Origin of the sequence: Natrinema versiforme JCM 10478, from assembly GCF_000337195.1 — an archaeon.
GTDB classification, from domain to species: domain Archaea; phylum Halobacteriota; class Halobacteria; order Halobacteriales; family Natrialbaceae; genus Natrinema; species Natrinema versiforme.
The window spans coordinates 54,649-110,591 of record NZ_AOID01000005.1; the positions used below are offsets into that span (position 1 = coordinate 54,649).

Annotated in this window: 57 protein-coding genes and 1 pseudogene (2 of these 58 only partly in view); 24 read left to right on the plus strand and 34 right to left on the minus strand. The window is 66.0% G+C overall.

All coding sequences use genetic code 11. The features are described 5' to 3' along the window. Both C489_RS01140 and C489_RS01145 read right to left on the minus strand, forming a co-directional pair. A protein-coding gene (locus tag C489_RS01140) for a hypothetical protein (protein WP_006429254.1) crosses the window boundary here: on the minus strand, positions 1-896 show its 5' portion. The gene continues 235 nt to the left of window position 1, outside the view; only the first 896 of its 1,131 coding nucleotides appear in the window; its start codon is at positions 894-896; the stop codon falls past the left edge of the window. A gap of 477 nt (positions 897-1,373) precedes the next feature. Beyond that, the gene (locus C489_RS01145) at positions 1,374-1,565 is read right to left on the minus strand and encodes an HVO_0649 family zinc finger protein (RefSeq protein ID WP_006429255.1); all 192 of its coding nucleotides are present in this window, start codon (positions 1,563-1,565) and stop codon (positions 1,374-1,376) included. A 106-nt stretch (positions 1,566-1,671) separates the two neighbouring features. Here C489_RS01145 and C489_RS01150 point away from each other — a divergent pair, with 106 nt between their 5' ends. The 3 genes from C489_RS01150 to C489_RS01160 all read left to right on the plus strand — a co-directional run bounded on the left by C489_RS01150 (position 1,672) and on the right by C489_RS01160 (position 6,065). Further along, the gene (locus tag C489_RS01150; protein WP_006429256.1) at positions 1,672-3,567 is read left to right on the plus strand and encodes a bacterio-opsin activator domain-containing protein; all 1,896 of its coding nucleotides are present in this window, start codon (positions 1,672-1,674) and stop codon (positions 3,565-3,567) included. A gap of 101 nt (positions 3,568-3,668) precedes the next feature. Further along, on the plus strand, positions 3,669-3,854 hold the full coding sequence (locus C489_RS01155) for a DUF1328 family protein (protein ID WP_006429257.1): 186 nt from the start codon (positions 3,669-3,671) through the stop codon (positions 3,852-3,854). Between the two features lie 285 nt (positions 3,855-4,139). Then, the gene (locus C489_RS01160; RefSeq protein ID WP_006429258.1) at positions 4,140-6,065 is read left to right on the plus strand and encodes an aldehyde ferredoxin oxidoreductase family protein; all 1,926 of its coding nucleotides are present in this window, start codon (positions 4,140-4,142) and stop codon (positions 6,063-6,065) included. 180 nt (positions 6,066-6,245) lie between these two features. Here C489_RS01160 and C489_RS01165 read toward each other — a convergent pair whose 3' ends face one another. Beyond that, positions 6,246-6,638, minus strand: a complete 393-nt coding sequence (locus tag C489_RS01165; RefSeq protein WP_006429259.1) for a winged helix-turn-helix domain-containing protein — start codon at positions 6,636-6,638, stop codon at positions 6,246-6,248. Positions 6,639-6,890: 252 nt separating this feature from the next. Here C489_RS01165 and C489_RS01170 point away from each other — a divergent pair, with 252 nt between their 5' ends. Beyond that, positions 6,891-7,550, plus strand: a complete 660-nt coding sequence (locus C489_RS01170; RefSeq protein WP_006429260.1) for a helix-turn-helix domain-containing protein — start codon at positions 6,891-6,893, stop codon at positions 7,548-7,550. Positions 7,551-7,694: 144 nt separating this feature from the next. Further along, positions 7,695-7,844: a DUF7560 family zinc ribbon protein gene (locus C489_RS01175; RefSeq protein ID WP_006429261.1), complete on the plus strand. Its 150-nt coding sequence runs from the start codon at positions 7,695-7,697 to the stop codon at positions 7,842-7,844. A 36-nt stretch (positions 7,845-7,880) separates the two neighbouring features. Here C489_RS01175 and C489_RS01180 read toward each other — a convergent pair whose 3' ends face one another. The 11 genes from C489_RS01180 to C489_RS01230 form a co-directional block, all read right to left on the minus strand. Further along, positions 7,881-8,333, minus strand: coding sequence for a pyridoxamine 5'-phosphate oxidase family protein (locus C489_RS01180; RefSeq protein ID WP_006429262.1), 453 nt, complete (start codon positions 8,331-8,333; stop codon positions 7,881-7,883). A 142-nt stretch (positions 8,334-8,475) separates the two neighbouring features. Further along, positions 8,476-8,934 carry a hypothetical protein gene (locus C489_RS01185; RefSeq protein ID WP_006429263.1) on the minus strand — a complete coding sequence of 153 codons (459 nt, stop codon included), beginning with the start codon at positions 8,932-8,934 and terminating at the stop codon, positions 8,476-8,478. After that, positions 8,934-9,194, minus strand: a complete 261-nt coding sequence (locus C489_RS01190) for a hypothetical protein (RefSeq protein ID WP_006429264.1) — start codon at positions 9,192-9,194, stop codon at positions 8,934-8,936. Before C489_RS01190 ends, C489_RS01185 begins: the two co-directional genes overlap by 1 nt. A gap of 64 nt (positions 9,195-9,258) precedes the next feature. Then, positions 9,259-9,579, minus strand: a complete 321-nt coding sequence (locus C489_RS01195; protein WP_006429265.1) for an AzlD family protein — start codon at positions 9,577-9,579, stop codon at positions 9,259-9,261. After that, positions 9,569-10,354: an AzlC family ABC transporter permease gene (locus tag C489_RS01200; protein WP_006429266.1), complete on the minus strand. Its 786-nt coding sequence runs from the start codon at positions 10,352-10,354 to the stop codon at positions 9,569-9,571. Before C489_RS01200 ends, C489_RS01195 begins: the two co-directional genes overlap by 11 nt. A 91-nt stretch (positions 10,355-10,445) precedes the next feature. Next, positions 10,446-10,655 (minus strand): hypothetical protein, encoded by a 210-nt coding sequence (locus C489_RS01205; RefSeq protein WP_006429267.1) that lies wholly within the window; start codon positions 10,653-10,655, stop codon positions 10,446-10,448. A gap of 78 nt (positions 10,656-10,733) precedes the next feature. Then, positions 10,734-11,012 carry a ubiquitin-like small modifier protein 1 gene (locus tag C489_RS01210; RefSeq protein ID WP_006429268.1) on the minus strand — a complete coding sequence of 93 codons (279 nt, stop codon included), beginning with the start codon at positions 11,010-11,012 and terminating at the stop codon, positions 10,734-10,736. 79 nt (positions 11,013-11,091) lie between these two features. Then, on the minus strand, positions 11,092-11,442 hold the full coding sequence (locus C489_RS01215; protein WP_006429269.1) for a hypothetical protein: 351 nt from the start codon (positions 11,440-11,442) through the stop codon (positions 11,092-11,094). 43 nt (positions 11,443-11,485) lie between these two features. Continuing rightward, on the minus strand, positions 11,486-11,986 hold the full coding sequence (locus tag C489_RS01220; protein WP_006429270.1) for a hypothetical protein: 501 nt from the start codon (positions 11,984-11,986) through the stop codon (positions 11,486-11,488). A 175-nt stretch (positions 11,987-12,161) separates the two neighbouring features. Next, positions 12,162-12,548, minus strand: a complete 387-nt coding sequence (locus tag C489_RS01225; RefSeq protein ID WP_006429271.1) for a hypothetical protein — start codon at positions 12,546-12,548, stop codon at positions 12,162-12,164. Positions 12,549-12,824: 276 nt separating this feature from the next. After that, positions 12,825-13,715 carry a GNAT family N-acetyltransferase gene (locus C489_RS01230; RefSeq protein ID WP_049890484.1) on the minus strand — a complete coding sequence of 297 codons (891 nt, stop codon included), beginning with the start codon at positions 13,713-13,715 and terminating at the stop codon, positions 12,825-12,827. A 1,236-nt stretch (positions 13,716-14,951) separates the two neighbouring features. Here C489_RS01230 and C489_RS01235 point away from each other — a divergent pair. From C489_RS01235 to C489_RS01255, 5 genes and pseudogenes are all read left to right on the plus strand, one after another. Further along, positions 14,952-15,331, plus strand: a pseudogene (locus C489_RS01235) (AAA family ATPase); the annotation flags it as partial. Between the two features lie 65 nt (positions 15,332-15,396). Continuing rightward, a complete protein-coding gene (locus tag C489_RS01240; protein WP_006429275.1) occupies positions 15,397-16,278 on the plus strand; it encodes a VOC family protein in 882 nt (293 codons plus the stop codon). A 153-nt stretch (positions 16,279-16,431) separates the two neighbouring features. After that, positions 16,432-19,722 (plus strand): PAS domain-containing protein, encoded by a 3,291-nt coding sequence (locus C489_RS01245; protein ID WP_006429276.1) that lies wholly within the window; start codon positions 16,432-16,434, stop codon positions 19,720-19,722. Then, positions 19,715-20,179, plus strand: coding sequence for a response regulator (locus tag C489_RS01250; protein ID WP_006429277.1), 465 nt, complete (start codon positions 19,715-19,717; stop codon positions 20,177-20,179). The genes C489_RS01245 and C489_RS01250 overlap by 8 nt, the downstream gene beginning before the upstream one ends. After that, on the plus strand, positions 20,176-21,867 hold the full coding sequence (locus C489_RS01255) for a bacterio-opsin activator domain-containing protein (RefSeq protein ID WP_006429278.1): 1,692 nt from the start codon (positions 20,176-20,178) through the stop codon (positions 21,865-21,867). The genes C489_RS01250 and C489_RS01255 overlap by 4 nt, the downstream gene beginning before the upstream one ends. A gap of 19 nt (positions 21,868-21,886) precedes the next feature. Here C489_RS01255 and C489_RS01260 read toward each other — a convergent pair whose 3' ends face one another. The 3 genes from C489_RS01260 to arcS form a co-directional block, all read right to left on the minus strand. Continuing rightward, the gene (locus tag C489_RS01260; RefSeq protein WP_006429279.1) at positions 21,887-22,906 is read right to left on the minus strand and encodes an LLM class flavin-dependent oxidoreductase; all 1,020 of its coding nucleotides are present in this window, start codon (positions 22,904-22,906) and stop codon (positions 21,887-21,889) included. Between the two features lie 162 nt (positions 22,907-23,068). Further along, complete coding sequence (locus C489_RS01265; protein ID WP_006429280.1) at positions 23,069-23,668, minus strand: HdeD family acid-resistance protein; 600 nt, start codon at positions 23,666-23,668, stop codon at positions 23,069-23,071. Between the two features lie 621 nt (positions 23,669-24,289). Then, a complete protein-coding gene (gene arcS, locus C489_RS01270; protein ID WP_006429282.1) occupies positions 24,290-26,041 on the minus strand; it encodes an archaeosine synthase subunit alpha in 1,752 nt (583 codons plus the stop codon). A 204-nt stretch (positions 26,042-26,245) separates the two neighbouring features. Here arcS and C489_RS01275 point away from each other — a divergent pair, with 204 nt between their 5' ends. Further along, entirely contained in the window at positions 26,246-28,252 is a 2,007-nt protein-coding gene (locus C489_RS01275) for a hypothetical protein (RefSeq protein WP_006429283.1), read from the plus strand. A 114-nt stretch (positions 28,253-28,366) separates the two neighbouring features. Here the strand turns inward: C489_RS01275 and C489_RS01280 are convergent, their stop codons facing one another. Further along, entirely contained in the window at positions 28,367-28,723 is a 357-nt protein-coding gene (locus C489_RS01280; protein WP_006429284.1) for a TRAM domain-containing protein, read from the minus strand. Between the two features lie 80 nt (positions 28,724-28,803). On the opposite strand from C489_RS01280, the gene C489_RS21810 reads away from it, so the two are divergent. Further along, on the plus strand, positions 28,804-28,962 hold the full coding sequence (locus C489_RS21810) for a hypothetical protein (protein ID WP_160163626.1): 159 nt from the start codon (positions 28,804-28,806) through the stop codon (positions 28,960-28,962). A gap of 71 nt (positions 28,963-29,033) precedes the next feature. Here C489_RS21810 and tgtA read toward each other — a convergent pair whose 3' ends face one another. Next, the gene (gene tgtA, locus C489_RS01285; protein ID WP_006429285.1) at positions 29,034-30,509 is read right to left on the minus strand and encodes a tRNA guanosine(15) transglycosylase TgtA; all 1,476 of its coding nucleotides are present in this window, start codon (positions 30,507-30,509) and stop codon (positions 29,034-29,036) included. Between the two features lie 348 nt (positions 30,510-30,857). Between tgtA and C489_RS01290 the strand changes: the two genes are divergently transcribed. The 3 genes from C489_RS01290 to C489_RS22010 all read left to right on the plus strand — a co-directional run bounded on the left by C489_RS01290 (position 30,858) and on the right by C489_RS22010 (position 33,579). Further along, on the plus strand, positions 30,858-32,096 hold the full coding sequence (locus C489_RS01290) for a midas domain-containing protein (protein WP_006429286.1): 1,239 nt from the start codon (positions 30,858-30,860) through the stop codon (positions 32,094-32,096). 161 nt (positions 32,097-32,257) lie between these two features. Then, positions 32,258-33,358, plus strand: a complete 1,101-nt coding sequence (locus tag C489_RS01295) for an archaeosine biosynthesis radical SAM protein RaSEA (protein ID WP_006429287.1) — start codon at positions 32,258-32,260, stop codon at positions 33,356-33,358. Between the two features lie 56 nt (positions 33,359-33,414). Next, entirely contained in the window at positions 33,415-33,579 is a 165-nt protein-coding gene (locus tag C489_RS22010; protein WP_006429288.1) for a hypothetical protein, read from the plus strand. A gap of 12 nt (positions 33,580-33,591) precedes the next feature. On the opposite strand, the gene C489_RS01300 is transcribed toward C489_RS22010, so the two are convergent. The 4 genes from C489_RS01300 to C489_RS01315 form a co-directional block, all read right to left on the minus strand. Continuing rightward, a complete protein-coding gene (locus C489_RS01300; protein ID WP_006429289.1) occupies positions 33,592-36,783 on the minus strand; it encodes a PAS domain S-box protein in 3,192 nt (1,063 codons plus the stop codon). 119 nt (positions 36,784-36,902) lie between these two features. Further along, positions 36,903-37,595, minus strand: a complete 693-nt coding sequence (gene purQ, locus C489_RS01305; protein WP_006429290.1) for a phosphoribosylformylglycinamidine synthase I — start codon at positions 37,593-37,595, stop codon at positions 36,903-36,905. After that, positions 37,596-37,847: a phosphoribosylformylglycinamidine synthase subunit PurS gene (purS, locus tag C489_RS01310; protein WP_006429291.1), complete on the minus strand. Its 252-nt coding sequence runs from the start codon at positions 37,845-37,847 to the stop codon at positions 37,596-37,598. It lies immediately after the preceding gene. Between the two features lie 132 nt (positions 37,848-37,979). Continuing rightward, on the minus strand, positions 37,980-38,294 hold the full coding sequence (locus C489_RS01315; protein WP_006429292.1) for a HalOD1 output domain-containing protein: 315 nt from the start codon (positions 38,292-38,294) through the stop codon (positions 37,980-37,982). A gap of 329 nt (positions 38,295-38,623) precedes the next feature. Between C489_RS01315 and C489_RS01320 the strand changes: the two genes are divergently transcribed. Then, positions 38,624-39,583, plus strand: a complete 960-nt coding sequence (locus C489_RS01320) for a formyltetrahydrofolate deformylase (protein WP_006429293.1) — start codon at positions 38,624-38,626, stop codon at positions 39,581-39,583. A gap of 197 nt (positions 39,584-39,780) precedes the next feature. Here C489_RS01320 and C489_RS01325 read toward each other — a convergent pair whose 3' ends face one another. Continuing rightward, the gene (locus tag C489_RS01325; protein ID WP_449289376.1) at positions 39,781-39,948 is read right to left on the minus strand and encodes a DUF7576 family protein; all 168 of its coding nucleotides are present in this window, start codon (positions 39,946-39,948) and stop codon (positions 39,781-39,783) included. A 250-nt stretch (positions 39,949-40,198) separates the two neighbouring features. Here C489_RS01325 and C489_RS01330 point away from each other — a divergent pair, with 250 nt between their 5' ends. After that, entirely contained in the window at positions 40,199-41,506 is a 1,308-nt protein-coding gene (locus tag C489_RS01330; protein WP_006429295.1) for an acetamidase/formamidase family protein, read from the plus strand. A gap of 172 nt (positions 41,507-41,678) precedes the next feature. On the opposite strand, the gene C489_RS01335 is transcribed toward C489_RS01330, so the two are convergent. The 5 genes from C489_RS01335 to C489_RS01355 all read right to left on the minus strand — a co-directional run bounded on the left by C489_RS01335 (position 41,679) and on the right by C489_RS01355 (position 44,708). Next, positions 41,679-42,479: a hypothetical protein gene (locus tag C489_RS01335; RefSeq protein WP_006429296.1), complete on the minus strand. Its 801-nt coding sequence runs from the start codon at positions 42,477-42,479 to the stop codon at positions 41,679-41,681. Between the two features lie 68 nt (positions 42,480-42,547). Then, positions 42,548-42,826, minus strand: coding sequence for a ubiquitin-like small modifier protein 1 (locus C489_RS01340; protein ID WP_006429297.1), 279 nt, complete (start codon positions 42,824-42,826; stop codon positions 42,548-42,550). Positions 42,827-42,902: 76 nt separating this feature from the next. Beyond that, positions 42,903-43,109: a hypothetical protein gene (locus tag C489_RS01345; protein WP_006429298.1), complete on the minus strand. Its 207-nt coding sequence runs from the start codon at positions 43,107-43,109 to the stop codon at positions 42,903-42,905. 139 nt (positions 43,110-43,248) lie between these two features. Next, positions 43,249-44,268, minus strand: a complete 1,020-nt coding sequence (locus C489_RS01350; protein ID WP_006429299.1) for a phosphoribosylaminoimidazolesuccinocarboxamide synthase — start codon at positions 44,266-44,268, stop codon at positions 43,249-43,251. Positions 44,269-44,420: 152 nt separating this feature from the next. Beyond that, complete coding sequence (locus C489_RS01355) at positions 44,421-44,708, minus strand: hypothetical protein (RefSeq protein ID WP_006429300.1); 288 nt, start codon at positions 44,706-44,708, stop codon at positions 44,421-44,423. Positions 44,709-44,898: 190 nt separating this feature from the next. On the opposite strand from C489_RS01355, the gene C489_RS01360 reads away from it, so the two are divergent. After that, positions 44,899-45,696, plus strand: coding sequence for an alpha/beta fold hydrolase (locus C489_RS01360; protein ID WP_006429301.1), 798 nt, complete (start codon positions 44,899-44,901; stop codon positions 45,694-45,696). A 147-nt stretch (positions 45,697-45,843) separates the two neighbouring features. Then, complete coding sequence (gene cofH, locus C489_RS01365; protein WP_006429302.1) at positions 45,844-47,226, plus strand: 7,8-didemethyl-8-hydroxy-5-deazariboflavin synthase subunit CofH; 1,383 nt, start codon at positions 45,844-45,846, stop codon at positions 47,224-47,226. 295 nt (positions 47,227-47,521) lie between these two features. Here cofH and C489_RS01370 read toward each other — a convergent pair whose 3' ends face one another. Further along, positions 47,522-48,160, minus strand: coding sequence for a cyclase family protein (locus C489_RS01370; RefSeq protein WP_006429304.1), 639 nt, complete (start codon positions 48,158-48,160; stop codon positions 47,522-47,524). 102 nt (positions 48,161-48,262) lie between these two features. Here C489_RS01370 and C489_RS01375 point away from each other — a divergent pair, with 102 nt between their 5' ends. After that, a complete protein-coding gene (locus tag C489_RS01375) occupies positions 48,263-49,021 on the plus strand; it encodes an SDR family NAD(P)-dependent oxidoreductase (RefSeq protein WP_006429306.1) in 759 nt (252 codons plus the stop codon). A gap of 60 nt (positions 49,022-49,081) precedes the next feature. Next, positions 49,082-49,534, plus strand: coding sequence for a nucleoside deaminase (locus C489_RS01380; protein WP_006429308.1), 453 nt, complete (start codon positions 49,082-49,084; stop codon positions 49,532-49,534). Between the two features lie 57 nt (positions 49,535-49,591). Here the strand turns inward: C489_RS01380 and cofG are convergent, their stop codons facing one another. The 4 genes from cofG to C489_RS01400 all read right to left on the minus strand — a co-directional run bounded on the left by cofG (position 49,592) and on the right by C489_RS01400 (position 54,021). Beyond that, the gene (gene cofG, locus C489_RS01385; RefSeq protein ID WP_006429310.1) at positions 49,592-50,755 is read right to left on the minus strand and encodes a 7,8-didemethyl-8-hydroxy-5-deazariboflavin synthase subunit CofG; all 1,164 of its coding nucleotides are present in this window, start codon (positions 50,753-50,755) and stop codon (positions 49,592-49,594) included. A gap of 67 nt (positions 50,756-50,822) precedes the next feature. Continuing rightward, positions 50,823-51,542, minus strand: coding sequence for a 2-phospho-L-lactate guanylyltransferase (gene cofC, locus C489_RS01390; RefSeq protein WP_006429313.1), 720 nt, complete (start codon positions 51,540-51,542; stop codon positions 50,823-50,825). 144 nt (positions 51,543-51,686) lie between these two features. Continuing rightward, a complete protein-coding gene (locus tag C489_RS01395) occupies positions 51,687-52,871 on the minus strand; it encodes a tubulin/FtsZ family protein (RefSeq protein WP_006429315.1) in 1,185 nt (394 codons plus the stop codon). 229 nt (positions 52,872-53,100) lie between these two features. Continuing rightward, positions 53,101-54,021: a complex I NDUFA9 subunit family protein gene (locus tag C489_RS01400; protein ID WP_006429316.1), complete on the minus strand. Its 921-nt coding sequence runs from the start codon at positions 54,019-54,021 to the stop codon at positions 53,101-53,103. 112 nt (positions 54,022-54,133) lie between these two features. Here C489_RS01400 and tmk point away from each other — a divergent pair, with 112 nt between their 5' ends. From tmk to C489_RS01415, 3 genes are all read left to right on the plus strand, one after another. Beyond that, complete coding sequence (gene tmk, locus C489_RS01405; RefSeq protein WP_006429318.1) at positions 54,134-54,739, plus strand: dTMP kinase; 606 nt, start codon at positions 54,134-54,136, stop codon at positions 54,737-54,739. Between the two features lie 94 nt (positions 54,740-54,833). Continuing rightward, positions 54,834-55,064 carry an Lrp/AsnC family transcriptional regulator gene (locus tag C489_RS01410; protein ID WP_006429320.1) on the plus strand — a complete coding sequence of 77 codons (231 nt, stop codon included), beginning with the start codon at positions 54,834-54,836 and terminating at the stop codon, positions 55,062-55,064. A 137-nt stretch (positions 55,065-55,201) separates the two neighbouring features. Further along, positions 55,202-55,943, plus strand: the 5' portion of a protein-coding gene (locus tag C489_RS01415; protein WP_006429322.1) for a potassium channel family protein. The gene runs 32 nt beyond the window's last position; the window shows 742 of its 774 coding nt (coding positions 1-742); the start codon lies at positions 55,202-55,204; the stop codon falls past the right edge of the window.

Consider the following 55,943-nt stretch of genomic DNA (forward strand, 5'->3'; position numbering starts at 1 on the left):
GTTGCGTTCTCGTCGGTCGCGTTGCTGTCTTCAGTTTCGTTTGTGGCGGTCTCGTTGCTAGCCGTCGCGTTCGCTTGGCTCTCGAGGGTCCCGACGGTCATCGATTCGAACGTGATCTCGTCGAGGGTGAACTCCTCGACGGTGAGGTTCTCGATCTCTTCGGAGCTGGCGTTGTCGGAGTCGCTCTCGTTCACGTCGCCTCCGTCGCCGCCGTCACTGCCGTCGCCGTCACCACCGAACAGTCCGCCGATGAAATCGGAGATCCCCGAGAGGATACCCCCTTCGTCTTCGTCGACGGTGAGGTCCTCGATCGTCAACTGATCGGTGTTCATGGACTCGATCGTCATGTTCTGAATCGTCGCGTTGTCGGCGTCACCGAGGAGCTGGTCGACGCTGCTCGACGATTCGTTGCCGGTTTCGTTCCCGGTCTCGTTGGCGCTCTCGCTCTCGTTGGCTCCCTGCATGCCGCCCGTCTCGAGGTCGTCGATCGAGACGTTCTCGAGGACGAGCGACTCGAGGCCGACGTTCGAAATCGTGACCTCGGTGTCAGCGGATGCGTTGTCCATGGATTCGTTCGCAGTGGACTCGTTATCGGCGGATTCGTTGTCTCCTGACTCGTTGTCACCCGTCTGGTTCAGTTCGCCCTCGAGTTCCCCGCTGTCCTGAATATCCAACTGTCCAGCGGTGAGTTCCTCGATCGTGACGTTCTGGATCGTAACGTTTTCGAGTTCAAGCGTCTGGACCTGTACGTTCTCGAGCGTGGCGCTCGCGTCGCTCATGTCTCCGGCGTCGTCGGTCGCGGCCGTGGTCGCTCCGCCGACGAGGGCGGGACCCCCCGAAAGCGCGACCAGCACCGCGACGAAGGCGACGCCAATTGTTCGCGGTCGTGAAACCATACGCGCCGCAGTACGGCCGTTCCGCGGCTAAAACGGGGAGACTGTTACGGAATTATTGCGGAGAAAACCGCCGTTGTGGACGCGAGGAAAACCGTTCGCGGCCGATCCGCCATCGAGACGCCGCGCCGCGATCGGTGCGTGACCGCCGCGACCGCACGCGGCGAGCCCACCGGTATCGCGGCGTACGACCCGGTGTCGCGATCATTTGCGTCTCGCGGCGAACCGACCCGCTCGTCTCAGCGGCCCGTTACCGCTCTCGAGCGGCGAAAAGCATCTATTTCCGCGCCGAAAGAGAACGCGAGGGCTCGAGGCACGGATTCTCGGTCGGGTGGCAGTCGAGCCGAACCCGCCGGTGCGTCGTGACCTCTCGATCGGAGATAGCCGAAGAAGAGAGACGACGACTCTCGGTGCCGAACGCGTCGGCTCGTCGGTCGCCGACCTGCGACGCGGTCGCTCGAGGCCGCCGCGGCGTGCGCATTATCCGAGTCGGAGCTCCCGCGTCTCGACGGCGTCGCAGGTCGGACAGACGAACTGATAGCGGACCCGTTCGCCCGTCGTGGTCACGCGCCAACTGCCGTCGGTGTCGACGTAGCCACACGCCGGACACCGCAGTTCCGACTCGTCGAACTTCTCCCGCAGTTGCTCGAACGGCGATCGATGTACTGACATGTGTATTCATATGATGTGGTAACATATAACATTCTAGCCTGCCGAGCCGGGGACGACCGGTCTGCCGATCACAACGGTTCTTAGGGAGCCGTCCGTAGGGCAGACTATGGACGATGTCGACACGGAGCGCGGCGACAACGCCGTCGACGACCCCGCGGCGGCCGTCCGCGCACTCGAGTACGTCGTCGATCCGGTCGTGGCGGTCGTCGAGGGGACGATCACGTACGCGAACGAGGCCGCCCGCGACGCGTTCGAACTCGGCGATGCCGACCGCGACGCGGCGACGGCACTCGGCGCGCGCTGGGATCGGCTCGCGGCGGCGATCGACGAAACGACGGTCGGCACCGCCCGGCGCGTCGACTTCGACAGCGATCAAGGGAGCGTGCGCCTCCACCGCGGTGCCAACGGCGCGACGATCACCTTCGACCGCGACGGCTCCGAGAGCCACGCCGACGACGCGACCGGCTCGCCGTCGGGCCCGAGCGACCGGCTGGTCAAAGACCGCGCGATCGAGGAAGCGCCCGTCGGGATCACCATCTCCGATCCCGACCGCGAGGACAACCCGCTGGTGTACGTCAACGAAGCCTACGAGGAGATCACGGGCTACCAGTACGACGACGTCGTCGGTCGGAACTGTCGGTTCTTACAGGGTCCGGACTCCGACGAGGACGCAATCGCCGAGATGGCGGCGGCGATCGACGAGGACAGGCCGATCACCGTCGAACTCACGAACTACCGCAAGGACGGCACCGAGTTCTGGAACGAGGTGACGATCGCCCCCATTCGGGACGACGAGGGCCGCGTGACCAACTACGTCGGCTTCCAGAACGACGTGACCTCGCGCAAGGAGGCCGAACTCGCGCTCGAGCGACGGACCGAGGAACTCGAGTACATCCTCGATCGCGTCGAGGGGCTGATCCAGGACGTCACCGCCGTCGTCGCCGGCTCGACCGACCGCGCCGCCCTCGAGCGCGAGGTCTGTGAACGGATCGCCGCGGAGGACGCCTACGACGGCGCGTGGATCGGCGAGCGCAACCCCGCGACCGACACGATCGAAATCCGCTCGAGCGTCGGTGACGGCCCGGAGCGCGACCGACTCGAGGCCGGCATCGACCACCCCGCCGCCGAGACGGTCGCGACCGACGAGCCCGCCGTCGACACCGTCGACGGAACGACCCGCGTCGCGTTGCCGCTCTCGTACAACGGTATCGAGTACGGCGTCTTGACGGTTCGGGCAGATCGGGACCACGCCGCCGACGACCGCGAAACCGTGATCCTCTCCGCGCTCGCCCGCGCGGTCGCAAGCGGCATCAACGCCCGCGAAACGAGCCGCGTGCTCGCGACCGACGCCGTCGTCGCCGTCGAACTCGAACTGACCGACCGCGACCTCGCACCCGTGGCGCTCTCCGCCGCGGCGGACTGCCGACTCGAGTACCGGCGCTCGGTCCATCGATCCGACGACGAGACGGCGTCGCTGTTTACCGTCGACGGCGCGAGCGCGGACGAGATCGCCGCCGCTGCCGCCGACCTGCCCGACGTTGACTGCCGGATCATCGTCGAGCGCGACGAGGGCTGTCTCGTCGAACTGACGAGCGCGACCGACCTCGTCGGCTGGCTTTCCGGACGCGGTGCCCGCACGCGAACGATCGAGAGCGAGAGCGGTCGCGCCCGCGTCACCGTCGAGATTCCCCGCTCGGCGAGCGTCCGGTCGGTCGTCGAGGCCGTCGAGGACCGCTACGAGGGAACCGACGTCATCTCCTTCCAACAGCGCGAGCGAGAGGACCAAACCCGCCAGGAGTTCGCCGCCCGGCTCGAGGAATCGCTGACCGACCGGCAGTTCGGCGCGCTCCAGCGGGCCTACCTCGGCGGCTACTTCGAGTGGCCCCGACCGACGACCGGCGAGGAACTCGCCCAGTCGATGGGCGTCTCGCGGCCGACCTTCCACGAGCACCTGCGGACGGCCGAGGCGAAACTGTGTCAGGCCTTCTTCGGCGACGCGTAGCCGCCGTTTTCGGTGACACTCACGGGGCGAGACCTGTAGCCGCGGCTTAGCCGCGCGGACGGTCGCCGAGATTTATGTGGGTCGTCGTGGGACCCGTTCCTATGCTTCCGTTCGCAGCTCCGCTTCAGACCGGCGGTGGGTTCCTGTACTGGGCGATCATTTTCTTCGTCCTCGCGATCGTCGCCGCCGCCGTCGGCGCTCGCGGCGTCGCCGGTATCTCGATGGAGATCGCACGGATCTTCGTGTTGATCTTCATCATTCTCGCGGTGGTCGCACTGCTGTTGTAGCCGGAGACCTCCCCGCCGGCGTCGCGCCGTCGAGTCGAACCTTCCGAATCGCGTTCAGCGGTCCGTTCGCCTCGAGTTCCCACGCCATCGTCGAACAGTGTGGTCGCTGACGGTTACGTTTCCGCAGTTCTTGCCACCGGCTCCGATTGTTCGTCTCGAGTCACCGTCGCTCCCCTCGAGCGATACGCAGAGCGATTGGTTTGCGTCCCGGATAACCGGTTTCGGTTACGAGAGGCTGAGAACGACTAACATGCTGGAGGTCGTATACAAGAACGAACGGTTACCATGACTGAACTCGGCGGATTTCAAGACAGGGTCGCGCGCATCGATCTCTCGGACGGGGAGGTCGCGTACGAGTCGATCGACGACGAGGACGCAAAGCAGTATATCGGTGCGCGGGGACTCGGGGTAAAGTACGTTTTCGAACAGGGGCCGGATGTCGATCCGCTCGGACCCGACAACCTGCTCGCGTTCATGAACGGGCCGCTGTCGGGCACCCAGGTAACGATGAGCGGCCGGATCGCCATCTGTACGAAGTCGCCGCTGACCGGCACCGTCACCGACAGCCACCACGGCGGCTGGTCGGGCGCGCGACTCAAGTGGTCCGGCTTCGACGGACTGCTGTTCGAGGGGGAGGCCGACGACCCGGTCTACGCCGTCGTTGAGGACGGCGAGGTCGAACTCCGGGACGCCGCTCACCTCTGGGGAGACGGGTTCCACGATACGCGCGACGCGATCGAGGAGGAAGTCGAAGGGTCCTACGGCAAAAATCTCTCGATCATGGGGATCGGCCCCGCCGGCGAGAACGAGGTCAAGTTCGCCTCCATCATGAACGAGGACGACCGTGCCTCCGGCCGCGGCGGCACCGGCTGTGTGATGGGGTCGAAGAACCTCAAGGCCGTCGTCGTCAAATCCACGACGAAGATGCCCAAGCCGGCCGATCAGGAGACCTTCAAGGAGGGCCACCAGCAGGCGATGCAGGCCATCACCGAGTCGGAGGTCACCGCGCCCAACGAGGGCGGCCTCTCGATGTACGGCACCAACGTCCTGATGAACATCGGCGAGGAGATGGACGGCCTCCCGACCAAGAACGGCAAGTACACCTCGACCAAGAGCATGCGCGAGGCCGAAGGGGCCGACATCGACGCCGAGCGCGTCTCCGGCGAGAACGTCCGCGAGAACATCCTCGTCGACGAGCCGACCTGTCACTCCTGTCCCGTCGCCTGCAAGAAGGAAGTCGAGGTCGACGTGATGCACAAGGGCGAGGAGATGAACGTCCGCACGGAGTCCTACGAGTACGAGTCGGCCTACGCGCTCGGCCCCAACTCCGGGCACACCGACCGCGACAAGATCGCGCTCATGCTCGAGCGCTGTAACGACATGGGCGTCGACACCATCGACGCGGGCAACATGATGGCGATGGCCATGGAGATGACCGAGCAGGGCAAACTCGAGGGCGTCGGCGAACTTGAGTGGGGCGACGCCGAGACGATGGTCGACATGATCGATCGGATGGCCCACCGCGAGGACGACCTCGCGGATCTGCTGGCCGAGGGGCCGCGCCGCGTCGCCGACCGCAAGGAGGCCCACGAGAACTCGCTTGCGGTCAAGGGCCAGACGATCGCGGCCTATGACCCGCGCTGTCTGAAGGGCATGGGCATCGGCTACGCCACCTCGAACCGCGGGGCCTGCCACCTGCGGGGCTACACCCCCGCCGCCGAAATCCTGGGCGTTCCCGAGAAGGTCGACCCCTACGAGTACGAGGGCAAAGGCGAACTTACCGCCCAGTTCCAGGATCTGCACGCCATCAGCGACTCCTTCGACATCTGCAAGTTCAACGCCTTCGCCGAAGGCATCGAGGAGTACGTCCTGCAGTACAACGGCATGACCGGCCGCGACGTCACCGAGGACGAACTCCTCGAGGCCGGCGAGCGGATCTACAACCTCGAACGGTACTACAACAACCTCAACGGCTTCGACGGCGCGGACGACTCGCTCCCGGAGCGCTTCCTCGAGGACGGCATCCCCGGTCAGGGTGCAAGCGAGGGCGAGTACTGCGAACTCGAGGAGATGAAAGAAGAATACTACGACCACCGCGGCTGGGTCGACGGCGTCGTCCCCGACGAGAAACTCGACGAACTCGGGATCGACCTCGGCCCCGGGACCGGCGTCAGCAGCGGCGGCGGCGCGGCGGTCTCGAGCGACGACTGATCGAACCGGTCGCTCGCGGTTCCGAATCGGCGTTTTTTCTGCGAAGACAGTGGTCGCGTAGCCAGACAACTGTCGGCGAAAAGCGATCGAGACTAACTGAGACGGGAACGGGAGACGGATCCACTACGGGGTCGCTCGAGCCGGTTCGGTGACCCGACTCGGCCGTGCGATGACGCCCGATCAGTCATCGGCGACCGCAGGCGTCGACGAGTAGCCGGAGCCCGAGTCGGTCTCGGGCGTCGTCATCTCGATTTCGATCCCCTCGTCGGCGACGGAGACGAGCACGTCGTCGAAGCTCTTGCGGTACTCGGTTGCGTGCTTGCCCGAGGTGTTGATTCGGACCTGTTCGTCGACCAGCTCGGCCTCGGTCAGCATCTCGACTTTCCGGTAGGCCGTCGACATCGGGATGTCGCACTTCTCGGAGACCTCCGTCGCGGTCAGCGACTCCTCGGCCGTCGCCTCGAGAATCGCGCGGCAGGCGTCGTCGTCGAGCGCGGCGAGAACCGCCTGCGGGTCGATCGGATCGTCGTTCTGCCAACCTCGGTTTCGGGCGTCAGAGTTCGTAGCGGACATCTGTTACACCTTCTAGTACCGACCGAGCCCCCTCCAAATGAGTCCCAATAAATACAGGGCTCTTTACATGGGGTGGGAAAACAATCGGGACGATTCGGCCTCGAGTCGGTTCGCTCGCGGAGGATGACGCGACTGAGGTGGCCGCGGTGGTCGCGGTGGCCCATTGGAAGGGACACCCCCGCTATCCGAGAGTCGGCGCGTTCCCGGCCCGTAGACGCAGGGTTTAGGGTGGACGGCTCCACAAGGGTGGATATGGCTTCGGGGATTCGCGCGGAGGTGAAGATCGACGACCCGTCCGACTGCGTCGTCGCACAGGCCTCGGCGGAGGCGGGCGGCCGGGTCCTCTCGGTCTCGAAGAGCACCAGCCCGTCCGCGCCCGAGCGCGTGACCGAGGAGTTCATGCTCGAGGCCGAGCGCTATCCCGACGCGTTCGATGTCGGCGCGGACCTCTCGGCGATCTTCTCCTACGGTTCGAGTGCCGTCTATCGGTTCGAGCGCGAACTCGGCTGTGGCTGTCCCTGCGAGTGCATCGAGGAACACGACTGTCCGGTGGTCGACGTCCGCACGCAGGGCGCATCGCTGTACCTGACCTTCCACGCGCCGGATATGCACGGGCTGCAGGCGGTCATCGGCGAGTTACGCGACCGCTACGCGAACCTCGACGTCCAGCGGCTGCTCCAGTCCCAGCAAGACCACGACGAGCGCAACCTCGTCTTCGTCGACCGGAGCACGCTCACTGCGCGCCAGCGAGAGGTCTTGGAAACGGCCCACCGGATGGGCTACTTCGAACACCCCAAGCAGGCCAACGCCGGCGAGGTCGCCGACGAACTCGACATCACCGGGACGACGTTCACCGAACACCTCGCGGCGGCCCAGACGAAGCTGCTGGACGCCATCTTGGACCACGAGTGATCGCTCGCTCGAGGGCGGCCGCTGACTCGAGGCACATGAACGTGTCGGGACCTACAGGCCGACGGCATCGAACCGCAACCCTATATATACTGGCCGGACAGCTAGACGGTAGACAACCGACGCTTCACACGACTCACCCCTGATATGAGCAGATACGAGTTCACGTGCCCGGAGTGCGGGCAGGAGATCGAAGTCAACGAATCGATGCGCGAGGCCACGCTCACGCACGGCTGTCCGGTCTGTGGAGCGTCGGTCACCTCCGCGGCGTTCGTGACGGAACAGCAGACGAACTAGCGCCGATCGCCGTCGATTCCGTTCGTCGCTCGAGCGCTACTCCTCCCGATCGACTTCGGTCCGCCGCCCGTTGAGCGTCGACGGCACGAGCCGGTAGAGTTCGATGTTCAGCGCGTCTTTTCCCTCGGCCCAGATTTCGAACAGCGGCCGCTTCGCATCCCCGTACTGGGCGATTTCGTCCGGCGTCAGCGCCGACGGCTCGATGCTCTCGAGGTCTCCCGTGGCGATGACGCTCCGGTAGGTCGAGCCGGCTTCGTCGTAGACGACGAGTCGCGCTTCGGGTTCCGACTCGAGGAACTGGCGCTTCTCGCTCTCGGGCGTCGATACCATCCGCATGTAGAACTCGCGGTTCTCGTCGTCGTAGCCGTACGAAATCGGGATCGCATAGGGTTCGTCCGTGCGCGCGAGCGACAACACCCCCGTCTCGTGACGGCTGAGGAAGTCGTCGATCTCGGCGTCCGTCATCTCGGTTTCCTGGTCGATGGCCATCGTCTCAGTGGTTTGCCAAAGGTGAAACGTGATCTTTATAGTTGCCATCGACCGCGAGACCCGTCGCCGGCACGTCGCGGCGTCCGACCGGCGTGTCGCACCCGGGCGTCGATGCGCGAGGACGGGAAGACGAACGTGCCCGTCACTCCCGCGACTCGAGATCGGTCCCGTCGGCGCTCCCGGCGGACGCTTCGTCGCGACTAGTGATCGAGTCGCCGCTACTATCGCCCGATTCCTCGCCGTCGCCCGTTCCGATGACGACCGGCTCTCGGATCTCGAGTGCCGTCTCGAACTCGTCTTCGCGGTCCGTCCGCCGTCCGATTTTGACCAGTTGCTCCTCGTGTGCGCGGCGGATCGCCGACAGCTCGCGGTCCGTGACGTCGAGTTCCTCGCCGAGGTCCTCCCAGTGGCCCCAGTCGACGAGGAACGCCTCGAGGTCGTCGTCCGCGTAGAGCCGTTCGTACTCGCGGCGGTATCGCTCTAGATCCGGTCCCAGTACTGCCTGTGCGCGCTCGATGAGGTCGGGGAGTCGGGTCGGCGGCACGCTCGCCTTCGCGGCGGTAAGCACGAGTACCTGCCCCTCGATCGGGTTCCCCGCCATCAGCCACCCGCGCGCATCGCCTTCTGTGCGAACCGTTCGACCAGCGGCTCGAGGGTGTCGTCGTCGCCCTCGAAGACGATCGTTATTTCGGTCAGTTTCAACGAGGGGCCGATGCCGACCTGTTCCGAGGAGAACGTCGCCGTCCAATCCTCGCCCTCGACGGTGTCGGCTGCGACTTGCTCGCCCCCCAGATTCGTCAGGTAGCGGATCACAAGCCGCTCGGAGATGCCGCGAAAGGAGCGCTCGATACGCGTAGCCATACCCGTGATTCGACGCCCGAACGGATAAATTCGCGTTCAGCGGTAACGAGGACCGATCGGCCGCCTAGACGATTGCCCGGAACAACACCACGGCCCCGACGCCGCTACAGAGCGACAGCAGGATGCTCTCGGTTCGCCACATGACCAGCAAGACGACGCCGGCCGCACTCCATTCGGCTGGCCCGCCGGCAGCCAGTTCCGGCCCGAGGATCGCAATCACGATCGCCCCCGGCAGAACCGAGAGTCCGGCCTCGAGTCGCTCGCTCACCTCGATCCGGCGCAGGACCCAGAGTCCGCCGACTTTCGTGAGCGCGGTCACGAGCGCCATGGCGACGATGACGCCGACCACAAGCGGGTCGAGTGCGAGGGTACCCTCACCGATCATGGCGGATCACCTCGACGGCGGCGGCCGCGAACCCGCCGAGCAGGATGTACCACCGGCCCGGAACGAGTTCCGCGGCCGCGACCGCGGTCGCGAGCGCGACGAGCCACGGCACCAGCGTCGACCGGCCCTCCCAGAGTTCGGCCGCGAGCGCGACGAACACCGCCGCGAGGACGAAATCGATGCCGTAGCGGGCCGGATCGCCGATCACGCCGCCGGCGGTCGCGCCCACGATCGTCGACGCGACCCAGAAAACCCACATCGCGATGCCGGTCCCCAGCAGGAACGCGCCCCGTCCGCTGCCGGATTTCAGTTCGCGCATCGTCAGCGCCCAGTTCTCGTCGGCCATCAGGAGCAGACTGCCGTAGCCCCGGCTCGGCGAGAGCCGCTCGAGCCACGGGCCCAGCGCGGCCCCCATCAGCGAGTAGCGCAGGTTAATCGCGAGCGTCGTGAGGACGACGGTCGCGACCGGGATCGGCTCCGCCCAGAGTTCGACGGCGACGATCTGGGCGGCACCGGCGAGGACGGTTGCACTCATCAGCGCCGCCTCGGCGACGCTCAGCCCGGCTTGGCGAGCGAGCATGCCGAAGGCGATGCCGTAGCCGCCGACGCCGATCGCGACCGGGAGACAGGTGAGAAAGCCGGCGCGGACTCCCTCGCGACTGAACGTGACCGATTCGCCGTCGGAGGAACGGGTCTCCTCGACCGGGCCGTCCGTCGGCCGGTCGGCGGAGTCGCCGGGGTCGTGGTCGGCGTCGCTGCCGTCGAATCCCGTCACGTTCGTCTCGAGTCGAACGACGCATAAATGGTTCTCGAAACCGCCCGCAGACGAGGGGGTTCGGCTCGATTCGATCGCATCCCGGCCCCGATCACACGCCGTAGTACAGCAGCGCGACCGCGATGACGCCCGCGGCCAGTCCGTACAACGGGCCGCTGGTGACCGCCAGCGCGACCGCGAGCAACGCGAAGACGATGCTGCAGAACAGACACAGCTGCTGGATCACGGTTCGGTCTTCGTTCCGACCGACGACCCAGTCGATCGCGGCTTCGAACGGGAGCAAAAGGAGATCGTCGAGCATAGATCAGGCATCGTTCCTGTCTGTAAAAAATATAGTGGTCGCATCTCTCGTCGAACCGTATCCGAACCCGCCAGTCCGCTATCCGCCCGCGACCGGTGGGAACACCGACACCACGTCACCCTCTGCCAGCGTCGTGTCGACGCCCTCCATGTGGACCACGTTGCGGCCGTTTTTCAAGACGCTCAACTGGGGGCGGATCGTTCCGTCCTCGACTAACTGCCCCTCGAGGCCGTCGTACTCGGCCTCGAGTGCGGTGAGTACGTCGCCGACGGTCGCACCGTCGTCGACCGTTCGCGTCCGCTCTTTCTCCCCGACGGCCTCCCGGAAGGTGGCGAAGAACCGGAGGTCGATGTCCATACGTCACAATCGGGTTCGGACGACATAAGTCCGGGCGGTTGTCGGTTTCGCGGCCTCGATCTCGAGTGCGGGGCGGTTCTCAGTCCGCCGACGCCGTCGGGGGCGACGCGTACGAGACCGAGTCGACGCCCGCATCCTCGAGTGCCTCGTCGATCGCGCTCGCGCCGAGTTCGGTCGCCTCGTCGGCGTCGGCGGCCTCGACGACCACCGTCGCGGAAAATTCGACCGAGATGGTGTACGGATCGAACGGCCCGTTCGGATGCTCGTACACGTCCGCCTCGGCGATTTCCCAGTCCGTGATCGGTCCCTCGGCTGCGAGGGACTCGAAGGTTGCCGCGAGTTCCGTCGTCGCTTCGTCGCAGGCGGTCGTGTCGGACCCACCCTGAAGGGTGACGAGCGTCGTCCCGGCACGGGATACAGCGAACTCCATGCACACCCTATTCAGCCCCGGCAGTTGAACGCTTGGGATGGGATCACGAACGCACTCGCTCCTCGATCCAGAACGGGACGCCGTGTGCCGACAGCAGCGACCGCATCCGCTCGACGCCGCCGGCGATATCCCACCCCTCCTGCGTGTAGTGTTTGTACGGATGGCGCAGCCACGAGTACTCGCGGTGGGCGAACACCTCGACGGCCCCCTCACCGGTCCGAAACAGCGTGACGTGGAGTTGCCACGTCGCCAGCGGCGACTTCCGACGGACCCAACTGCCCGCCGAGAGTCGCCCGTCGTCGTGGACCTTCAGCGACGCGATGGGTTCGGACTCGAACGCCAGCGTCTCGAGCGTCGATCGCACCGCCTCGAGTCCGCGCTTGACCGTCCCGACGTACTCCGCCGGGTGTTGGCGACAGATCGCGTAGCCACCGAGCGGTTCCTTGATTCGGTGCAGCGCCGGGAGGATGCGACGGCGCACGCGCGTCGTCAGGTCGACCGCGCCGGCCTCATCCGACCCGGGCCCGTCGGTCGTCGTTGCCACACGTCATTCTCTCGAGTGCGAGTACAAAACTATTTCTATGCCATACATTTCAAATTACTACTGCAGATACGAACGATGTCGATAAGAGGCAGCAGTTCGGGGATATAGGGCTATTTAGAATTGAGTCTTTTCTGATACCGGTGTCGGAACCGACCGAATGGGAAGGCGATGACCGCTACAGATCCTGCAATCGAATCCCGTCCTCGACCAACCGCGCGTTCCGCTCCCGATCGAGGTGTTCGCCTAACTCGTCGTGTTCGTGGAGTTGAGCGATCACGTCGGCGTACAGCGTTCGCCACGCGATCGCGTAGATCGGGGACTGGCCCCACGCTCGCAGTTCGGGGACGAACGCGTCGTAGGTCTCGTAGCGCTCCTCGAACCGGTCGATCGCCTCGAGCACCTGCCCCGCGGCCTCGCGCTCGTCGTCTGCCTCCTCGAGGATCCGATTGAACTGTGTCTCCCAGCCCGCGACGGCCTTTTGCATATCCGCCGCCACGGTTTCGTCGTCTGCCGGCAGTCGGTCGAGTATCGGTTCCGGAACGCCGAGGGAAATGTCCTCCATACGACCCGGTATGCGATGGACTGGCAAGAAAATTCCCGTTCGGGAATCAAGGCTGCTGACGTGATTTTCGTCTTTCCGCATTCCGTCTCTCCGCACGACGAACCGCACAGTGGCGCGCGCCGGAGAGCGACGAGCGAACAGCGAGTCGCGATCCGACGTCGTGCGAGGGTTGAGGACCGCAGCGACCGGCGGGAGCGAGGACCGCAATCGGCTGGGGAGGGTGTGGCTCTCCGCTGCCGGAGCTATTCCAACCGCTTCGGTCCGCGAGAGCCGGTCTCAGGGCCACGTCGCGAGCATGATCTCGTCGACGAACTCGCCATCGAGACAGTACTGGCCCTCGTGTTCGCCCTCGCGCTGCCAGCCGTTGTCCTCGAGGAACTCGATCGCGGCCTCGTTGGTCACCGGCACGTTCTGGTAGACTTTCTGGTATCCCGCACCAGCAGCCCACTCGAGGCCGTACTCGAGCAGCGTCGAGCCGACGCCCTGCCGCCGGAACGCGGGCTCGACGCCGACAGTCACCTCGGCAGTGTGACGGAGCGACGGCAGTTCGGGCGCGTCGAGATGCAGCCAGCCGACGATTTCCCCGTCCTCGTCCCCGCCGGTTCCGGACGCATTGGCTTCCGCGTCGCTTTCGGCGGCCTCGCTCCCATTGCTTTCCTCGGTAGCCTCGTCTCCCCGCTCCTCCTCGAACTCCGCGACGAAACAGACCCGCGAGCGTTCCTCGTTCGCTCGGACCAAAACTGATTCGCGCTCGAGTTCCGTCGCGACGTTCTCGGCGACGACGTACGTGCCGTCCGCGGCGACCGTCCGCATTGTCTCGACGACACCCGCTCGGTCCTCCTCGTACGCCGGCCGAATGGTGACCACCCCATCCTCGCACTCGAGACCGGTCGTCGTCGCCTCGAGTGCCACCCGAAACTTCCCGTCGACTTCCGTCAGGTAGCCCTCGGCCTGCAGCGCCTCGAGACTGGATCGGAGTTCGTCCGGCGCCGGCGCGACCGTTTCGGTGTAGGTCCCCGAGCGGGCGGGTTTCGAGTGGGCCCGGCCGTCGTCGATCTCGATCGATCGCGCCAACTCGGCCGGCGTGACCGCACCGTTACGCTCGACGTACTCGTAGACGCGACGCTGCACGTCGTCCTCGAGCGATCCCGGTGGATACATGCTCATACCGAAATCCCACCGACTGCCGGCATTAGTATGCGATCCGTATCGACCGCCGTTGCCGACCGGCTACGGCGAAGCCTCCGATTGCCTGCGGTCCCGAACCGTTTCGAATCGCGCTGAGGCCCGTCGTGTCGGTCCAATCGCGGATTAGCGCCCGTGGCCTGGTTAGTCGAAGCGATGTCGGCACGCGAGAGATTTTGGTATAGCAAAATACGATTTACCACCGCCGCGGGGTGTCGAGTTCCTCGGATTCTCGAGTCGAACCCGTGAAACTGACGCTGAAACACTGGCGCAGGCCACCAGCGGATTGTCTCGATCGATCGGACCGCGGTCGCCCTCGCTTCTCGATGCATCTCTCCGCACGATTCCCACTCGTCGACGTGGGTGTGACTCGAGTCGATACTCGAGCGGTACGACGGCGTGGTTTATAATCTCAACTGTCGCCGAAATCGGTCTCTCGAGATGGACGACTCGCCGGAATTCGGACGGATTGCGACCGAACCTCGAGAGCGAACGATTTTGACTGCTGGGTCGCTCTTCTGTCGCTGTTTGTCCGCCGGCTGGCGATGTTCCGATCCGGCTCGGTTCTCCCACGTGCGGTAGTAAACACGTGTTTCTCACTCGTAACCCCCGAGTGAGACATCGACATTCGGGATCCACTCGAGTCGACTCGAGTCTTGCGTACGGAAGCGATCGAAGCGGTCCATCAGTAACGGAAAGCGGTACTCTCCCGGCTACCAGCGATCACGATTCGGGCTCGTTCGGAGCCAGTCGCCGCGGCACCGACAGTGAACGCGCGAGGTCCGGTGGGTCTCGAGACCGGAATCGTGTCCAGTCGGAGATTCTGTTCTAGATCGGCTTGCCGATTCACACTTCGCGCGAGCCGGACTCGACGACAGCCGGTTCGGTCGCAAACAGATGGCGGTATCACTGCCGTCGCGAAACCGCCGGTTCGCTCGAGCGAGACCGAACGGCTTTCGAATCGGCCGACTACAGGACGGTGGTCGAATCGGCTGGGGACACTCGAGAGAGCGTTTTGCTTCCAGTTTCCGAAAATCCGAGAGCGTCCACCTGTTGAGCGCCGTTCGTCCCGTTCGAGATTGCTGTCGTTGTCCGCCGAAACGGCCTCGGGTCCACTCGATAAATCACATACTGCGATATCGAATCGGGTGGGTTTCGGAAGTATCGGAACCGGCCCGGCGTCGTTTATTACCGTTGAGAACGAATCGGTCCGGTGTGATCGCCGACGCCGCGTCGGGTGACGCCCGCGTCGGAATCGGTATCCTCCGGTCGGCCGCTCGCCGGGCGGAACGACAGGGGTGGCATCGATTACGGACGACGTGCTCGAAGCGGCGATTCCGGACGCCCGGACGGCGATCCGCCAGAAGACTGTAGAGGGCCTGATCGAACACAGCGGGTGCTGTACGACGTGATCGACGAGGCCGGCGAGATCGAGCCCGGGGACCTCTACGCGGAGTACGAACGCTGCGTCGAGGAACCGAACGCTGCGCAACTACCTGACGAAGATGGTCCACTACGACCTGATCGAGGCCGTCGGGGAGCGTCGGGGACGGACCTACCGACTCATCGACGGTCCCGGCGGGGACGACGGCGAGTAGCGACGTCACCCGGTCGATCTCCGACGGGCCGTAAGAGCCACTTCGCCGGTGTCCAATAGTGGTGTATGAGCCGATCTTCGGCGCTGCCGGCTGACACCCGCCTCGGCCGGACCGCACTTCGCGTCGCCGATCTCGCTGCGACGATCGAGTTCTATCGCGATATCGTCGGCCTCCGCGTACTGGACCGCGACGAAACCCGGGCGACGCTCGGCGTCGACGACGCGCCGCTGCTCGAGGTACTCGCAGCCTCGACCGCCGAGCCCGAGCCACGAGATGCACAGCGTGCGGGACTCTACCACAACGCGTTCCGCGTCCCATCGCGTGCAGGCCTCGGGGCCGCACTCGAGCGAATTCGAGACCGCTGGACCCTCGACGGAGCCTCCGACCACGGGGTCAGCGAGGCGCTTTACTGCACCGATCCGGCGGGTAACGGCGTCGAGATCTACCGCGATCGGCCGCGGGAGGCGTGGCCGCGGACCGACGACGGGACGATCCGAGCGGCCGGCGGCCCGCTGGATCTCGACGCGGTCGCAGCGGCGGCGGACGACGCGGACGCGACGGACTCCCGATCGGCACCCGGCGGGACGACCCTCGGTCACATCCATCTCGAGGTGTCCTCGCTCAAGGACGCGGAGACGTTCTACGTCGACCTGGTGGGGTTCGACGTGTCGATGTCGTTCGCGCCCGGTGCGCGCTTTGTCTCGGCGGGCGGCTACCACCACCACGTCGGGCTGAACACCTGGAATCGGCGGTCGGACGCGGCGGACGCGGCCGGTGGACTGGGGCTGGCGTGGTTCGAGGTCCTCGTTCCGGACGCGGACGCACTCGAGACGGTTCGGGCGCGACTCGCCGACGGCGGCGCGGCGATCACCGAGATCGAGGACGGCATCGAGGTGGACGATCCGGACGGGATTGCGATTCGGGTTCGGTTCCCAGGGGAGCACTAGCCGCGCCGGAACCGGGAATCGGCGACGCCGACCCGTTCGAGTCAGGTGGGAAGTCGTTCACGCCGAGATGACTGTAATTTCGACTCGAGCGTCTCTCTCGCGTGTGATTTGAGCGCTAGGTTTACACCGTTCGCCGGTCTTTTTCGGGGTAATATGGCTGCCGCTGATTCGTCAGCAGATTCTCTCCGTTCGCGGCTCCGTCACCGGGAGGCCGTCGCGGACCTCGGCCGGCGGGCCCTCGAGTCACCCGATCTCGACGGGACGCTCGCCGACACGGCTGCGGTCGTCGCGGAGACGCTCGAGATCGACGCCTGTTCCGTCCTCGAACTGCGGCCGGACGGCGACACGGCAGTGCTGCGCGCGGGGGTCGGCTGGGAGCGAGGAGCCGTCGGCTCGACGGCGGTATCGACCGCGCCCGAATCGTGGGCCGGCCCACCGCTCGAGGAGCCGAAGTCGGTCGTTACGGCCGCTGGACGCGGCGATGCGGAGGCCGAACCTACCCCGCTCGCGGACGCCGAGTGTGTCCGGCGACTCGGTGTCACGATCGGCGACGCGACGGAGCCGTGGGGCGTGCTGGTCGGCCATTCGGTGGCGGCCCGCGAGTTCGGCGATCACGAGGCCGACTTCCTCGCGGATATCGCGGCCCTCCTCGAGTCCGCGATCGAAAACGAGCGGGACCACCGGGAGGACCCCCCGACCGACGCGGTCGCGGACGGTATCCTCGAGACGAGTCCGACGGGGATCACCGTCGTCGGTGCCGACGGCAACGTCGAGTTCGCCAACGAGCGCGCCGCGGAAATACTCGGCCGAACGCGGGCCGAGATCACCGCGCTCTCGGACGACGATCCGTGCTGGGATCCTCGAGACGAATCGGGGACCCGGATTCCGCCGGCCGAGCTGCCGTTCGAACGAGTCCTCGAGCGCGGGGAGGACGTGCTCGACCTCGAGGTGAACGTCCGGCGGCCGGACGGCGGGCGCGTCTGGCTCTCGGTCAACGGCTCGCCGCGGCGGACCGCAGACGGCGAGGTGACGAGCGCCGTCTTCGCCGTCGAGGACGTTACCGACCGCAAACGGCTCGAGACGGAATCCGAGGCGGCGTTCGACCGAATCACGGACGCGTTCTTCGGGCTCGATATGGACTGGACGATGACATACGTCAACGAGCGCGCGCGGGAACTGATCGACCCCGACGACGAGGGACTGCTCGGCGAGACCCTCTGGGAGGCGTTTCCGGAGGCGGTCGATTCGGCGTTCGAAACGGAGTACCGTCGAGCAATGGAGACCCAGGAACCGACGCAGTTCGAGGCGTATTTCCCGCCCCTCGAGACGTGGTTCGAGGTCCACGCGTATCCCACGGAGACGGGGCTGTCGGTCTACTTCCGGGACGTCTCCGGGCGGAAAGCGACCGAGCGGGAACTGGCGGAGACGAACCGCACCTTGCAGCGGCTCTATGCCATCACCGCCGACGGGGAGCGGACGTTCAACGAGAGGGTGGACGACCTGCTTGCGCTCGGCCGCGAGCGGCTCGGGCTCGAGGGCGGCTTTTTAGCGCGGATCGACAAGGCAAACGACCGCTTCGAAGTGACCCACGCCAGCGGCGGGACCGACGGACTCCGGGCAGGGACGGTGTCGTCGCTGTCGACCGCCTACTGCGGGCGGACCATCGAATCGGACGACCTGCTCGCGTTTACCGACTCGCCGCTCGAGCATGGGATCGACGAGGACGCCTACGACGAGTGGGGCCTCGATTCCTATCTCGGCGGCCGAATCCTCGTCGACGGCGACCTCTACGGGACGCTCTGCTTCGAAGACGAGTCGGCCCGCTCGAGGCCGTTCACGCCGGCGGAGCGGTCGTTCGTCGAACTCGCGACCCAGTGGATCAGCAACGAACTCGAGCGCCAGGCCTACCAGCGTGACTTGGCGGAGAGCGAGCACCGGTATCGGACCCTCGTCGAGCACTTCCCGAACGGAATCGTCGCGCTGTTCGACGAGGACTTGGAGTACACGCTGGCCGGCGGCGAAATACTCGCGGAGATGGACATCTCCGTGTCCGAGTTCGTCGGGCAGACGGTTCAGGAACGCTACGAGGGCGAAACGCGCGAAACGTTCGAAACGAACTTTCGGGCGGCTCTCGAGGGCGAGCATCGGTCGTTCGAGTTCAGTCTGCACGGCCGCGAGTGGTCGGCCCACGCGGTGCCGATCGAGGACGAGGGCGACGAGGTGTTCGCCGGGATGGTCATGGTCCAAGACGTCACCGAGGCCAAGGCGAAACAGCGCCAACTGCGCGAGCGCGAATCCCGCCTCGAGCGCTTCAAGCAGTACACCGACGACGTGCTCGACGCGATCGACGACGTGTTCTACGTCCTCGACGAGACCGGTGATCTCACGCGGTGGAACGAGACGCTCACCGAGGTCACGGGGTACACGGACGAAGAAATCGCGTCGATGCACTCCCTCGAGTTCTTCGGCGACGAGGACGCGACCGATATCACGGCCGCGATCGGGGAGGCCTTCGAAACCGGCCACACGCGCGTCGAAGCGACGATCCAGACCAAAGACGGCACGGAAGTCCCCTACGAGTTCGTCGCCTCGGCGCTCGAGAACCTGGACGGCGAGCCGGTCGTCACCGGCATCGGACGGGACGTGACCGCCCAGCGGGAGTACGAGCGCACGCTCGAGGGAGTGGTCGACGACCTCGAGGAGTCCAACCGACGGCTCGAGCAGTTCGCCTACGCCGCCTCCCATGACCTCCAAGAGCCGTTGCGGATGGTCTCGAGTTACCTGACGCTGGTCGAGCGCCGGTACGCCGACGAACTCGACGCGGACGGCGAGGAGTTCATCGAGTACGCCGTCGACGGGGCCACCCGAATGCAGGAGATGATCGACGGCCTCCTCCAGTACTCCCGGGTCGACACGCAGGGCGATTCGTTCCGCCCCGTCGATATCGACGCCGTCGTCGCGGATGTCCTCGCCGACCTCGAGGTACGGATCGACGAGACCGACGCCGAGATCGACATCGGCTCGCTGCCTCGGGTCCACGGTGACCCCGGTCAGCTCCGCCAGTTGTTCCAGAACCTGCTCGATAACGCGATTACCTATTCGGGCGACGGAACCCCACGTATATCCGTATTCGCGGAGAAAGACGGGGCAAGATGGATGGTTTCAGTTCGCGATCGGGGGATCGGGATCGATCCGGACGACACGGATCGCATCTTCCGGGTGTTCGATCGACTCCACAGCCACGAGACGTACGCCGGCACCGGGATCGGCCTCGCGCTCTGCCAGCGGATCGTCGAGCGCCACGACGGCGAGATCACCGTCCAGTCGGTCCCCGGCGAGGGGACGACGTTCGCGGTCGCACTCCCGGCCGTTCCCGACACGGACGCGGAAGCAGCGACGCCACTCGAGACCGATGCGGACACCGACGGACGGACCGATGAGTGAGTCAGACGGCTTTCAGGCCGAGCCGGCACAGATCCTGCTGGTCGAGGACAATCCCGGCGACGTGCGCCTGACCAAGGAGGCGTTCAAACAGGGCCGGATCGAGAACGCCCTGCACGTCGTCTCCGACGGCACCGAGGCGCTGGATTTCCTCTCCCAGCGCGGCGAGTACGCCGACGCGCCGCGGCCGGACCTGGTCCTGCTGGATCTCAACCTCCCCGGCAAGGACGGCGAGGACGTCCTCGAGGAACTCAAAGACGATCCGGCGCTGCGATCGATTCCGGTAATCGTCCTGACGAGTTCGCGGGCGGAGGAAGACATCGTCAAGTCCTACGAACTGCACGCCAACGCCTACCTCACGAAACCGGTCGATCCCGACGAGTTCATCGAGACCGTCCGCGCCTTCGAGAAGTTCTGGTTTTCGGTCGTGCGGCTGCCCCCCGAGGTCGATGGCCAATGAGCGAGACGGATACCCAAGCCGAGAGCGAGCAAGACGCGGAGGCGGCCGATACGCTCCGCATCCTCCTCATCGAGGACAACCCCGGCGACGCCCGGCTCATCCAGGAGATGCTCCGGGACACCGAGGAACTCGCCCAGCGGGTGAGCCCCGGCGAAGCCACCGGCCAGACGCCCGAAATCTCCCGCGAAAACCGCCTCGAGGACGGACTCGAGACGGCCCACGCCGAGCCCACGGATATCGTCTTGCTCGATCTGAACCTCCCCGACAGCGAGGGGCTCTCGACCCTCGAGACGGTCCACGAGGAGACGGGCGAGACGCCGATCGTCGTCCTGACCGGCGTCCGCGACCAGCAGGTCGGCGTCGAGGCGATCCAACGCGGCGCACAGGACTTCCTCGTCAAAGACGAGGTGACCAGCGAACTGCTGGTGCGGACGATCCACCACGCGATCGAGCGCGCCAGACAGGAGCGCGAACGCCGCCAGCAACGCGAGCAACTCGAGGCGCTCAACCGGCTCAACCGGATCGGCCACGACATCACCCACGCGGTGATCACGACCGAGACGCGGGCGGAGCTCGAACAGCAGGTCTGCGATCGGCTCGCCGGCTCCGACGCCTACCGGTTCGCGTGGATCGGCGGGGTCAACCCGGGTAGCGACCGCGTCGTCGCGAAGGCTGCGGCCGGCGTCGAGGAGGGCTATCTCGAGGAGATCGACGTCTCCGTCGACGAAGCCGACGAGAGCGGGCAAGGGCCCGCGGGAACGGCGATCCGGACCGGGCAGGTACAGGTCATGAACAACGCCCAGACCGCCCCCGAGTTCGAGCCGTGGCGAGAGCAGGCACGCGCCCGCGACTACCGGTCCTCCGCGGCGATCCCGATCGTCCACGAGGACCTCGTGTACGGCGTGTTGTGCGTCTACTCGTCGTCATCGCGGGCGTTCGAAGGGCCGGAGACCGCCGTCCTCGCCCGGATCGGCGACGTCATCGCCCACGCCATCACGGCGATCGAACGCAAAGACGCGCTGGTCAGCGACGCCGTCGTCGAACTCGAGTTCCGCGTCGAAGACATGGCCGAAGAACTGGTCGCCCTCTCGGCACGGGAGTCGTGTACGATCGAGTTCGAGCAGTTGGTCGGCGGCGACGAGGCACTACTGGCCTACGGCACGGCACGCGGGGTCTCACAGGAGGAGTTTACCGATACCATCGACGAAACCGACGGGATCGGCGACGTGCGATTCCTCTCGGTCAGGCGCGACGAACTCGAGTTCGAACTCGTCGCACCCGCAGCCGTCTCGCTGTTCGAGACGATCGCGACCCACGGCGGCCGCGTGGCGTCGGCGACGATCAGCGACGGGGAGTTCCGCTTTGTCGTCGAACTCCCGCGCGGGCGGGACACCCGACAGATGATCGAACTCATCAGGACCCAGCGCGACGACGTGACCTACCTCGCCCAGCGCACCACCGAACGCGGCGAGCGCAGCGATTCCGGCTCCTCGTCGGTCCTCGAAGAAGAACTAACCGACAAACAGCGGGCCGCCCTCGAGACGGCGTTCTTCGCGGGCTATTTCGACTGGCCCCGCGGGAGCACGGGCGAGGAGATCGCCGAACGCCTCGGGATCGCGCCGGCGACGTTCAACCAGCACCTGCGGACGGCAGAACGCAAGTTCTTCACGTCCGTCTTCGGCGAGTAGCGACCCGCGTTCGCCTTTCTTAGATTCCGACGGCGTCGGCGAGCAGTTCGTGAGAACGCACCACGTCGTCGTGGTCGGCGATCAGATTCTGCACCATGACGTCTTCGACACCGACCTGCTCGGTCAGTTGCTCGAGCAGGTCGGCCACCGTGTCCGGGCTGCCGGAGATCGCACGCGGCCGGTCGCGGGCCGGGAGCGGATTCGGCGTCGGCTCCGGGACGCCGCCGAGTTCGTCGACGGCCTCCTCGACCGGCGGCAGCGACCCGACGACGCCGCGGCGCATCCGCTGATAGGACGCCTCGGCGCTCGCCCGAAGCCTGGCCGCGTCCTCGTCGGTTTCGGCACAGGCCACGTTCAGCGCGAGCATCCCCGTCGGCTCGTCCGGCCCCGCCGCGAGCGGCGAGGGCTCGAAGTTGGCTCGATAGGTCTCGAACGCCTGTTCGGCGAGATTCGGCCGGATGAACCCAGCGAAGCAGTATCGAAGGCCGAGCTCACCGGCGATTTCGGCGCTCGAGGGACTCGAGCCGAGGACCCACGTCTCCGGGGTGTCGTCGGCCGACCGCGGGAGCGTCAACTCGGCGTAGGGATGGTCGTCGTCGAACCCGTCGTAGAGGTGATTGACCGTCGCTTCGATCTTCTCGGCGTGGTCCTCGTCGGGGTTGCGTTTCTGCCGGTCGGTCCCCAGCGCACGGTCGGCGGCCGGAATCCCGGTCGCTCGGCCGAGACCGAGGTCGACACGGCCCGGTGCCAGCGCGTCGAGAGAGCCGAACGTCTCTGCCACTTTGAACGGCTGGTAGTGGTTGAGCAGGACCGTCCCGGACCCGATCCGGATCTCGTCGGTTTCGGCCGCGAGATACGCGATGAGCGTCTCCGGGGTCGTGCTCGCGATGGAGTCGGCCATCCCGTGGTGCTCGGCCACCCAGAACCGCGAGTAGCCGAGGTCCTCGGCCCTCTGGGCGAGGGCGACCGTGTTAGCGTACGCATCGGTCGCACTGTCCCCGTCGCGAACCGGCGCGAGATCGACGATCGAGAGGTTCACATCCGCGTTCGGGGTTCCGCACCCAATAACCGTTCGTTCCGCTCATTGAGCCCAGTTCACTCGTGGCGCTCGGTGCTCTCGCTCGAGGGTGAGACGACAGTGCGACGGAAAGACCTCGTCGCGTATTATAAGTGAAGTGTAGTTTGACAGTTCGAAAAACAATCACGTCCCGCGAGGTTCGGTCGCGGGCGGGGTGGCGTCCTCGAGCGGGCGGGCGGCCATCGCGACGGCCACCATCGAGAGCCCGGTCACGAGGAGGTTGATGCCGACGAGCAGGCCAATCGCCCACGCCGCGGTGGCCGGGAACCCGACCCAGAGGAGCGCGGCGAGGACGATCGAGGCGACGCCGCTGACGGCGATCGACGTCCGGCCGGGAGTGCCAGCCATTCGCGCCGCTGCCGCGAGTTCTGCGACGCCGTCGACGGCGAAGTACGCTACGAGCGCCAGCGTCAGGGTGATGAGCGCGACCGCGGGTGCCGCGAGGACGGCGATCCCGGCGATCATCGAGACGACCGCGAGTGTGGCCTGCCAGATTCCGCCGCGCCGGCTGCGGTCGGTAAACGCGTGAACGCCGTGGACGATCCCGCCTGCAACGAGGAGCACGCCGAGGGCGATCGTCATCGAGAGCCCGGTGACCATCGGGATGGCCATCGCGAGGAGCCCGATCAAACCGATGGCGACACCCGCGATCGCGAGCGTTCGCCATTCGTTCTCGAGGGAGTAGCCCTCGTCGTGTCCGGTGGATGCTGTGGTACTGGTCATCGGAGTCACCGATACTACGTACGCCGTCTCAGTATTTAATACAAATATACGATTTGACAGTTTGTCGCGGGAACAGACCGGTCCGAAACCCGGAGTAACCGACGGCTCGAGCGCACTCGAGGGAAAACGGGAAGACTGTGAAAACGAGAAGCGGGCGATCGGTGGGAAGCACGGCCGTTATTCCGATGGCCGCGTCAGGTCGAGCCGTGACGGACAATCGAAGCAGTGAGTACCGCGAGTGCGATCTCTGTGGCGAGGCGGTCCCCGCAGCGGTCTATCGCGAGCACTTACTCAAGGAGTGTTCGGGTGGGTGAGCCGTGCCCTTTCCCGCTCGCGTCTCGAGACTCAGTGCCGCCTACAAGCGGAGTCGTTCGACCCGCTGCTCTCTCTCATTGAGACGCGGGAAAAGTGTTATCAGAGTTGATAGAATCACAGCGAGACAGTGACGGGAGCTTCGACCTCGAGACTCTGGGAGTGTCCGATGTGTGGGCGGGCGGTCAACGGCTTCGTGAACGGCCGCCGGTGTCCGTCTTGTGGGGAGACTGTCTCCGATAGCGGCGAGTCCGATGGCTGGTCCGATACGGACCCGGACCCGTAGTCGCGCGGTCGCCTCGGTGCGGGCTACTTCTCTTCGACGTGGCGGACCTCGCAGGCGACGCCGCGCGTGCTGTCGGCCATCTCGCCGCCGAACATCTCGGCGCGGCCGACGGCGAAGGCCTTCGGCCCTTCGACGACCACCTCGTCGCCGACGCGGATGTCCTCGTCGGCGTCGACGACCCCCGGCGCGAGCACGCTGCCGTGGGGGACGAAGCCGTCGATCTCGACGCGCTTCGTCGGTGCGTCGCTCTCGAGCCAGCGGCGCGCGCCCTCGAGGGTAAAGGAGAGGGTCCCGTACTGGGGAACCATCGTCGCGAGCTGGGTCGACTCGCTGTCGCGAACCTGAATTTTGGGGTAGCGACTGGTCGTCTGGATGTCCTCGAAGAGGTCGTCGCCGGCTCCGTCGCCGAGCAGGTAGTCCGCGATGGCGCGGACGGTGTTGTGCTCGCGCTCGCGCTTGGAGTATTTGAGTTCGCCCGACAGGGCACTCGAGAGATTCGCGAGCGACTCGTCGTCGGTCGGATGCTCCGCAACCGTATAGGTGATATCGAGAGCGAGGCGCTCCTCGACGCGCTCGACGATGTCGCGGTAGCCCTCGTCGGGGACGTGGGCGATGATCTCGGGGTACTCGTTGCGCTCGAGGTACCGCTCGAGGACCTCGCTCACGAACTGTTTCTCGTCTTCGGACCACCGACCCGTGACGACGGTGTCGTAGTGTTGGGCTGGATAGGTCGTCTCGAGTTCCTGCGGGACGACGCCGATGGGACTGGTCATCGACACGAGGTGGGCGCGCCACTGGATGGCGTCGTGGAACTGGCGGTGGCTCTGGGACTCGCTGTAGGGTTTGGCGGCCGAACAGGGAACCAACACGAGCGGGTTTTTGAAGCGGTTCCGGTAGCGCGTCGTCACCCGGTCGGCAAAGCGCTGGATTTCGACCCGTCGCAGGGTGTCGCTGGTCGCGGCGCTGATCTGGGCGTCTCGCAGAATCGGCGTTCGCTCCTCGAGGTAGCCCCACTGGGAGTCGAGTTCGCGCATGGCGGCAGTAAGCCACTGATCGTGGCGGGCCTGGCCTTCGACGTAGTCCCGCAATCGGCCGTCTCGGATTCGCCGACGGACGATCGCCAGTTCCGACTCGAGGGCGTGTCGGTTGTGGTCGGCGCAATCCTCGCGGGTGAACTCCTCGCGGGGTTGCTGACAGGCCGGACACGAGCAGGGCAGTTCCTCGAGGTCCTCGAGGAAGTAGGCCTCGTCGGTCGTTAGATACCGGCCTTCGGTCCCTTTCACGACGGCTGCGGTCTCGTCGAACAGGTCGACGCCGGCGTAGGCCAGCAGGGCGACGTTCCGGGGCGTGGCGACGCCGGAAAACAGCAAGGCGGTGTCGGCCGGAATCGCCTCGCGGGCGTCGACGACGGCCTCGACCAGCGCCGCGCCGTGGCCGGTCACCGATTGGACGTTCGAGACCGCGTACGCGTCGGTGCCGTGATCTTCGGGGCTCTCGCTCGAGACGACCGCGACGCTGGGGTAGTCGACGTCGGGGTAGTCCACGCCGAACGACTCCCGGACCTCGTCGGCGGTGCCGCCGGGGAACGCCCGGTGTGGAAGCACGGTGAGTTGGGAGTCGTCGCCGTCGGGAAGGTCGCGGTCGGCGCTCCAGAGCGAACCCGCGTCCTCGAGGACGTCGTCGACGAGTGCGGGCGTCGAAATCGGCGAGGAGAGGCGGAGTTCGCCCACGCGCGCGGCCCCGTCGCGCTCGTGTACTTCGAAGTAGTCGGTCATACCCGATATGGCCGGGGCGAGCGAAAGAGGTTGTCGATAGCGAGCGGTCGATCGGTCACAGCGAGCGATCCACTGCGAGTCCCACACTGTTCCCCACTCTTTATCGCCCCTAGTTGTTCCTGTATTTCCAGACATGGTGACTGAACCCATCTAATGAAATAATGGAAAATTAACCTTTATGCGTGAGTAGTCGAAGGTAGAACCATGCCATCGGATTCAACAGACTCGAGACGACAATCGACCGACGCCCGCAGAGCGTTCCTCGCCCTCCTGCTGGTCGCAGCCGTCGGCATCGCGTCGATGGGGCTGCCGGTCGTCTACGGCGGTATGACGACGACCGCCGAAGCGACCGACTCTGCCGACGTCGAATCGTACGACACGATTTCGCAAGCGGAATCGGACCTCGACCCGGCCGACGAAGTGTACCTCCGTGACGACGGGAGCGCCGTCCTCCGGTACGACGACGAAGAGACGGATGTCAACCAGTTCAATCTGGGGATGAACGCCAGCGAAGGGCTGGTTCACATGTTGGTCGTCGACGACATCGAAGACAACGACAGCACCGAGGATCTCGAGGAGGCGAACTTCTCGGCGATCCTCGACCAACAGGGATTCTCCGGTGACGGCTCCCTCGTCATGCAACAGCCGGACGACATCCAAGACCTCTCCGTCGACGTTTCCGGCGAGGTCTCCGACGAGACAAACGAGTTCGATGCGAGTGCCACCGGCACGTTCGATAGCGACGCCACGTCTACCGGCGCGGTCAGTACGAGCGGCCACATGACCGCCACGGCGGACCGACTTGAAACGGCCGGGAGCGCGTCCGTCGACGACCCGATGGCGTCCAGCGATACCGGGATGTACATGGACGTCTCCCTAGAGGACACGAGCGACGGCTACACCGTCGACGTCTCCCGAGAGCGCAGCCTTTCCGACTTCCGGTCCAGCGACTGGGACACTCGAGAACAGGCTAAACAGACCCTCCAGAGCCAGTACGGCGACCTCGCAACGGGGATGGGCGGAACGAGTACGATCGACATCACGAGCTACAACTACGAGGAGCGATCGACCGGACAGGATCGCCTCGAGATCGACTTCACGGTCGAGTACACCGGCATCGAAGACGGGATCGAGGAGCAGCTGACGGACACGCTGGCAAACGACCAGTCGATGGATCTGAGCCGGTCGGAAGCCGAGGAGATCGCAAGCAGCGTCACCGACCTCGAGATCGAGACCGCCGAGTTCACGGTGAACGAACGTGACGGCTCGATCGACGTCGAGTGGGAGTTCGCGCTCGCGAACTACAACGAACTCTCGCTCGCCATGCTCGATCTGGCCGAATCGGCGGAGACGAACGAGGCGCTGAACCAGTCCGATATCGAGGACGCCCGAACGTCCCTCGAGGCACAGCAAGCGGCGGATCTCACGTGGAACTTCGAGTGGGACGCCTCGGTCGAGCAGACCTCGTCCGACGAACTCCAGCTCGATGCCGAACTCACGAGCGACACGGAAAACTGGGTCGCCTACATCGACGAACTCGAGTCGCGGGGCGTCGACGCTCCGAACGATGTCACGTTCAGTCTGACCGCCGACACCGACGGTGACGAACTCGCCGTCGACGGCACGTTCAACGTCGAGGCACAGGATCTGGCCAGTCAAGCGGTCGAATCGATGGCACAGTCCGCTCGATCCGGGCCGGCGGCCTCGCAGCCGGGCTCCGAGACCGACCAGTTCATCTCGGCACTTTCCGAGTCCGAACTCGAGGTCGCCCGCGTCGACGCCAGCCTCACTGACAATACGGTTCGCGTCGAAGGTGGCGCGAAATTCGAGAACATGAGCGCAGTCGCGGATAGCCTCAGTAGCACCGTCGGCATCGGCGCAATCGCGACCGAGACGACCGACGGAAACGCGTCCGTCTACGTCCACGTCGACGACATGGGCGACGTCGACACCGAGTCGGCGACCAAATCTGACATCGAACACCTCGGCGTGGTCGGTTCGGAGACGACCGTCCACCAGGCCAGCGAGTGGGACGAGGAGTTCCCCGAGCCTGACAACGCCGAAATGCGCAACTACCTGGGTCTCTCCACCGAGAGCGGTGAAACGACCGAAGGAGACGACTCCGAAAGTATTCCCGGCTTCGGTGCCGGTGTCGGACTCGCCGCGATCGCCGGACTGCTGACGGCGCTCGTCCTCCGACAGCGAACGTAGTCCCGGCTCGGCCACTCGCAGCGTAACCGGATTGCATCTTTTTTGACAGCGAGTGAACGCAACAGTAGCGCCGCGTTCGCACTGAACTACTGCCGAGAAACCGCGTACGGCCGATTATACGGTCTTGAGGTGCGTCGCCGTCGCCGACGTGTGACCGCGGTTGAACGAGAGGATTTTGAGGCGGATCACGTCCGTCGGTTCGCAGTCGGCGGGCACGTCTTCGACGAAGACGACGAACCCTTCGATTTTACAGACCGCTCGCCGCTCGCCGGAGTGATGGTCGCTGAACTCGCGGATCGCGGTCTCCTCGATGTCTCCGATGTCGACTGGCGGGTCGCGCTCCTGTGCGTCCGTATGGCGATCCCACGATTGGCGTTCGTCCGCGGACCGGCCGCGGAACCGCTTGAACAGCCACGATCCGATCACGAGTACGACGACGACGGCGCTGCCGAGTACTGCCGGGCCGAGCATACCGGAACCGGCGTCGCCTCGGTCTTCGATGTTCCGGTCTCGGCGGCAGCCTGTTGCTGCCCGGTCGGTTGGTGGACATCGTGAATCCATCAGTCAATGGGTCATCAGGTGAGGGCGTCTCCGAGTCCGTCAGCATCGCCGTCGACTGGTCCGACAGCGTGACGATCACGGTCGACGGTTCGTCGGTCGCCCACCCGGTCGTCGTTGCGCCTGACCTCGGTTCGGTGACGAGCGCGTAGTCTGGTCTCGTCGCGATTTACAGCACAGAAACAGGGTTTCGGTTACACCGAGGTGGAGAGCGACAGGTCCGTCAGTCCGACGCGAGGTTCACGAGCGTGACGCCGTCTGGAACGCGCTCGAGGACGCCCGCAGGCCAGCCCCGGTGGGCGAGGGTGACCGCGGTCTCCGGGTTCGTCTCGACGAGGCGGCCCACGCCGTCGGCGGCGGCCTCGAGGGCGGCTCGGTCGGTCCGGTCCGGCACCTCGGCGGTGAGCGGGTAACTCCGCGAGAGTGCTCGCGGGAAGGGGCCGAAGGGCGGTTCGACCCGCCACGAGTCGTCGAACTCGTCGCCGCGGGGCGCGTCGCCTTCGGTGAGCAGCAGGGAGTCGGGGACGGAGAGCCGCTCGAGGCGCTGGTGGTGGCGGACGACTTCGGGCCGGCGCGCGCTCTCGTGGGAGGTGTAGAAGAACGCGCTTTTCGAGACGGGGTCCGAGCGCTCGAGTTGGTCGGCGTGATCGAGCAGCGTGCGGTAGCCGTCGAGCATCGTCGGGTGGGCGCGGGCGCGCTGTTCGACGAGTTCCATGAGGTTCCCGGCGCGGATCGCCTGCTTGATCCGGCGGATCTCGGCGAAGGTGACGTGGAGGTTGTGGGCGGCGAGTTCGGTCTCGCGCTCGGCGTCGGGGAGCGCGCGCAACTCGGCCGGCGAGTGCTCGGTACAGACGGCACACGAACAGGGGAGGTAGTCGAGGTCGTCGAGAGCCCGGGTGCCCCGCACCGTGAGATAGCGGTCGTCACGGGCGTACAGCGCGTAGGCCGCGGAATCGAACAGGTCACAGCCCATCGCGACGGCGAGCGCGAACATCATCGGATGGCCGGCACCGAAGAGGTGGACGGGCGCGTCGGCACCCAGCCCGCGTTTGGCGGCGGCGACGACGTCGATCATGTCGTCGTACCGGTAGTCGTTCATCAGCGGGACGACCGCGCCGACCGGGAAGACATCGAGAGCGGTCCCCTCGGCGTGGCTGCCGGCCCGCTCGCGGAGGGCCGGATAGGTCGACCCCTGTACCGGCGCGCTGACGAGCATCTCGCCAGTGTCGGTGGCCTCGGCGATCTCGAGTCGTTCCTGGGTGGTCTCGAGGTCGCTCTCAGCGCGGTCGCGGGAGACGTCCGGCGGCGTCGGAATGTCGACGGGCGTGGCGATATCGGAGCCGATCTCGTGCTGGAAGTCGAGGATCTCCTCGGTCGTGACGTCGATTTCGCCGTACTCCGAGAGCTGGAAGGAACCGGAGTCGGTCATGATCGCGCCCGGGAAATCGAGCAGGTCGTGGAGGCCCTCCTCGAGCGCGCGTTCGCGGAGGGTATCGTCCCCGTGGATGATATAGGAGTTCGTGATGAGGATCTCCGCGCCGAACTCGTCGGCGAGCCGGCGAGGGCTGATCGTATCCAAATTCGGGTTGATCACCGGCAGCAGGGCCGGGGTTTCGACGGTGGCGTCGGCTCGGGGAACGGTGAGTTCGCCGATGCGGCCGCCGGCGTCGGTGTCCCGGACTTCGAAGCACTCGCGCATTGGCCCCGTGTTGGCCCGTCCGACGTAAGTCATGACGGATTTCGACCGGCCTGGGGCTACGACAGAGTGATCGGACACCTGTCAGTAGCCGACAGCAGCGATACACGCCCCGTTCTGTCCCACTGGCCGAGTCGCTCCCGGCAGCCACAAGCACGGCATTCGTCCGTGGTGATGAGCGCCATATCGTGGCACGGAAATACGTTCTTCGTGGCGGCTGTGACCGTCGTCGGTCTCGATAGATGAACGCGAGATTAGAGACTGTTGCACGGTTCCAACACTTGTTTTCTCCGAGATAATTCCGTAACAGTCGCTTCGTTTTAGCCCGCATTCGAGGGTAGGTGAGAGCGCATGGTTTCACGACCGCAGAAAATCGGCGTTGTGTTCGTCGCGCTGCTGGTCGCACTCGCGGGGGGTCCTGCCCTCGCCGGTGCGACAGCGAGCGCTGGCGACGACGCCGGAGACATGAGCGAATCCGAATCGAGCGCGACCCTCAAGAACGTACAGGTCGAGACACTGGACCTCGAGAACGTCACGGTCGAGAACGCGACGATCGAGGAACTGAACGTCGAGGAGTTCGACGCTAACGTCTCGGCGCTCCAGGACGAACTCGAGAGCAACGACACCGAGTCGAACGCTACCGAGACCGTTGACGACAACGAGTCCAACGCGAGCAGCGAGAACGTGACCCTCTCGGACATCCAACTCGAGCAACTCGAGCTCGAGGGGGTCTCCGTTGAGGAACTCGAAGAAGGCGGTGAGGACAACGCGTCGGCGGACGACGAGATGAACGCGTCCGCTAACGAGACCGACGCGAACGAAAGCGCCAGCAACGAGTCCGTGATCGACGAGAACGCGAGCGAGGTCACGGTTCAGAACCTCACCATCGAGACAATGGACGTCGAGACGCTGACCGTCGAGGAGCTGACCGCCGGTGAGGACGCCGGCAACGAGTCCTCGATGGCCGACAACGAGTCCGCAGACAACGAGAGCGACGACCTCGAGATCTCCACGGACGACAACGAGTCCATGGACAACGAAAGCGCCGATCTCGAACTCTCCGAGGACGACAACGCGACCGACACCGAGTCGACCGAAAGCGAGACCGAGTCCCAGGAGATCGAGGAACTCACGATCGAGCAGTTCGACGCCGAGGAGGTCACGATCGAATCGATGACCGTCGATTCGGTCGAGGAAGCGAACGACAGCGCCAGTACGGACGATAACGAAACGGAGACCGACGACCTCGAGATCTCCACGGACGACAACGAGTCCGCGGACAACGAGAGCGACGATCTCGAGATCTCCGAGGAGGAAGACAATATGACCGACGAGATGGACACCGAGAGTAACGCGAGCTCCGGCGAGACCATCTCGACCCTCTCTGCGTCCTCGATCACGATCGAGAACGCGACCAGTGACACCCTCACGCTCGGAGACGCGAGCGAACTCGAGGATGTCGAGAGCGACGAGACGATGGCGTCGGGCGACGAAATGAACGAGACGGAGACTGACGACAACGCAAGCGACGACAGCGACACGGATCTCGAAATCACTGAAGACGACGACGCGAACGAGAGCGACGCCTAACCTGCGTTCAGCGGCACGGAATATTCCGTTTTTCTGTGAGATCGTTGCGAACTCGAGCCGCGTCTTCCGTGTGCTTCCCTGCTGTCCCACCGCGTTGCACGGCGGCCGTGGCCGGGCACAGACGAAGGCGCTTTAGGCGCTGGACCGCTTTTCGTTTCCTAATGAGTAAACCCACGCCCGAGGTATACGAGCAGGGCAAGGGCATGGACGCCCACAATCAGGCGATGCGGGAGATCCGCTCGCGAAAGGAGGCCAGTTACGACCCCCACGAGCCCACCCGCGTCTGGCTCGACGAGGACAACACGCCCGACGGCGTCAAGTCGAGTCTGACGATTATCCTCAACACCGGCGGCTGCCGGTGGGCCCGCGCCGGCGGCTGTACGATGTGTGGCTACGTCGCCGAGAGCGTCGACGGCGGCAGCGTCTCCCACGAGGCCCTGATGGACCAGATCGACGTCTGTCTGGCCCACGAGTCCGAAAACGCGGACGAGCCGGCCGACCTCATCAAGATCTACACCTCCGGATCCTTCCTCGACGAGCGAGAGGTCAGCGCGGAGAGCCGCCGGGCGATCGCCGACACCTTCGCCGACCGCGAGCGGATGGTCGTCGAATCGCTGCCCGATTTCGTCGACCGCGAGAAGATCGGCGACTTCACCCAGCACGGACTCGATACGGACATCGCCATCGGCCTCGAGACGGCGACCGACCGGGTGCGCCACGACTGCGTGAACAAGTACTTCGACTTCGCCGACTTCGAGGACGCCTGCGCGGAAGCCGCGGCCGGGGACGAGGCCGCCGGCGACGACGTTTCGGCGGGCATCAAGGCCTACCTCCTGATGAAGCCGCCGTTCCTCACGGAATCGGAGGCCGTCGAAGACATGATCTCCTCGATCGAGCGCTGTGCCGACGTCGCGGGCTGTCACACCGTCTCGATGAACCCGTGTAACGTCCAGCGTTACACGATGGTCGACGACCTCTACTTCGAGGACGGCTACCGCCCGCCGTGGCTCTGGTCGGTCGCCCACGTCTTAGAGGAGACCGCGGACGTCGACGCCATCGTCGTCTCGGACCCGGTCGGCCACGGCTCCGATCGCGGCCCGCATAACTGTACGGAGTGTGACGACAACGTCCAGAAGGCGATCAAGGACTTCGATCTCCGGCAGGACCCCTCGGTCTTCGAGCAGGTCTCCTGTGAGTGCGAACTGACCTGGGAGACCGTCATGGAGCGCGAGCGGAGCTTCAATCAGCCCCTGACTCGATAGCGCCGCACAGCGGGAGTCAGGGCCACGTACTTTACCGCCGGCCGATAACGTCCGCTATGGCACTCCCATCGTTTTCGGACTACTGGAACGAACTCGAGCCCGCGGTGTTGATCGTCGTCGGCTTTCTGCTGTTCGTCTTTCCCGAGCCGGCGACCTCTGCGCTCGGTGCGGGACTCATGTTACTCGGCGGGAGCTGGTGGTTCTACGAGTGGGGGCGGTAATGGCGAACCGGCTCAGTCGCCGGTCGCCGTGCCGTCCGACGCGGACTGGATCGACGCGGTGTCGGCCCGGGGAACCTCGAGCGTGACCACGGTCCCGCGGGGATCGTTGTCGGTAAACGAGAGTTGCCCGCCCGCTTGCGTGACGACCCAGTTGACGAGCCAGAGCCCGATGCCGCTGGCGTGACGGAGTTGCGTGATCTCCCGGTCGCCCTGGAGCAGTTCCCGCTCTTCGTCGGGCATCCCGGGACCGTCGTCGGCGATCGACAGCGTCAGTACCCCGTCGTCCGGCGGGTCACACAGCGTCACGTCGACGGACGGGCGCGGCCGGTCGCTGTGCTCGACGGCGTTTTCGAGCACCTGAAAGACGGCCGTTCGGAGGTATTCGTCGGCCCGGGCGAAGGCCTGGTCCGGGAGCGAACAGGTGATGTCGACATCGGCGGTGCTCTCGAGGCGGGTGACCGCCTGTTCGACGGCGTCGGTGAGATCGATGGGGCCGGCCGCGACCTCGTCGCGGTCGAGGACCCGTTCGACGGCGCGGGTCTTCTCCGCGAGGCCGATGAGTTCGTTCGTCCGGGACTGGACGGTCTCGACGTACTCCCGATCCGTGTCGGCGACGGCGTCCGCGAGCATTTCCGCACAGCCGTTGATGATGTTCATGCCGTTGCGAAGATCGTGGCGCAAGACGCGATTGAGGATCTCGAGGCGCTTCTGTCGCTGCTTTTGGGCGGTGATATCGGTGTAGAGCCCGAAGGCCCGATCCGACGAGCCGTCGGTCGCCATCGGGACGACGCGCAGCCTGAAATCCCGCAGTCCGTCCGCGGTCCGCCGCTTGACTTCCGCCTCGCTGATATCGCCGCTGCTGCCCTGCCGATTTAACGCGTCGGCTTCGGCCGTCCTGTCGGCCGGGACGATGAACTGATCGAGCGACGCGCCGGACAGTTCCGCCTCGTCGTAGCCAAAGCACCGTTCGAACGCCGGGTTGACGGCCTCGACGATCGGGCCGTCCTCGAGGTGTCTGACGCTGACGACGGCGTCGGGAACGTGCTCGAACAGCGCCGCGAACCGGTCGCGTTCGGTCCGCAGGCGCTCCTCGAAGTCGATCCGATCGAGCGCGTCGATGACGTGAGAGAGCAACAGCTCCGCCAGTTCCTCGTCGGCCGCGGTGAACGCGTCCGGCTCCGTCGAAACCGCCTGAAACACGCCGCGATCCCCGACCGGCACGCTCAGGATCGAGCGACAGCCGTCGATTTTCGGGACCGCGTCGCTTGCGGGGCAGTCGTCGACGCGGACGGGCCGTTGCCTGCGGTAGGTCTTTCCGGCGATCCCCTCGTCGACCGGCCGCCGTCCCTCGAGGTCGGATTCGAGGCCGGCGGACGCGGCTTCCGTGAGGAAGGACTCGTCGCGGACCGTCTCGATGAAACAGACGTCGAAGTCGAGGACGTCTTCGGCCGCTTCGACGGCCACGTCGTAGATCTCCCCGCGGCTCTCGCAGTCGTCGAGCCGGGAGGCGACGCTGTGGAGGCCTTCGATCTTCGCTTTCCGGTCGACCAGTTGCCGCTCCATGCGCTTGCGGTCGCTGATGTCGCGGGCAATACCGACCGTGCCGTCGATCTCGCCGTCGGCGTACAGCAGCGCCATGTTGACCTCGGCCGGCGTTCGCTCGCCGTCGGGGCCCGTAAGCGTGACTTCGTAGGTCGCGACGCGGCGGTCGTCGTCGGCCGCGAGTTCCTGGGCGTGTCGGCGACCCCGTTCGACGCTCTCGTCCGTGAGAATCAGCGAGGCGTGTTCGCCGAGGAGTTCCTCGCGACTGTAGCCGGTCTTGCCCCGCATGGTCTCGTTGGCCGTGACGAACCGGCCGTCGGTGTCGAGCTGGTAGACGCAGTCGCCGACCGTTTCGACGACGGTCTTCGTCCGCTCGAGTTCGCGTTCGCGCGCCGCTCGATCGAGCGCCGCTTCGGCCGTCGTGGCGAGGACGTGGAGCAAATGGATCTCGGCCTCGTCGAGGTCGTCCGTATCCGCCGATGCGGCCGACAACAGGCCGTGGTCGCCGAGCGGCTGGAGGAGTGCCGTTCCCACGTCGAGACCGGTGTCATAGGGAATCCGCGACATGTCCTCGACGAGAGTCGGCTCATCGTCGGTGTAGGCCTCCCAGAGGACGCCGTCTCCCGGCTCGACCGACGAGATGTCGTCGGTGTGTTCGTCGAGTGTCGACGTGACGCCGGCCAACTCGAGCGTTTCGCGGTCCTCGTCGTACATCCTGATCGCGCCGAGGGCCCGATCGATCACATCCTCGGTCGCCGCCATCACGATGTCGGCGATCTCGTCGGCCGATTCGGCTCGCAGTAGCTCTTGGGTCGTCTCCTGGAGCGCCTCGAGGGCGTTCGCTCGCTTGCGGTCCGCCGTGATATCCTGTCCGAACGAGAGGACGCTGACGACCTCGCCGTCTTCGACCAGCGGCGTGTTGAACCACTCGCAGGTCATCGGCGTGCCGTCCTTGCGGACGTTGTGGCTCACCTGCCGGGACGATCGTCCGTCTATCGAGCCGTCGACGAGGTCGTCCCAGTACCCGCGGACGTCGGATCGCTCCGATTCCGGGACGAGCAGGTCGAGCGCGGATTCGCCCGCGGCCTCGTCGGCGGTGTACCCGAACAGTTCTGTCGCGGCCGGGTTCCAGTTTCGCACCTCGAACGCGAGGTTCCACTCGATGATCGCGAGCGGCGACTGCTCGACGAGCAACGCGAGGCGGTCCGAGGGGTCGTCGGCCGGCTCCAGCGAGCCGGGCTCGACCGTGCCGGCGGTCGTTCCCGCCTCAGTGGTCGTCGCCGCATCGGCTCGTCGCTCCTCGAGCAACGCCTCTAGTCGAGTCACGAGCGTTTCGTGTCCCTGCGAGCGGGGAACGTAGCCGTCTGCTCCGGCCGCGACGATCGCGCCGGCGAGCGCTTCGCTCCCGTCGGCAGGAAACGCGATGATCGGAATATCGGACCGGCGGTCTCGAATCGCCCGACAGCAGTCGACGGGGTCAGTATCGGGGAACGAGTCCCCGATCACGACACAGTCGGCAGTCGAGAGGCATTCGAGACACGCATCGGTCGTCCGAACCGTCTCGATCGTCACGCCACGCTCCGCGAGGGGGCGTTCGAGGACGGCTCCGGCGTCGGAACCGACGGCGACGACTCGGGTGTCCGGTCCGCTATTCGTGCCCATCCCCTGTATCCAGTTCGACTCCGACGGACTCCGACACTATTACTCTTTGACTCGACTCACGAACTGAGTTGGTTCCGGCGGCCGGTCGGGTATTCTGCGGAAAACAGCCGACTGAAGTCCTATACACCGCTTGCTTCCGATTCGAATCCGCGGAGAACCCCCTGTCCGTCGGTGGGTCCGACATCGGGCAGCGTCGCGCGCTCCGGGTGTGGCATCAACACCGCGACGGACTCGCGATCGCCGAGGACGCCGGCGACGTTGTGCTTGGACCCGTTCGGATTCACGTCCGGCCCCGTCTCGCCGTTCTCGTCGCAGTAGCGAAAGAGCACCCGGCCCTCGTCCTCGAGTTCGGCCAATCGGTCGTCGTCGATCTCGTAGCGGCCCTCGCCGTGGGCGATCGGCACCTCGATGACCTCGCCCTCTTCGTAGGCGGCGGTCCACGGGGTGTCCGCGCGCTCGACGCGCAGGTAGACGTGTTCACACTGGAAGCGGGCGCTCTCGTTCGTCGTGAACGCGCCCTCGGTCAGACCGGACTCGCAGCCGATCTGTGCGCCGTTACAGACGCCCAGCACCGGCACGCCGTCGGCCGCGGCCTCGCGGACGTCGGCCATGATCGGCGAGCGGGCCGCCATCGCGCCCGCCCGGAGGTAATCGCCGTAGGAGAACCCGCCGGGGAGGACGACGCCCGTCGTGTCCTCGGGGAGGCCGTCTTCGTGCCAGACGATCTCGGCGTCGATGTCGAGGTGTGCCAGCGCGCGCTCGGCGTCGCGATCGCAGTTCGAGCCGCCGAATCGGATGATCGAGACCGTCATCTACCGTTCGGCGACCTCCACGTCGTAGTCGTGGATGGTCGGATTCGCCAGCAGCCGTTCGGCCATCTCGTCGGCGCGCTCGCGGGCATCGTCCGCGGAATCGGCCTCGAGGTCGACCTCGAAGCGGTCGGCCGATCGCAGTTCCTCGAGTTCGAATCCCAGCCGCTCTAAGGCCTGCTTCGTCGTCTCGGCCTCGGGGTCTAAGACGCCCCGTTTGAGTCGAACCGTCACCGTCGCCGTGTAGGCGGTCATTACCTGTTACCCCGTAACCGTGCTCAAAAACGCTTTCGCCTTGGCTGCGTAATGCACGTTCGTGGACACCGGCGCGGGACTCGGCGGCAGGCCCCGGGTCCCGGCTCGCGTCGGCAGTCGCCTGCGAACCGATCAGGCCACTCGCGCGACGACGATGTCGCCCGTCGCGTGGACGGTGACCGTGTACGCGTCCAACTGGAAGGACACCTGCCCGGTGTTTCGGTTGGCAGCGCTGTTTGCCGGCGCGAACAGCGCCTCGAGGCTCTCGGGATCGATCCGGTCGTAGAGCCGTTCGACGTCGGTGGGGTCGCTCCCGGAGAGTTCCGCAACCGTCGAGACGATCGTGGTCGTCAGCGAGTCGGTCCCCGCCCAGTCGTGCGAGACAAACGCCGTCTTTCGCTCGCGATCGATTCGTGATCGGCCGTGGTCGTCCGGAGTCACTGTCATTGTATTCACCTATCGATTGGCGACTGTCACGCCGCGTGACTGAACACTCGTACCACAGTCGGGTGTATAAATCCCTGTCAGACATGTTTCATAATTTTGTACGACAAAATAAACCCGTTCAGGGGACAGGGGCGGGGTCGGTTCGGGGTTGCTGTCATACGTCCGCGGGCAGGTCACTTGTGCTCGCGCCGTTGCTCGACGAGGACGACCGCTCGCCGATCGCCGCCGGAGAGTGGGGCCGATTCGCACGGGCCCCTCCGGAAAGCAGGACTTTTAGCCGCCCGCGGACTGCACTCGCTCGTGATGCATCGCGATTCGCTCGAGCGGAGGTGGCAGCGTTGACGACCGACGTGACCGAAATCACGGTAATCGGAGACGACGACACCGGACTGGTCGCCAACGTGACCAGCCTCCTGTTCGAGCGCGGCGTCAACATCGAGGACCTCGATCAGGCGGTCCGCGACGGCGTCTTCCGGATGTATCTCGCCGTCGATACCTCCGAGATGGTCTGTACCGAGGGGACCCTCCGCGAGGATCTCCACGAGCTCGGCGAGGACCTCGACCTCGACGTGCAGGTCCGGTTCCCCGCCGACCGCGAGACCCAACAGATCGCCGTCCTCGTCACGAAGGAGAGCCACTGCCTCGAGGCGCTGTTCGAGGCGTGGGCCAACGACGAACTCGGCGCTGACATCGGCGTCGTGATCGGCAACCACGACGACCTCCAGCCGCTGGCCGAGCACTACGACGTGCCGTTCCACGACATCGGCGATGAGGGCGGCCAGCAAAACGAGGACCGGCTACTGGAACTCCTCGGCGAGTACGATGTCGACTTGATCGTCCTCGCGCGGTACATGCGCATTCTGAGCCCGAACGTCGTCTTCCGCTACGAGGATCGGATCATCAACGTCCACCCCTCCCTGCTGCCGGCGTTCCCCGGCGCGGAGGCCTACCGACAGGCCGTCGAGGAGGGCGTTCGCGTGGCCGGGGTCACCGCCCACTACGTCACGACCGACCTCGATCAGGGGCCGATCATCACCCAGCGCGCCTTCGACGTCCCCGACGACGCCGACTTGGACGTGATGAAACGCCGCGGCCAGCCACTCGAGGCCGACGCCCTGCTCGAGGCCGTCCAACTCCACTTAAACGGCGACGTGTCGGTCCACCGCGGTCGAACGTCGGTCCGGGAGAACGGTACCCAGTACCAACTCGGCCTCCCCGAGGAACTCGACGAGTTCACGCCGGACCGGCCGGTCGACGGCATCGGTAGCGCGGTCGCCGAAGACGACTGAACGGCGGTTTTTGCGGCCCGTTTCGGATTGAGAGACACTGCGAGCGATCGCTCACAGCGGGCTCGAGCCGTCATCTAGCTGTGTCGGAATCCAATCAGCGACGTGTGATTCGCGACACTCTTGGGTCGGCCTCGAAACAGCGCGGGACCGACAGCGCTCGATCGCAGGCGCGTGACCGCAGGAAAGACTGGTATGACTCAGGCGGACGTTGACGACTCCCACTCCTCGAGACAGTCGTCGGTACAGAAGTGTCGGTAGACGGTCGCTCCGTCCTCGACGGTCGTCACGACGCGCTGTTCGGAGGACGGTTCTACGGGGTTGCCACACTGTCGACAGTCGGGTGAGTCGTCCGTCGAATCGGTCATCGTTGGCAGGTGGGCCGAGACCCACTTGAACGAATCCATTGCGGCGTATTCGGCCACGGGCGGCGAATCCGTTCGCCCGGTCGACTATCCCAGCACCGCGTCGGTCGGCGGGTCGGTGACGGCGACTCGAGGCGACCGGCCTCGAGCGGGCCATTATGGGTGCAGCGGATCAGTTCGAGACGGGACATCGGTCACGAACGATTCCGTGAGCAGTAGCCTTATCGCCGCCACCAGCGTACGGTGGTATGTTATGTCACAACGAGAAGTCGAACAGGAGCTGTCCGTCGATCAGTACACGCTCGGCCTCGTCGGTCCCGACCAGGAGTGGGCGGGCACCGTCGCGGACGGCGGCACGATTAGAACGTACACGCCGCCGGGCTGTTGGGGGCCGATGGTCACGCCCGAGTTCCACGGCGGCCACGAGGTCACCCGGCCGATCCGCGTCGAGGGGGCCGAAGTCGGCGACGCCGTGGCGCTCCATATCCGGGACGTCGAGGTCACGAGCATGGCGACGAGCACGGGCTCGATGGCCGAACGCGAGGACGCCTTCGGCGACGACCCGTTCGTCGATCACCGCTGTCCGGAGTGTGGTACCGAGTGGCCGGAGACGGTCGTGGAGGGAACCGGCGAGGACGCAATCAAGTGCGCCGAGTGTGGCGCGAACGCCTCTTCGTTCGGCTTCGAGTACGGCTATACCGTCGCCTTCGACGACGACGGCACCGTCGGGATCACCCTCGACGAGGACGCCGCCCACGAACTCGCGGAAAACGCCGACGAGGTGATGGACATCCCCGAGAACTCCCGGCAGCATCCCATCCTGCTGTACGAGCCCGGCGAGATGCCCGGCACGCTGGGTCGCCTGCGCCCGTTCATCGGCAACGTCGGGACGACGCCGCCGGTCACGATGCCGGACTCGCACAACGCTGGCGACTTCGGTCAGTACCTCATCGGTGCCGAACACGAGTACGGCGTCGACAGCGAGGCCGACCTCGAGGCCCGGACCGACGGCCACATGGACATCCCGCAAGTCCGGCCGGGCGCGGTCCTCATCTGTCCCGTCAAGGTCGACGGGGCGGGGGTCTACGTCGGCGACTTGCACGCGAATCAGGGCGACGGGGAGCTCTCTTTGCACACGACCGACGTGAGCGGCACCGTCACGATGGACGTCGAAGTCATCGAGGACCTCGAGTTAGACGGGCCCGTCCTGCTGCCGCCCGAGGAGGATCTACCGTTCATCAGCAAACCCTACAGTGACGCAGAGCGCGAGGCGGGACGGGAACTCGGCGCGGACCACGGCGTCGATGTCGAGGACGAGATGGGTCCGATTCAGGTCGTCGGCTCCGGCGCAACCGTCAACGACGCCACGCAGAACGCCTTCGACCGCGCCACGAAACTGCTGGACATGAGCGAGGGCGAGGTCCGCTCCCGGTGTACGTTCACCGGCGGCGTCCAGATCGGGCGGCTGCCGGGCGTCGTCCAACTCGACATGCTCGCGCCGATGGACGTGCTCGAGGACCGGGGAATCGACCACCTCGTGCGCGATCAGTACGGCCTGTAGGAACTGCCGTCGGAACTCGGTGACCGCTCTCTCAGCGGTGGCGCGCGTTGTCCGCCAGCGAAGAGGGAGAGGCCGGCGGAAAATGCTGCGCGAGGAACAGGCGCGTCTCCGGCCCCGGCCGTCTCGAGCCCTCACTCCCTTCGCAGGCGTCTCAGTTGGCGGGCAATCCCGTCTACAGCTCGCGCCCGTCGTAGGCTGCGAGCAAGTCCCGTAGATACGTGATAACCGCCGTTGCTCGAGCCGGTGTCTCACAGGGCACTGCTGGCGGCGGATTGTACAGCTTGTCCGTGAACCACGAGAGCAACTTTCCCACGGCATCGTCCGGCAACTCTCCCGGGTCCCAGGCCAGTGCCAGCACCGTCCCGTCGGCTCCGATCTTCGCTCCCTCGACGTTCGTCAGTCCGTAACAACTCATCGTCCGTCCGTCGAGCGGTTCGACGCACAGCGAGCCGCCCCGGACTGCCCACTGACGATCCTCGGCAGTCCACTCGAACCGCGTCTCGGTCGGCACCAGACACGCGTCCTGTCCCGACAGGCCGACGATGTCGCCCGGTTGAATCCAATCACCGAGCAGCGTCGCATCCACCCCGGCGTCCGCGTGATGCGGGATCGCGTCGAGGAGCGGCGTTTCGCCGTCGCGGAGCTCGAGCCGAAACACGAAGTGCGAGCCGGCGACGCCGTCCGTGAGCGCGACCAGATCGAATAACGCCTCCCGCCCCGCGTTGGTCGTCGTCGGCACGCGCCACGCGGTGGCGTCGTTCCGATCCGCCACGGGGACCCGCTCGAACCGATCGCGAGCGGCGGCCCACGTCCGCCGGCAGTCGTCGCCGTCCGGTTCCATCTCCCGCTCGTCTTCGTGCAGCCAGACCACTGCGGTCGTCGCGTCCGGGAGGACCGACTCGAGGAGGGACCGACACGCCGCAGCGAAGCCCTCGCACTCGAGGTGATGCGTTCGGTGTCGTTCGGAGGGCATACTCCTGTGGGCGGTCTCCGGAATAATAGTTGTTTTCCGGACCATTCACCGTGGGTCCCGGAGCCGGATCATCCGTTCTCCCCGGCTCCGCCCTGCACCGCCGGAACGATCGATAGCGACGCCCCGTCCGGAACCCGTTCCTCGAGCCCGGCGCGCTCGCCGTCGACCGTCACCCTGACGCTCGCCCGCAGTTCGTCGCCGTCGTACAACTGTGGCTCCGCTCGGGGGTAGGCGTCGACGACGGCTGCGATCGCGTCGGCGACGGTCCCGCCCGACCACTCGAGCGTGACCGTCTTGTCGCCGGTCGCGCTTCGTAGAGGGCCGTACACAGTGACTGGCGTCTTCATGGTCGATAATGGGATCGATCAGACAAGAGCCTAGCCGCTCGCTTCTCGGAGACGAACGAGGAGGAAGGAACGCGGATCAGTCGTCGCTCGACTCGGCGGTGGCCGCGGCCGACGACACGTCCTGCTGGCCGATCCACGACGAGGAAAACAGCGGTGCGACGGCGAAGCCGACCATCACGAGCATGAACAGGGCAAGCATGGCACTCGCGACGCCCGCGATCCCGCTGGTGAGACTGAACAGGACGATACTCGTTGCCGCGCCACTGGCGATAGCAGGGGTCATTTGCGTTCGGTCGACCGTAGTTCGACCCGCAATATGAGGGTTACTCTCTTCGATACGGGTTGGTGAACGATACCGTGGCCCGTGGTTCGACTAGCCACTCGAGTTCGGATTGCGGTCGGCAGCTATCGCTCGAGTCGCCCTAGAGCCGTTGGACCGCACCGATCGCGCTCGAGAGCGGCGGCGCGTCGAAGAACTCCTGGCCGGTGTAGGCGTTGGCACCCGCACAGTACAGGTCGCGCGCGGTCTCGAGGACGTCGTCGTCAAGCCGTTCCGGCTCCTCGTCGCAGAGCGATTTCCAGTCGGCGACGTTTTCGTGCTTGGCTTCGGCCTTCGCGGCGTCGACGGCTTGGACCCACTCGGGCTGGGTGCGCTTGTGGTACTGGCGGAGCACTTCCTTGGAGAGTTGGGTGCCCTCGTAGCTGAAGCGGTTCTCGTCGAACGTACCGACGACGTCGCCGACGCGAATCTCGCCGCCGTAGTAGAGACACTCGATCTTGCCATCCTCGTGGACCAGCCCGGCCGAGTCGGCCTGTTCGGTAACGATCCGGTTGACCTCGCGGGCAAGCGACTCGAGGTCATCGATGGCGGCGTCGCCGGCGATCGAATCGGCTTCGTCGCGGTCGAGATGGCGGTCGCTCTCCTCGTACTTCGTGGTGAACTCGACGATCGGGTCCGCGAGGTCGACGGCCTCGTCGGGCCAGCTCTCGAACGCGAGGCCGTGGTCGGCGGGGTCGGTCCGATCCCGCAGGCTCGAGCCGACGGGAACCCGATTGCGGAAGACGATCTCGAGGGGAATCAGGTAGTTGTCGCCGGCCGCGTCGTGGTAGCTGTCGTAGTCGTACTCGCGGCCCTCGTTGGGCAGGTCCGGCACCTGCGTGAGATCGATGGCCATCTCCCACGGCGGGTGGGAGGCGTCCTCGAGCGGGATGACATCGCCGTTCTCGACGACCCCGCGGTAGTGGGTGGGGACGCCCTCGGCCTCGAGCAGTTCGAAGTTGAACGCGCCCATCGTACAGAGGCTCGCGCCCTTCTGTGGGATCTGGTCGGGCATCTTCCCCCAGTCGAACACCGAGTAGTCGTCGGTGAAGACGAACGAGCCGCGACCGAGGTCGTCGGCGGTCGCCGCCTCCTCGATGCGGAACTCCTTGACGCTCGTCATTCGAGACACCCCAGACCGTGTCCGCTCCCGCAGTTCATATCCCAGTTGCCGTGGTCGGCCCCTAAGAAGGTTTCAGTATCGCGCGGACGACCGCGGTCGGCGGCGCGGAGGCTGTGCGACCCGCGTGCGAACCGACGGGCTCGGCCGCGCTTTCAGTCGTCCTCGACGGACGCGAGTAACTCCTCGGCGTCGCCCTGTAGCGATCCCTCGAGCCCGTCGTCGACGAGGTGGCGGAGGGCCGAATCGCACTGGGGCGTCGCCAGCGACTCGAGGGCCTGCCGGCGATACCGCTCGTCGATGTCCTCTTCGCGGACGAGCGCCGCGAGTTCGTCGCACTCGTTGGCCGTTTTCAGTTCGCGGATCGCATCCGCTCGCCGCTCCTCGTCGGCCCCCTCGTCGAGGGCGAGGTCGATGCACTCCGCCGGCGTCCGTGAGCTCATAGACCACCGTTCGCGGCCACCGCTGATAACTCCGTGACCTGCGTTCGACGGACGGGGCTCGAGACGGTCCGATGACGACGGGCCGGGGGACTGCCGCGACGCCGGTCCGTCCGCGGGTCCGCCAATTTTCGCGCTCTTCCTGTCCGTATCGGTGCACAAACCCGACACGGCTGGCTCCCCTCCGACACGTATGGAGATGAATCACATCCGTCGCGGCGACGGCGAGGCGCTGCTCCTCGTTCACGGGCTCGGCGGCAGCTGGCGGACGTGGACGCCGGTGCTCGAGGGACTGGCCGCCGAGCGCGAGGTGATCGCGGTGGACCTCCCGGGTCACGGCGAGACACCGCCGCTGCCCGGCGAGGTTTCCGTCGACACCCTCGCCGATGCCGTCGGCTCGTTTCTGACCGCGAACGATCTTGAGGGGGTCGACGTCGTCGGAAACTCGATGGGAGGACGGCTCGTCCTCGAACTCGCGCGTCGGGGCGACGTCGGCGCGACCGTCGCGCTCGATCCGGGCGGGTTCTGGACGGGCTGGGAACGGTACTTCTTCTACGCGACGCTGGCCCCGTCGATCCGGCTCGTTCGCGGGCTTCGGCCCGTGATGGATCGACTCATGGGCAGCGCCGTCGGCCGGACCCTGCTGCTGGCGCAGCTCTCGGCGCGCCCCTGGGACCTGCCCGCCGACGTCGCCCGCGAAGAGATGCGGACCTTCGCCGACTCGCCGTCGTTCGACGAACTGTTGCGGCGGTTGGCGTTCGGCCCCGGCCAGTCGGGAACGGCGTCGACGCCGGGACCGGTCGTGATCGGCTGGGGCCGCAAGGATCGAGTCACGCTCCCTCGGCAGGCCACCCGCGCCGCGAACCGATTCCCTAACGCGCGATTCTACTGGTTCGAGGACAGCGGTCACTATCCGCACTGGGATGCCCCCGAGGAGGCCACGCGGGTGATCCTCTCCGCCACGGCCCGCGAGGCGTTCGGCGAGTCGTGACGGCGAGACGCCGTCCCCGTCGGCGTGGAACGCGGCCGTGATCGAACACGGCTTGACCCGCACACACCGATCGACACGCCGACTCTTCGATCGGGCAAAATGAACGATCCATCACCCTTTTCTCGTTGTACTGGTATTGTTACGTCGATGGAGCGACCGGTGACCGAGGCCGACCTCACGTTTGATCACGTTCCCGAGACCGACCAGTCCTTCGAGAACGCACTGGCAAAGGCACGCGACGGCGAGCGACTCGCGGTCGACGACGCGATCGAGTTACTCACCACGGGGACCGAGAGTGAGGGGATCGACCGGAAACGCAAGGAGCGCGTGCTCGAGGCGGCCGATCGCCGCCGCGCCGAGCAGGTCGGCGAGGAGGTCACCTTCATCGCGAACCTGAACAACAACGTCACGACGGCCTGTAACGTGGGCTGTCTGTTCTGTAACTTCAAGGACGCCGCCCACACTTTCGAGACCGAGACGGAGATCGAGACGGCCGGCTTCACGAAGACGCCGGCGGAATCCCGCGAGATCGTCTCCGATGCGGTCGACCGAGGGATCTACGAGGTCACCTCCGTGTCGGGCCTTCACCCCGCGTTCGCGCTCGACGACGAACACCGGGAGATCCTCGATGATCACCCGAATCCGAAGGCGGTCAACTACAAGCCCCCCGAACGGTACGACACCAGCCCCGGCACCTACACGGACCAGATTTCGGCGATGAGCGTCGACGGCGTCCACGTCCACTCGATGACGCCCGAAGAGGCCTATCACGCCCGCCGCGGTACCGACTGGTCCTACGAGGAGGTCTACCGGCGGCTGAAAGACGCCGGACTCGACACCGTCCCCGGCACCGCGGCAGAGATTCTCGTCGAGGAAGTCCGCGAAGTCATCTGCCCCGGCAAGATCAGTACGGACGGCTGGCTCGAGGCCATGGAGGCCGCCGCGAACGTCGGACTCGGGATGACGGCGACGATCATGTACGGCCACGTCGAGAACGAGGCCCACCGCGCGCTGCACCTGAAACGGATTCGGGACCTCCAGGACCGGACGGGCAACATCACGGAGTTCGTCCCGCTCTCCTTTATCCACCAGAACACGCCACTGTTCGAACACGATGTCGTCTCGAGCGGGCCGAGCATCGACGAGGACGAACTGCTGATCGCCGTCTCACGACTGTTCCTCGACAACATCGACCACATCCAGTCCTCGTGGGTCAAGTACGGCGACGAGCAGGGGCTGAAGATGCTCAACTGCGGGGCCGACGACTACATGGGGACGATCCTCTCCGAGGAGATTACCAAACGCGCCGGCGGCGGCTTCGGCGAGTTCCGCTCGTTCGAGGACTACGCCGAGATGATCGCCTCGATCGGCCGTATCCCCGTCGAACGCTCGACCGACTACGAGCAGCGCCGCGTTATCGACCCCGACGACCCGCCCTTCGGCCCCCGACTCGGGCCGAAGGCCGACGGGACGCCGCTACTGACTCGAGCGGAGCGAGACGAACGCGATACCGTCCCCGCCGACGACTGATCGAAGCGCCGCGTCGCTCGGTCTCGAACTGAGTACGGATGATCACCCAGACAATAGCACGTCTCCATCGAGATTGATCAATCCTCTGCGGTGGCGCGCGCTGTCGACCGTCCGAACGACAGTGAGGGCGGGCGTCGATGCCGTGCGAGGGATGAGAGAGAGCGGAGTGACCGAACGAATCGGATGGGGAGGACGTGGCGATTCCCTGTTGCCACGATAGCAGGGTCTACCTCACCTCACGGTTACCACTGAGTGATTCGTGGACTCAGGTGAATCGAGATCCGCTCGAGGCACGCTATTCGTTCACGACGCCGACGGCCCGCACCGGCGACCCGTCGCCCGCGAGTGCCAGCGGATACGCCCGGAGTTCGAACCGATCCCCGACCGACTCGAGGGTCGTCAGATTCTCGAGGATCAACTGCTCGTCCCCGAGCAGGGCGTGGTGGGCCTGAAACCCCTCGGGCTCGTCCTCGCCGGCGTTGTCCGTCGGGGTCGGATCGGGGTTGAGCGCGTCCACGGCCACGTCGAGCCCCCGTTTGACGCACATCTCGGCCGCCGCCGGCGAGAGGTACGGATGCTCGAGGTAGCGGTCGGTGCCCCAGTGGGCGTCCCAGCCCGTCCAGAACGCGACGAGATCGGTGTCGCCGTCCGGTACCCGCGACGCGGGGATCGGATCGCGGGCCTCGAGATCACGGCAGTCGATCCGGACGGCGTCGAAGACGAACCGCTCGAGCGGGTAGGAATCGAGCGTCCGGCCGTCGGGTTCGGTGTGGGCGGGCGCGTCGACGTGGGTGCCGGTGTGGCTACCGCACTCGAGGCGCGAGACGCGAGCGCCGTCGTCCGCGTGGGTCGCATGGGTTCGAACGACGACCGCGGGGTCGCCGGGGTAGGTCTGCATCCCCGTTTCGATCGGCTGCGTGAGATCGACGTGCATACGGGAATGGCGTCGCTCGAGGGCCATAACCCTGTGCGAGCGCGGTCGCGGGTCACGGGACCGTATATCATGATTTATGATACTCCTCGACGACGTGTGTGTATGCGACTCGAAGGCAAGACGGCGTTTATCACGGGTGCGGGATCCGGCCTCGGGCGGGAAGCAGCACAGTTGTTCGCCGAGGAGGGCGCGACGATCGTCGCGGCCGACATCGATCTCGAGGGTGCCGAGGAAACGATCGCCCGCGTCGAGGACGCGGGGCAATCGGGCACCGCGCTCGAGTTGGATGTCCGGGACGCCGACGCGGTCCACGCGGCGGTCGACGAGGCGGTCTCGGAGTTCGGCCTCGACATCATGGTGAACAACGCGGGCGTGAGCCACGAGCGCGCGAAGATCGAGGAGATCGCCGAGAGCGAGCGCGACCGAGTCATGGACGTGAACGTCACGGGGGTCTGGAACGGCTGTCACGCCGTGATCCCCCACTTCAAGGAGCAGGGGTCGGGCGCGATCGTCAATACGGCGTCGCTGGCGGGCGTCATCGGCGCGCCGGAACTCGGCGCGTACTCGCTGTCGAAAGGCGCGGTCGTCAACTTCACGCGGACCGTCGCGGCAGAGGTCGGCCCGGCCGGCGTCCGGGCGAACGCGGTCTGTCCGGGCGTGACGGACACCGCGATGCCCCGAAAGAACCGGACCGAGGAGGAGTGGGAAGCAACCAAAGAGGAGATGGCCCGCCACTATCCACTCAAGCGCCTCGGCGAGCCCGAGGACATCGCCAACGCGATGCTGTTTCTGGCCAGCGACGAGGCCGACTGGATCACCGGGCAGGCGCTGGTCGTCGACGGCGGGTTCTCCTGTACGTAACGCCTCGCTCGAGTGCCCCTCGAGGGGAAGCGTTTCGGAATCAGCGGCCGAACGGCCGCTATGGCCACCGATGAATCCTACGTGCGGCAGGCGATCGATCTCGCGGAATCGGCGGTCGACCACGGCAACACGCCCTTCGGCTCCCTGCTCGTCGTCGACGACGAGGTTATCCGGACCGCGGAGAACACCACGCTGACCGACGACGATATCTCGGCGCATCCGGAGTTCAAACTGGCTCGGTGGGCCGCGAGCGACCTCGAGTCCGGCGAGCGCGCGGCCTGTACGATGTACACCAGCACCGAACCGTGTCCGATGTGTGCGAGCGCGATCGTCTACGCGGGACTCGGGCGAGTGGTTTATAGCGTCTCAGTGGATTCGCTCGCCGACGTGCGCGACGACGGCGTGATCGAAATCCCCTGCGAGGAAGTGGTCGACCGGGCGAACGGGTCGACGAGCGTGGACGGGCCGGTTCTCGAGGACGAGGGACTCGCGGTTCACGAGGACTACTTCTAGTCGAGTCGTTCGGAGACGGAGATTTCGCGTTGCCGGAAGGGCCCCGCTGCCGGTCGGTCAGTCGGCGGTAGCCGCCGTTTCGTCCCGGAGCACGGACCGGTAGCGCCGGCCGGCCGAACCGTCGCCGCCGAGCGCGTCCCGAATCGTCGGCGAGATCCACTCCCGGTCGCCGTCCGCGCCGTCGGCGAGGACGCCGTCGAACCCTGTCGTCCGCAGGTCCGCGGGCAGGAACCGCTCGTAGACGGGCAGCCGCTCGCCGAGTGGCACGCCCGCGTGGGCGGCGATCTCCTCGAGTTCGCGCAGCGCGGGCCACTTGTAGTCGGGGTTGATGTGGTCGTCGGTGACCGGCGAGACGCCGCCCAGATCGTCGACGCCGCAGTCGATCAGGTCCGTCGCGGGGGCGAGGTTCGGCGGGACCTGCACGGAGACCTCCTCGGGGAGCGCGACGCGGGCCATCGCCGTCACCTGCCGCATCGTCGCGAGATCCGGCGAGCCGTCCGACCAGCGCTCGTTGTCCATCACTGGCTGGACGATCACCTCCTGGATGTGGTCGTAGCGCTCGTGTAACTCGCGGATCGCCAGCAGGCTCTCCGCGCGGTCGCGCCAGTCCTCGCCGATCCCCACCAGAATTCCGGTCGTGAACGCCACGTCGAGCTCGCCCGCGTTTTTCAGGGTCCGCAGCCGCTGGCCGGGCACCTTGCGCCGCGGCCCCGCGTGTGCGCCCACTTCCGCGGTCGTCTCGAGCATCACGCCCATGCTGGCGTTGACGTCCGCGACGGCCGCCATCTGTTCGCGGGTCTGATCGCCCGGGTTCGCGTGGGGGAGCAACCCCTCCTCTAAGGCGACCTCGCAGGCCGCCCGCAGGTAGGTGTGGATCGAGTCGTGGCCCCATTCCTCGAGTTGGGCGTGAATCTCGGTGTAGCGGTCGTCGGGGTCGTCGCCGAAGGTAAACAGCGCCTCCGTACAGCCGGCGTCGGCACCGCGCCGGCAGATATCACGGACCTCCTCGAGCGAGAGCAGTTCGGCCTGTCCCGGCGGGTCGAAGTACGTACAGTAGGTACAGGTGTAGCGACAGGCCGTGGTAAGCGGGATGAAGACGTTTCGGGAAAAGGTCAGCGACGGCGGTGCCGCGACGTCGCTCGGACTGGCCGCTAACAGCTCCTCGACGGCTCCGTCATCGACCGCGATATCGACGCCGTACTCGCTCGCCCCGGGAAACATTACCTCTGGATGTCGTCGCTCGGCACATAAGGCCTTCCTTCGCCGCGGTCGCCTCGAGTGCGATCGGTCACTTCGTCGCGCGATCCTCGCTCCGTGCGATGCCGACGCGACCGTCTCGACCGTCGAGTTCGAACCCCATCTCGCGGAGCCGAGCGGGGGCGCGGTCCCCCTCGCGGCCGTGGACGAGCACCTCGACGAGATCCGCCGGTTCGTCGATATCGGTCGCCAGCCGGAACGAGTCGATCGTCTCGAGGGTGGCACCGACCTCGCGGGCGATCTCGCGGTGGTCGAGATACGAGGTGCCGTGGTAGTCCACGCGAAACTCGGGATGGCGGACGACGAGCGCGTTCGTCCCGCCGCCCCGACCAGGTGCGATCGCGACATCTGCCGACGCGGACAGGAGCCTCTCGAGCGCGTCAGGGGTCGCCAGCGCGAGGTCGGCCATGACGACGGCGACGGGGTCGGGAGCGGCAGTCGCGTCGTCGCTCTCGGTTTCACCCTCGTCCCCGTCAGTCTCCAGCACCGGGAGCCGCGCGTTGACCGCGTCGGTCAGCGATCGGTTGTCGACCGCGATCGACGTTGACGCGGCGATGTCACTCGAGAGGTCGAGAGCATCGAGTGCGAGCGGCGCGGTCGAGACGACCGTCGGCTCGTGACCCGCGTCGACGATCGCACGCAGGACGTCCGCGAGCATGGCGCGGGCGACTGTCGATCGCTCGGCCGGCGTGAGCGCTGACTCGAGGCGAGTCTTCGGCGTCTCGGCGGCGAACGGGACCACGACGCGCATCTGAATCTGGTTGCGATAGTCCGGGCGCGCTCAAAAACACGTCGGAGTGTCACCGATTCCCCACGAGCACGCGTCTGCTCAGATCTCGTGCCCCCCGACACGAGTGCGACCACTCGCGATGTCGAATACCGAAAGCGCGGCGGGTTAGAACAGCGGCTCGAGTTCGTCCTCGTCGTCTTCGACGAGTTCCTCGAGGTTCTCTTCGCTTTCCTGCTGGATGTCGTCGATGTTGTCCTGTGCCTCGATGGCCACCTGCTGTAGGCGCTTGATCCGGGGGACGTTCGTCACGCCGGAGAGCAAGATCGCCGCGGCCACCTCGGGCTCCTCTCGCGGGAAGTCGCCACCGCGAACTTCCATGCTTCCCGTTTCCTCCTCGAGCCACTTGCGGCCGCGTTCGATGCCTTTCCGGTTCAGGTACTCCGAGGGACCGGAGAGCACGAGCAGCGCCCGCTCGGTGCCTTCGATCTCGCAGGGCAGCGTGAGCCGGCCGAGCGCGGCCTTGCGGACGAGGCTCGTGATGCGGTTCGTCGTGTTCGCGGCGTCGAGGTCGTCGTCTGCGCCGCCACCGTCATCGCCGGTGAATCGCGAGAGGAGGCCGCCGCCGGAGTTCAGTTCGACCTCCTCGCTCGCGAAGCCGACGGTCGAGACACCACCACCGGAAAGCGTGTTGATAATCTCCGAAGAGTCGACGACGCTCTCGGCGACTTCCTGTCCGTCGCCGACTTCACCGGCACCGAAGAGGATGCCGAAGCGACGGACGATCTCCTCGTTGATCTGCTCGTAGCCGCCCTCGACGGACTCGCCGGTCTGTCGCCAGGAGTCGTTGTCGAAGACGAGCAGGTTGTCGACCTCGCGGACGAACGTCTGGAACGATCGCGCCGCATTGAGCGTGTAGATCCCGCCTTCGTCCGTACCCGGCAGGACGCCGAGCCCGTAGACGGGGATCGTGTAGATTCGCTTGAGGTGTTTCGCGAGGACCGGCGCGCCGCCCGATCCCGTGCCGCCGCCCATCCCGGAGACGATCAGGAAGGCGTCGACTTCGTGGGTCGGGATCTGGTCGATGGCGTTTTGGACCTCGTCGATGTCCTCCTCGGCGACTTCCGCGCCGAGTTCGTTGTCAGCACCCACGCCGTGGCCCTTTACTCGGGCCTGGCCGATGAGTACGCGGTTCTCCTGTGGAATATTGTCGAGACCGATGAGGTCCGCTTTCGCGGAGTTGACGGCGATTGCCGCCCGGACGATTCCGCTGCCCGTCCGATCGTCGTAATCGAGGAATCGATCGACGATTTTCCCACCGGCCTGTCCGAATCCGATCATCGCCAACTTCATTATTTGTCAGGGGGCTCCGTTGAATTGGTACAGTGCGATGGAGGATATAAGTCTTGTGCTAAACTGACTTTCTCCTGTTCCGTATGATCGGGGACAATCGCAGGACGGAAGCGGTATTCAACCATTACTTTCGCTCCCGTAATCGTCGTTTACTCGACCTGTGGATGTTTTTTATGTTACGTTTCTCTCTCGAGTGCAAGCGACACGAGACTCGAGTCCGTGGCCGAGATCATGCCGTTTCTGCCGGTTTCTCCCGGTGGCGGGTCCCCTCGAGACCGAGATACGAACCGAGCGTCCGCAACGCCACCGGGTCGCGGCCGAACGCGGTCACGTCGTTGTCGGCGACGGTGTTGTCGAACTCGAGCGAGCGGCCCTGATCGGGGCCAAAGGGAACGAAGGGCAGCGAGTCGACCGCCGAGAGGCCGAGTTTCGCCACCCCCATCGGGATCGGGACGATCGTGACATCCTTGCCGTCGGCCGCGTAGACCAGTTCCGTCACGTCCGCGAGCGTGGCGATCTGCGGGCCGCCGATCTCGTAGGTTTCGCCGACGTGGGCGTCGTCTTCAAGCGCGGCCGCAAGCATCGGGACGAGGTCGCCGACCCAGATGGGCTGGAACCGGGTCTTTCCGCCGCCCGGGAGCCCCGTCACGTACGGCGTCGTCAGCGTCTTCGTGAACTCGACGAACTCGCCGCCGTCGCCGAAGACGACCGACGGGCGGATGATCGTCCACTCGAGCGCGGACTCCCTGACCACCGCTTCGGCCTTCCCTTTGGCGCGGATGTAGCCCGTGTTGCCGTCGGGGTCGGCACCGAGCGCGCTCAGTTGGAGGAATCGATCGACGCCGGCGGCCTCGGCGGCGCGGACGAGATTTTCCGTGCCCTCGAGATGAACTTCCTCGTGGCTCGTTCCCTCGGGCGGTTTGTACAGCGGCGAGAGCGAGACGAGGTTCACGACGGCGTCGTGGCCGACGATGGTGTCGGCGATCGAATCGTAGGCGCTGACGTCGCCCATGGCCGACTCGACGCCGTCGGGGAGGCCGGTGTCGTCCGGAGACCGCGACAGCGCCGTCACCTCGTGGCCGCGCTCGGCCAGTTCTTCGCAGAGATTCGTTCCGATGAACCCGGTGCCGCCGGCGACGAGGATCTTCATACTCGAGAGATGCAGGTACAGCGATAAATAGGTGTGCGGCTACACTGTTCGGTGTGGCCGGCGTTCGACGGATTGTATTACATCTAAATAGTGGACTCTCCGAGGTGGGACCATGCTCGTCACGCTCGAGGGACTGGACGGCAGCGGCAAGACGACGGTCTGGGAGGCCGTACACGAGCGCTATACCGAGGCCGTGTTCACGCGGGAACCGACGGACGATTCCTGGTACGGCGACGCCGTCTACCGCTCGATCGAGGACGACGACGCCGACCCGCTGGCGGAACTCTTCCTCTACACCGCCGACCACGCCGACCATCTCTCGCGCGTGATCGAACCCGCCCTCGAGCGCGGCGACCTCGTCATTTCGGACCGGTACTCCGACTCCCGCTTTGCCTATCAAGGCGCGACGCTCGCGGCGGCCGAGAACCACGACCTCGAGAACCCGCTCGAGTACGTCGTCGACATCCACGACCCGTTCTCGATCACTCCCGATCTGACGATCTACCTCGACCTCGACCCGGAGACCGCCGCCACCCGCGCGGGGACGACGAACAAGTTCGAGCGGGCCGAATACCTCGAGTCGGTCCGTGACAACTACGAGCGGCTGATCGAACGCGATCCCGACCGATTCGTCCGCGTCGATGCAACGCAGTCGCCGGACGCGGTGCTCGAGTCGGTGACGGACGCGCTCGCGGCGGCGGTATCCGACTCGAGCTAATCACGGCCAGCGGTCCGGTTCCTGCTCGTGACGCGCTCTCCGACCGCCGGTTCGGGCAAAGGCTTTAGTCGTGACAGAGCATACCACACGTCCGATGGTCCACGCGTTCATCATGGTGAAGACGGCCGCCGGAAAGTCCGAGGGGCTGCTCGCGGAGATCGACGGCCTCGAGTCGGTCGCCGACGCCCACATTGTCGCGGGCAACTACGACATCATCGCCGAGGTCGACGCGCCGGAGGTCTACGACGTGCTCCAGACCGTCTCCTCGAGCCTGCAGGGACTCGGCGGCGTCACCGAGACGAAGACGTACATCGCGATGGGCTAGGGAGACCGAGACCGCGCAGCTACCCGCGTCTCGCCTGATTCTCCGTCGCCGCTCTCGGCGCTCGAGCGATGACATTGTATCCAATACCATGGTAGCCGGGCGCAACCTTATTCACCGGGGCGAGCGTACCCCAGTGCATGCGGTTCGTGATTATCGGGGCTGGCCGGGTCGGCTTGCGCACAGCACGCGTCTTGCGTGATGAGGACCACGAGGTGACGATGGTCGAACGCGACGAGCCGACGCGCAGACGGGCCCGCGACCAGGGCTTTACCGTCATCGACGGCGACGGCTCCCGCGAGGACATCCTCGAGGAGGCCGGCGTCGAGACGGCCGACGCCGTCGGCGCGCTGACCGGCGACCTCAACGTCAACTTCACCGCCTGCATGATCGCCAACCACTACGGCTGTCGGACGGTCATGCGGATCGATGAGGCCTACCGCGAGGGCATCTACCGCAAGTACGCCGATCAGGTCGACGAGATCATCTACCCCGAGCGACTCGGCGCGATCGGCGCGAAAAACGCCCTGCTTGGCGGGACGATCCGCGCTATCGCCGACATCGCCCCGCACCTGCAGGTCGTCGAACTCACGATCACCGACGCGGCCCCCGTCAACGGCTACACGATCAGCGAACTGCAGCTGCCCGCCGACGCGACCCTCCTCGCCTTTGGCAAGCGCGACCAGCCCCTCGGCGTTCCGACCGAAGACCTCTCGCTCGAGGACGGCGACCGGCTCGTCGTCCTCGCCGACTTCGATGTCCTGAGCGAGGTGCGCCAACTGTTGGTCGGCGAAACGGCGACCAAAGCGGCCGCGAACGCGGGCACGGGCTCGAGTTCGGCGGCGACGGAGCTCTTGGAGGGTGAAACGGAAACGGATTCGG

Coding starts and splice junctions, on each gene's coding strand:
- C489_RS01145 (WP_006429255.1), bottom strand. CDS start 1,565: ATGTCAGTACATCGATCGCCGTTCGAGCAACTGCGGGAGAAGTTCGAC.
- C489_RS01150 (WP_006429256.1), top strand. CDS start 1,672: ATGGACGATGTCGACACGGAGCGCGGCGACAACGCCGTCGACGACCCC.
- C489_RS01155 (WP_006429257.1), top strand. CDS start 3,669: ATGCTTCCGTTCGCAGCTCCGCTTCAGACCGGCGGTGGGTTCCTGTAC.
- C489_RS01160 (WP_006429258.1), top strand. CDS start 4,140: ATGACTGAACTCGGCGGATTTCAAGACAGGGTCGCGCGCATCGATCTC.
- C489_RS01165 (WP_006429259.1), bottom strand. CDS start 6,638: ATGTCCGCTACGAACTCTGACGCCCGAAACCGAGGTTGGCAGAACGAC.
- C489_RS01170 (WP_006429260.1), top strand. CDS start 6,891: ATGGCTTCGGGGATTCGCGCGGAGGTGAAGATCGACGACCCGTCCGAC.
- C489_RS01175 (WP_006429261.1), top strand. CDS start 7,695: ATGAGCAGATACGAGTTCACGTGCCCGGAGTGCGGGCAGGAGATCGAA.
- C489_RS01180 (WP_006429262.1), bottom strand. CDS start 8,333: ATGGCCATCGACCAGGAAACCGAGATGACGGACGCCGAGATCGACGAC.
- C489_RS01185 (WP_006429263.1), bottom strand. CDS start 8,934: ATGGCGGGGAACCCGATCGAGGGGCAGGTACTCGTGCTTACCGCCGCG.
- C489_RS01190 (WP_006429264.1), bottom strand. CDS start 9,194: ATGGCTACGCGTATCGAGCGCTCCTTTCGCGGCATCTCCGAGCGGCTT.
- C489_RS01195 (WP_006429265.1), bottom strand. CDS start 9,579: ATGATCGGTGAGGGTACCCTCGCACTCGACCCGCTTGTGGTCGGCGTC.
- C489_RS01205 (WP_006429267.1), bottom strand. CDS start 10,655: ATGCTCGACGATCTCCTTTTGCTCCCGTTCGAAGCCGCGATCGACTGG.
- C489_RS01210 (WP_006429268.1), bottom strand. CDS start 11,012: ATGGACATCGACCTCCGGTTCTTCGCCACCTTCCGGGAGGCCGTCGGG.
- C489_RS01215 (WP_006429269.1), bottom strand. CDS start 11,442: ATGGAGTTCGCTGTATCCCGTGCCGGGACGACGCTCGTCACCCTTCAG.
- C489_RS01225 (WP_006429271.1), bottom strand. CDS start 12,548: ATGGAGGACATTTCCCTCGGCGTTCCGGAACCGATACTCGACCGACTG.
- C489_RS01230 (WP_049890484.1), bottom strand. CDS start 13,715: ATGAGCATGTATCCACCGGGATCGCTCGAGGACGACGTGCAGCGTCGC.
- C489_RS01240 (WP_006429275.1), top strand. CDS start 15,397: ATGAGCCGATCTTCGGCGCTGCCGGCTGACACCCGCCTCGGCCGGACC.
- C489_RS01245 (WP_006429276.1), top strand. CDS start 16,432: ATGGCTGCCGCTGATTCGTCAGCAGATTCTCTCCGTTCGCGGCTCCGT.
- C489_RS01250 (WP_006429277.1), top strand. CDS start 19,715: ATGAGTGAGTCAGACGGCTTTCAGGCCGAGCCGGCACAGATCCTGCTG.
- C489_RS01255 (WP_006429278.1), top strand. CDS start 20,176: ATGAGCGAGACGGATACCCAAGCCGAGAGCGAGCAAGACGCGGAGGCG.
- C489_RS01265 (WP_006429280.1), bottom strand. CDS start 23,668: ATGACCAGTACCACAGCATCCACCGGACACGACGAGGGCTACTCCCTC.
- arcS (WP_006429282.1), bottom strand. CDS start 26,041: ATGACCGACTACTTCGAAGTACACGAGCGCGACGGGGCCGCGCGCGTG.
- C489_RS01275 (WP_006429283.1), top strand. CDS start 26,246: ATGCCATCGGATTCAACAGACTCGAGACGACAATCGACCGACGCCCGC.
- C489_RS01280 (WP_006429284.1), bottom strand. CDS start 28,723: ATGCTCGGCCCGGCAGTACTCGGCAGCGCCGTCGTCGTCGTACTCGTG.
- tgtA (WP_006429285.1), bottom strand. CDS start 30,509: ATGCGCGAGTGCTTCGAAGTCCGGGACACCGACGCCGGCGGCCGCATC.
- C489_RS01290 (WP_006429286.1), top strand. CDS start 30,858: ATGGTTTCACGACCGCAGAAAATCGGCGTTGTGTTCGTCGCGCTGCTG.
- C489_RS01295 (WP_006429287.1), top strand. CDS start 32,258: ATGAGTAAACCCACGCCCGAGGTATACGAGCAGGGCAAGGGCATGGAC.
- C489_RS22010 (WP_006429288.1), top strand. CDS start 33,415: ATGGCACTCCCATCGTTTTCGGACTACTGGAACGAACTCGAGCCCGCG.
- C489_RS01300 (WP_006429289.1), bottom strand. CDS start 36,783: ATGGGCACGAATAGCGGACCGGACACCCGAGTCGTCGCCGTCGGTTCC.
- purQ (WP_006429290.1), bottom strand. CDS start 37,595: ATGACGGTCTCGATCATCCGATTCGGCGGCTCGAACTGCGATCGCGAC.
- purS (WP_006429291.1), bottom strand. CDS start 37,847: ATGACCGCCTACACGGCGACGGTGACGGTTCGACTCAAACGGGGCGTC.
- C489_RS01315 (WP_006429292.1), bottom strand. CDS start 38,294: ATGACAGTGACTCCGGACGACCACGGCCGATCACGAATCGATCGCGAG.
- C489_RS01325 (WP_449289376.1), bottom strand. CDS start 39,948: ATGACCGATTCGACGGACGACTCACCCGACTGTCGACAGTGTGGCAAC.
- C489_RS01330 (WP_006429295.1), top strand. CDS start 40,199: ATGTCACAACGAGAAGTCGAACAGGAGCTGTCCGTCGATCAGTACACG.
- C489_RS01335 (WP_006429296.1), bottom strand. CDS start 42,479: ATGCCCTCCGAACGACACCGAACGCATCACCTCGAGTGCGAGGGCTTC.
- C489_RS01340 (WP_006429297.1), bottom strand. CDS start 42,826: ATGAAGACGCCAGTCACTGTGTACGGCCCTCTACGAAGCGCGACCGGC.
- C489_RS01345 (WP_006429298.1), bottom strand. CDS start 43,109: ATGACCCCTGCTATCGCCAGTGGCGCGGCAACGAGTATCGTCCTGTTC.
- C489_RS01350 (WP_006429299.1), bottom strand. CDS start 44,268: ATGACGAGCGTCAAGGAGTTCCGCATCGAGGAGGCGGCGACCGCCGAC.
- C489_RS01355 (WP_006429300.1), bottom strand. CDS start 44,708: ATGAGCTCACGGACGCCGGCGGAGTGCATCGACCTCGCCCTCGACGAG.
- C489_RS01360 (WP_006429301.1), top strand. CDS start 44,899: ATGGAGATGAATCACATCCGTCGCGGCGACGGCGAGGCGCTGCTCCTC.
- cofH (WP_006429302.1), top strand. CDS start 45,844: ATGGAGCGACCGGTGACCGAGGCCGACCTCACGTTTGATCACGTTCCC.
- C489_RS01370 (WP_006429304.1), bottom strand. CDS start 48,160: ATGCACGTCGATCTCACGCAGCCGATCGAAACGGGGATGCAGACCTAC.
- C489_RS01375 (WP_006429306.1), top strand. CDS start 48,263: ATGCGACTCGAAGGCAAGACGGCGTTTATCACGGGTGCGGGATCCGGC.
- C489_RS01380 (WP_006429308.1), top strand. CDS start 49,082: ATGGCCACCGATGAATCCTACGTGCGGCAGGCGATCGATCTCGCGGAA.
- cofG (WP_006429310.1), bottom strand. CDS start 50,755: ATGTTTCCCGGGGCGAGCGAGTACGGCGTCGATATCGCGGTCGATGAC.
- cofC (WP_006429313.1), bottom strand. CDS start 51,542: ATGCGCGTCGTGGTCCCGTTCGCCGCCGAGACGCCGAAGACTCGCCTC.
- C489_RS01395 (WP_006429315.1), bottom strand. CDS start 52,871: ATGAAGTTGGCGATGATCGGATTCGGACAGGCCGGTGGGAAAATCGTC.
- C489_RS01400 (WP_006429316.1), bottom strand. CDS start 54,021: ATGAAGATCCTCGTCGCCGGCGGCACCGGGTTCATCGGAACGAATCTC.
- tmk (WP_006429318.1), top strand. CDS start 54,134: ATGCTCGTCACGCTCGAGGGACTGGACGGCAGCGGCAAGACGACGGTC.
- C489_RS01410 (WP_006429320.1), top strand. CDS start 54,834: ATGGTCCACGCGTTCATCATGGTGAAGACGGCCGCCGGAAAGTCCGAG.